The sequence below is a fragment of the Nocardia ninae NBRC 108245 genome (assembly GCF_007990755.1).
In the GTDB taxonomy this organism is placed as follows: Bacteria; Actinomycetota; Actinomycetes; order Mycobacteriales; family Mycobacteriaceae; genus Nocardia; species Nocardia ninae.
Window position 1 is genome coordinate 1 of record NZ_BJXA01000034.1, and the last position, 57671, is coordinate 57671.

At 65.9% G+C, this 57671-nt stretch carries 51 protein-coding genes (1 of these 51 running past the window's edge); 20 read left to right on the forward strand and 31 right to left on the reverse strand.

Translation table 11 applies throughout. The annotated features are described in order from the left end of the window. Positions 1-169: 169 nt before the first annotated feature. Entirely contained in the window at positions 170-2077 is a 1908-nt protein-coding gene (locus NN4_RS23385) for a M61 family metallopeptidase (protein ID WP_147135223.1), read from the reverse strand. Positions 2078-3162: 1085 nt separating this feature from the next. Here NN4_RS23385 and NN4_RS23390 point away from each other — a divergent pair. Next, complete coding sequence (locus NN4_RS23390; protein ID WP_186818592.1) at positions 3163-4497, forward strand: cytochrome P450; 1335 nt, start codon at positions 3163-3165, stop codon at positions 4495-4497. 13 nt (positions 4498-4510) lie between these two features. On the opposite strand, the gene NN4_RS23395 is transcribed toward NN4_RS23390, so the two are convergent. The 5 genes from NN4_RS23395 to NN4_RS23415 form a co-directional block, all read right to left on the reverse strand. Next, positions 4511-5350: an ABC transporter permease gene (locus tag NN4_RS23395; protein WP_147135230.1), complete on the reverse strand. Its 840-nt coding sequence runs from the start codon at positions 5348-5350 to the stop codon at positions 4511-4513. After that, positions 5347-6084 carry an ABC transporter ATP-binding protein gene (locus tag NN4_RS23400; protein WP_147135233.1) on the reverse strand — a complete coding sequence of 246 codons (738 nt, stop codon included), beginning with the start codon at positions 6082-6084 and terminating at the stop codon, positions 5347-5349. Before NN4_RS23400 ends, NN4_RS23395 begins: the two co-directional genes overlap by 4 nt. A gap of 15 nt (positions 6085-6099) precedes the next feature. Then, complete coding sequence (locus tag NN4_RS23405) at positions 6100-6579, reverse strand: MTB12 C-terminal domain-containing protein (protein WP_147135236.1); 480 nt, start codon at positions 6577-6579, stop codon at positions 6100-6102. 108 nt (positions 6580-6687) lie between these two features. Then, positions 6688-7500 (reverse strand): SAM-dependent methyltransferase, encoded by an 813-nt coding sequence (locus NN4_RS23410; RefSeq protein WP_147135239.1) that lies wholly within the window; start codon positions 7498-7500, stop codon positions 6688-6690. Between the two features lie 380 nt (positions 7501-7880). Further along, complete coding sequence (locus NN4_RS23415; RefSeq protein ID WP_147135242.1) at positions 7881-8948, reverse strand: hypothetical protein; 1068 nt, start codon at positions 8946-8948, stop codon at positions 7881-7883. A gap of 220 nt (positions 8949-9168) precedes the next feature. Between NN4_RS23415 and NN4_RS23420 the strand changes: the two genes are divergently transcribed. Together NN4_RS23420 and NN4_RS23425 are read left to right on the forward strand one after the other, a co-directional pair. Then, positions 9169-10065: an aminoglycoside phosphotransferase family protein gene (locus NN4_RS23420; protein WP_147135246.1), complete on the forward strand. Its 897-nt coding sequence runs from the start codon at positions 9169-9171 to the stop codon at positions 10063-10065. Positions 10066-10212: 147 nt separating this feature from the next. Next, positions 10213-10965 carry a transporter substrate-binding domain-containing protein gene (locus NN4_RS23425; protein WP_186818593.1) on the forward strand — a complete coding sequence of 251 codons (753 nt, stop codon included), beginning with the start codon at positions 10213-10215 and terminating at the stop codon, positions 10963-10965. Positions 10966-11062: 97 nt separating this feature from the next. Here the strand turns inward: NN4_RS23425 and NN4_RS23430 are convergent, their stop codons facing one another. Further along, on the reverse strand, positions 11063-11854 hold the full coding sequence (locus tag NN4_RS23430) for a thiamine pyrophosphate-binding protein (RefSeq protein ID WP_147135249.1): 792 nt from the start codon (positions 11852-11854) through the stop codon (positions 11063-11065). 202 nt (positions 11855-12056) lie between these two features. On the opposite strand from NN4_RS23430, the gene NN4_RS23435 reads away from it, so the two are divergent. The 5 genes from NN4_RS23435 to NN4_RS23455 all read left to right on the forward strand — a co-directional run bounded on the left by NN4_RS23435 (position 12057) and on the right by NN4_RS23455 (position 16704). Continuing rightward, on the forward strand, positions 12057-12851 hold the full coding sequence (locus tag NN4_RS23435; protein WP_147135251.1) for an FAD-binding oxidoreductase: 795 nt from the start codon (positions 12057-12059) through the stop codon (positions 12849-12851). Then, a complete protein-coding gene (locus tag NN4_RS23440; RefSeq protein ID WP_147135252.1) occupies positions 12848-13279 on the forward strand; it encodes a BBE domain-containing protein in 432 nt (143 codons plus the stop codon). The genes NN4_RS23435 and NN4_RS23440 overlap by 4 nt, the downstream gene beginning before the upstream one ends. Positions 13280-13362: 83 nt before the next feature. Continuing rightward, complete coding sequence (locus NN4_RS23445) at positions 13363-14418, forward strand: alpha-hydroxy-acid oxidizing protein (protein WP_147135394.1); 1056 nt, start codon at positions 13363-13365, stop codon at positions 14416-14418. Between the two features lie 388 nt (positions 14419-14806). Beyond that, positions 14807-15211, forward strand: a complete 405-nt coding sequence (locus NN4_RS23450; protein ID WP_147135253.1) for a hypothetical protein — start codon at positions 14807-14809, stop codon at positions 15209-15211. 227 nt (positions 15212-15438) lie between these two features. Beyond that, complete coding sequence (locus tag NN4_RS23455; RefSeq protein WP_147135254.1) at positions 15439-16704, forward strand: serine hydrolase domain-containing protein; 1266 nt, start codon at positions 15439-15441, stop codon at positions 16702-16704. A 60-nt stretch (positions 16705-16764) separates the two neighbouring features. On the opposite strand, the gene NN4_RS23460 is transcribed toward NN4_RS23455, so the two are convergent. The 3 genes from NN4_RS23460 to NN4_RS23470 all read right to left on the reverse strand — a co-directional run bounded on the left by NN4_RS23460 (position 16765) and on the right by NN4_RS23470 (position 19991). Next, positions 16765-18378 carry a peptide ABC transporter substrate-binding protein gene (locus tag NN4_RS23460; RefSeq protein ID WP_186818594.1) on the reverse strand — a complete coding sequence of 538 codons (1614 nt, stop codon included), beginning with the start codon at positions 18376-18378 and terminating at the stop codon, positions 16765-16767. Positions 18379-18542: 164 nt separating this feature from the next. Further along, the gene (locus tag NN4_RS23465; protein WP_186818595.1) at positions 18543-18905 is read right to left on the reverse strand and encodes an RDD family protein; all 363 of its coding nucleotides are present in this window, start codon (positions 18903-18905) and stop codon (positions 18543-18545) included. A 201-nt stretch (positions 18906-19106) separates the two neighbouring features. Continuing rightward, a complete protein-coding gene (locus tag NN4_RS23470; protein ID WP_147135257.1) occupies positions 19107-19991 on the reverse strand; it encodes a DUF8189 domain-containing protein in 885 nt (294 codons plus the stop codon). 277 nt (positions 19992-20268) lie between these two features. Between NN4_RS23470 and NN4_RS47195 the strand changes: the two genes are divergently transcribed. Continuing rightward, the gene (locus NN4_RS47195) at positions 20269-20991 is read left to right on the forward strand and encodes a DUF4236 domain-containing protein (protein ID WP_503826343.1); all 723 of its coding nucleotides are present in this window, start codon (positions 20269-20271) and stop codon (positions 20989-20991) included. Between the two features lie 645 nt (positions 20992-21636). Next, positions 21637-21861, forward strand: coding sequence for a hypothetical protein (locus NN4_RS23480; RefSeq protein WP_147135259.1), 225 nt, complete (start codon positions 21637-21639; stop codon positions 21859-21861). A gap of 40 nt (positions 21862-21901) precedes the next feature. Here NN4_RS23480 and NN4_RS23485 read toward each other — a convergent pair whose 3' ends face one another. Further along, the gene (locus NN4_RS23485; protein WP_147135261.1) at positions 21902-22471 is read right to left on the reverse strand and encodes a hypothetical protein; all 570 of its coding nucleotides are present in this window, start codon (positions 22469-22471) and stop codon (positions 21902-21904) included. 220 nt (positions 22472-22691) lie between these two features. After that, positions 22692-23060, reverse strand: coding sequence for a hypothetical protein (locus tag NN4_RS23490; protein ID WP_147135264.1), 369 nt, complete (start codon positions 23058-23060; stop codon positions 22692-22694). Between the two features lie 330 nt (positions 23061-23390). On the opposite strand from NN4_RS23490, the gene NN4_RS23495 reads away from it, so the two are divergent. Further along, complete coding sequence (locus NN4_RS23495) at positions 23391-23831, forward strand: hypothetical protein (protein ID WP_147135267.1); 441 nt, start codon at positions 23391-23393, stop codon at positions 23829-23831. Between the two features lie 694 nt (positions 23832-24525). Here NN4_RS23495 and NN4_RS23500 read toward each other — a convergent pair. Beyond that, positions 24526-25083 carry a TetR/AcrR family transcriptional regulator gene (locus NN4_RS23500; RefSeq protein ID WP_246181037.1) on the reverse strand — a complete coding sequence of 186 codons (558 nt, stop codon included), beginning with the start codon at positions 25081-25083 and terminating at the stop codon, positions 24526-24528. Between the two features lie 160 nt (positions 25084-25243). On the opposite strand from NN4_RS23500, the gene NN4_RS23505 reads away from it, so the two are divergent. After that, the gene (locus NN4_RS23505; RefSeq protein ID WP_147135274.1) at positions 25244-26179 is read left to right on the forward strand and encodes an alpha/beta hydrolase family protein; all 936 of its coding nucleotides are present in this window, start codon (positions 25244-25246) and stop codon (positions 26177-26179) included. Positions 26180-26233: 54 nt separating this feature from the next. On the opposite strand, the gene NN4_RS23510 is transcribed toward NN4_RS23505, so the two are convergent. The 13 genes from NN4_RS23510 to NN4_RS23570 all read right to left on the reverse strand — a co-directional run bounded on the left by NN4_RS23510 (position 26234) and on the right by NN4_RS23570 (position 43330). Continuing rightward, positions 26234-27451 carry a CynX/NimT family MFS transporter gene (locus tag NN4_RS23510; protein ID WP_147135277.1) on the reverse strand — a complete coding sequence of 406 codons (1218 nt, stop codon included), beginning with the start codon at positions 27449-27451 and terminating at the stop codon, positions 26234-26236. Further along, complete coding sequence (locus NN4_RS23515) at positions 27448-28416, reverse strand: AurF N-oxygenase family protein (protein ID WP_147135279.1); 969 nt, start codon at positions 28414-28416, stop codon at positions 27448-27450. The genes NN4_RS23510 and NN4_RS23515 overlap by 4 nt, the downstream gene beginning before the upstream one ends. Before the next feature lie 38 nt (positions 28417-28454). Beyond that, positions 28455-32174: a type I polyketide synthase gene (locus NN4_RS23520; RefSeq protein WP_147135282.1), complete on the reverse strand. Its 3720-nt coding sequence runs from the start codon at positions 32172-32174 to the stop codon at positions 28455-28457. Next, complete coding sequence (locus tag NN4_RS23525) at positions 32171-33346, reverse strand: acyl-CoA dehydrogenase family protein (protein ID WP_147135285.1); 1176 nt, start codon at positions 33344-33346, stop codon at positions 32171-32173. The genes NN4_RS23520 and NN4_RS23525 overlap by 4 nt, the downstream gene beginning before the upstream one ends. After that, positions 33343-34395, reverse strand: coding sequence for a C45 family autoproteolytic acyltransferase/hydrolase (locus NN4_RS23530; RefSeq protein WP_147135288.1), 1053 nt, complete (start codon positions 34393-34395; stop codon positions 33343-33345). Before NN4_RS23530 ends, NN4_RS23525 begins: the two co-directional genes overlap by 4 nt. Continuing rightward, complete coding sequence (locus NN4_RS23535) at positions 34392-35006, reverse strand: GNAT family N-acetyltransferase (RefSeq protein ID WP_147135290.1); 615 nt, start codon at positions 35004-35006, stop codon at positions 34392-34394. Before NN4_RS23535 ends, NN4_RS23530 begins: the two co-directional genes overlap by 4 nt. Position 35007: 1 nt before the next feature. Then, positions 35008-35268: an acyl carrier protein gene (locus NN4_RS23540; protein ID WP_147135292.1), complete on the reverse strand. Its 261-nt coding sequence runs from the start codon at positions 35266-35268 to the stop codon at positions 35008-35010. Beyond that, positions 35261-36748 carry an AMP-binding protein gene (locus tag NN4_RS23545; RefSeq protein ID WP_147135295.1) on the reverse strand — a complete coding sequence of 496 codons (1488 nt, stop codon included), beginning with the start codon at positions 36746-36748 and terminating at the stop codon, positions 35261-35263. Before NN4_RS23545 ends, NN4_RS23540 begins: the two co-directional genes overlap by 8 nt. Continuing rightward, on the reverse strand, positions 36748-38763 hold the full coding sequence (locus NN4_RS23550) for a class I tRNA ligase family protein (protein WP_186818597.1): 2016 nt from the start codon (positions 38761-38763) through the stop codon (positions 36748-36750). Before NN4_RS23550 ends, NN4_RS23545 begins: the two co-directional genes overlap by 1 nt. Continuing rightward, positions 38760-39836: an NAD(P)/FAD-dependent oxidoreductase gene (locus tag NN4_RS23555; RefSeq protein WP_147135299.1), complete on the reverse strand. Its 1077-nt coding sequence runs from the start codon at positions 39834-39836 to the stop codon at positions 38760-38762. The genes NN4_RS23550 and NN4_RS23555 overlap by 4 nt, the downstream gene beginning before the upstream one ends. Then, complete coding sequence (locus NN4_RS23560; RefSeq protein ID WP_147135302.1) at positions 39833-41152, reverse strand: lysine N(6)-hydroxylase/L-ornithine N(5)-oxygenase family protein; 1320 nt, start codon at positions 41150-41152, stop codon at positions 39833-39835. The genes NN4_RS23555 and NN4_RS23560 overlap by 4 nt, the downstream gene beginning before the upstream one ends. A 480-nt stretch (positions 41153-41632) precedes the next feature. Next, positions 41633-42661 carry a ParB N-terminal domain-containing protein gene (locus NN4_RS23565; RefSeq protein WP_222595143.1) on the reverse strand — a complete coding sequence of 343 codons (1029 nt, stop codon included), beginning with the start codon at positions 42659-42661 and terminating at the stop codon, positions 41633-41635. A 348-nt stretch (positions 42662-43009) separates the two neighbouring features. After that, positions 43010-43330, reverse strand: coding sequence for a hypothetical protein (locus NN4_RS23570; RefSeq protein WP_147135305.1), 321 nt, complete (start codon positions 43328-43330; stop codon positions 43010-43012). A gap of 274 nt (positions 43331-43604) precedes the next feature. On the opposite strand from NN4_RS23570, the gene NN4_RS23575 reads away from it, so the two are divergent. Together NN4_RS23575 and NN4_RS23580 are read left to right on the forward strand one after the other, a co-directional pair. After that, positions 43605-44441, forward strand: coding sequence for an SDR family oxidoreductase (locus NN4_RS23575; protein ID WP_147135308.1), 837 nt, complete (start codon positions 43605-43607; stop codon positions 44439-44441). Next, positions 44438-44920, forward strand: coding sequence for an anthrone oxygenase family protein (locus NN4_RS23580; RefSeq protein WP_222595145.1), 483 nt, complete (start codon positions 44438-44440; stop codon positions 44918-44920). Before NN4_RS23575 ends, NN4_RS23580 begins: the two co-directional genes overlap by 4 nt. Here NN4_RS23580 and NN4_RS23585 read toward each other — a convergent pair. Together NN4_RS23585 and NN4_RS23590 are read right to left on the reverse strand one after the other, a co-directional pair. After that, positions 44898-46403: a SulP family inorganic anion transporter gene (locus NN4_RS23585; protein ID WP_147135313.1), complete on the reverse strand. Its 1506-nt coding sequence runs from the start codon at positions 46401-46403 to the stop codon at positions 44898-44900. The two genes, NN4_RS23580 and NN4_RS23585, sit on opposite strands and share 23 nt — an antisense overlap. A 209-nt stretch (positions 46404-46612) precedes the next feature. Next, positions 46613-47239, reverse strand: coding sequence for a VOC family protein (locus NN4_RS23590; RefSeq protein WP_147135316.1), 627 nt, complete (start codon positions 47237-47239; stop codon positions 46613-46615). Between the two features lie 168 nt (positions 47240-47407). Here NN4_RS23590 and NN4_RS23595 point away from each other — a divergent pair, with 168 nt between their 5' ends. After that, positions 47408-48742: a glycosyltransferase 87 family protein gene (locus NN4_RS23595; protein ID WP_246181038.1), complete on the forward strand. Its 1335-nt coding sequence runs from the start codon at positions 47408-47410 to the stop codon at positions 48740-48742. Here NN4_RS23595 and NN4_RS23600 read toward each other — a convergent pair. Further along, the gene (locus tag NN4_RS23600) at positions 48697-50409 is read right to left on the reverse strand and encodes an ABC transporter ATP-binding protein (RefSeq protein WP_147135319.1); all 1713 of its coding nucleotides are present in this window, start codon (positions 50407-50409) and stop codon (positions 48697-48699) included. The genes NN4_RS23595 and NN4_RS23600 overlap by 46 nt on opposite strands. Further along, positions 50406-52106, reverse strand: coding sequence for an ABC transporter ATP-binding protein (locus NN4_RS23605; protein WP_246181039.1), 1701 nt, complete (start codon positions 52104-52106; stop codon positions 50406-50408). The genes NN4_RS23600 and NN4_RS23605 overlap by 4 nt, the downstream gene beginning before the upstream one ends. Before the next feature lie 252 nt (positions 52107-52358). Here NN4_RS23605 and NN4_RS23610 point away from each other — a divergent pair, with 252 nt between their 5' ends. The 5 genes from NN4_RS23610 (at position 52359) to NN4_RS23630 (ending at position 57198) form a co-directional block, all read left to right on the forward strand. Further along, entirely contained in the window at positions 52359-53105 is a 747-nt protein-coding gene (locus tag NN4_RS23610; protein WP_222595146.1) for an alpha/beta fold hydrolase, read from the forward strand. Positions 53106-53225: 120 nt separating this feature from the next. Further along, positions 53226-54683, forward strand: a complete 1458-nt coding sequence (locus NN4_RS23615) for an AMP nucleosidase (RefSeq protein ID WP_147135325.1) — start codon at positions 53226-53228, stop codon at positions 54681-54683. A gap of 76 nt (positions 54684-54759) precedes the next feature. Beyond that, positions 54760-54954 (forward strand): hypothetical protein, encoded by a 195-nt coding sequence (locus NN4_RS23620; protein WP_147135327.1) that lies wholly within the window; start codon positions 54760-54762, stop codon positions 54952-54954. A gap of 279 nt (positions 54955-55233) precedes the next feature. Then, positions 55234-55716 (forward strand): hypothetical protein, encoded by a 483-nt coding sequence (locus tag NN4_RS23625; protein WP_135232787.1) that lies wholly within the window; start codon positions 55234-55236, stop codon positions 55714-55716. Positions 55717-55854: 138 nt separating this feature from the next. Then, positions 55855-57198, forward strand: coding sequence for a CAP domain-containing protein (locus tag NN4_RS23630; RefSeq protein WP_222595147.1), 1344 nt, complete (start codon positions 55855-55857; stop codon positions 57196-57198). Positions 57199-57261: 63 nt separating this feature from the next. Here NN4_RS23630 and NN4_RS23635 read toward each other — a convergent pair whose 3' ends face one another. Next, positions 57262-57671, reverse strand: partial view of an LLM class F420-dependent oxidoreductase gene (locus NN4_RS23635; protein WP_147135333.1) — the 3' portion only. It continues 466 nt past the right edge of the window; 410 of the gene's 876 nt are visible here — the last part of the coding sequence; its start codon lies off the right edge, out of view; the stop codon is at positions 57262-57264.

Genomic DNA, 57671 nt, shown 5'->3' on the forward strand with positions numbered 1-57671 from the left:
TCGAGTCGCCGCATGTCCTGGCCGCCCTGTTGCGCAGGCACGGCGACCTCGGCGACTGTGAGCTACCAGCGCGCCGCGCAACTCACCACGAGCATCCCCGAACAGCGGTACCTCAACGACCGTGTGCGCCGCCTCACCGACCCCGGTTCCGCGGACTCCCCGTGCGGCGCTAGTTCCGCGCCGCCAGGATCTGGCTGAGGTAGTCCGGGGTGCCTTCGATGCGTTGCAGATGCGGGTAACGGAGGCCGTCGTGATAGTTCAGTTCGATGGTCCGTGTCTGATCGAAGTCTTTCACCTGCAATCGGATCGGTGCGGGGTCGGTCTTGGCCGCCTCGATCGCGGCTTCCATGGTGGCTTGGGAATAGGGGGCGTCGTTGACCGAAACCACCGTCATCCCGGTGCCGACTTTTGCCTTGAATGCGGGCCCGTCCCAGCGCACGTCGGTGACCTTGCCCGCACCGGACACGTTGAGGCCGATCGAGTAGGTGTAGTTGACGGCGCCCTCAGCCTTTTTCATCTGAGCCGTGAGCAAAGCGCCTGGGTTGTTGTCGTAGACCAACTTCCACCCAGTCTTCTCGACACTCGAGGCGAACGGTTCCTTTCCGTCGATGCGATCGCGCAGGTACTTCGCCCAATCATCGGCGACCACGCCATTCAGCGTCGAGACGACTTCGTCGAAGTCGTAGGTGTTCTGCGACTCCCACTTACTATCGTCGACACCGAAGAACGCGCGAGCGAAATCATCGAGTGACTTTGCGTTCCCGGTCAGTTCGCGGATCCGCGCGTCCACCCCCAGCCACACCAGTTGCCCGCCCTGGTAGTAATCCTCGCTGAGCTGCCACGACCGATACGGCTTCGTACGCCGCTGAGCGATGATGGGATCGTTGGTGGTGTCCTCCAGCGTGCGCCAGGCGAGTCCGGGGCGGTTATCGGTGTAGGCGGCGACTACCGAAGCCAACGCGTCACGAGAAACTTCGGCAGGTCGCAAGCCGGACCGGCCGGTGAGCACGTTGCCCCAATACTGCGTCTGTCCCTCGTAGACCCACAGCAAGCTGTCCTGCATCGGGACGTTGTAGTTGGGTGTCCACAGGTCTGCCGGGCGCCGGAACTTGCCGTTCCAGGAATGGGTGTACTCGTGCCCGAGCAGATCGGCGCTGCCCACCGCGGGGTCCCACCCGGTGAAATAGTCCGTGGGCTGGCCGTTCTCGCTGGATCGTTGGTGTTCCAAGCCGTTGGAGCTGAGCTGATCCGACAACGACAGCAGGAAGTCGTAGTGGTCATAGTGTTGTGCGCCGTACAGTCCCAGAGCCTGCTGCACCAGCGCCTTGTGCTGCTCGATGTGCTCTGGTTTAGCTTCGAGCTGCTCCGGTGCGTCGGCGAATACTTGTAGCCGCACAGGGGTTTTCGCGCCAGGCGCCAGGTCGAACTCCTTGTGATAGCGCCCCGCATACACGGGCGAGTCGACCAGGATGTCCAATGGAACGGTCTTGTAATTCACGGTGTCGCCGTCCTTGCCGGCGACATCCAGCGCGGTTCCGGCCGTGAATCCTGGCGGGTAGGTAACGCTCGCGGTGAAAGGAATCTCACTGACCGGAGCACCAGCTGGATAGAGGACCACGGCATTCCACTGCAAATTCAGCATATTCGGCGTCATCACCACGCGCCCCTGAGTGGAATCGGTGGGAGTCATGTACTGGAAACTCGCCTCGATTGATTCCACGCCGTCGGGCGCCGTAACCTTGAACTTATATACGTTCAGCGGGTCACGCTTCCACTCCAGCTTGTTCCCGGCGTTGGTGAAGGTGATGCCCGCGATCTTGTCGATCGGACCGGACGGAGAGTGGTTGCCGGGCAGCCACTGCGGGAAAAGCAACTCGACCTCGCCCGGCCGAACCGGGATCGTCTGCTTCACCTGAATCACGCGTTGCGGCAGATTGGTCATGTCGACCGCCACCGAGATCGCCTTCTGATTCGCCGGGGCGTCATCGGACTTGTCGCGCAAGCCGAAGTAAAGCGAGCCTGCCAGGAGAAGGAGGACGACGACGCCGACAGCGCCGATAATACGAATCTTGGACAACGATACTCCCCGAGTCACAGACGATCTTGTCGACACTACGAAGTAGACGCAATGCCCGCCCCTGGTGCTCATCGGCCAAGGATGGGAATTACCGATTGCCGTTATAAATAACGCAGCTTATAGCGGCAACAAGTTTGCGTACGGTGCGGTCGCCGCGACCGCCTGCCCCATCCCCTCCTCCGGCGTCACGCTTCACATACTTATTCGGGTCGGCTGGCGACCCTTAGTTGCTGAACTGATTGTCGATCCTACGAGGGTTGGTATCGCCGTGTGCGAGGAGTGAGTGTGGGCTGCGTCATACCTGTCGCTCGGTGTGGCCGCCGACTGGTCGGGATCCGGCGTGGCCCGCTGGCAGACAACGGCGGTGGGGCTGCGGATGCCAACTGGGCGGTTGCCTCATTACTGGTCGCGCCGTGGGCAATCCGCGCCTGGCGCCGACGGCCGGCGGTATCGGATCGATCGTGGCCGAGCCTGGCTGCTACCCCGTGACACGTCACGAATGATCGGTGGAAGATCGGTGCGGGCAGAGGCGGGAGAACCTGGACGAGTTGCGGTGAGGTCGTACGCAATGGTCACGCGAACTACACGGCCGCGATCGACACCGACGGGAAGATGTGGCTTCATACCGTGAATGGCGCTCGGACCGTTAGTGGTTCGGCAAAAAGTCGGAGCCGGGCCGATATCCCGGCTAATGTAACGTGTTGATGGACAACAGGCCTCAGTGTTTCAGATCGGTTGCCGCCTGTCCGTGCGGGAGTCTCCGTGCGGACTATCGGAGAAAGTCTGAGACCGAGGCCGGTTTGTCGAAAGTTGTGAGGAGATCGTTGCCCGACACGCTGATCCAGGAGTTGGCTATGACCGACCTAGTCGGGGGGACCGCTTTTCGTAGCCGGGGCGTCCCACGGTATAGGTGGGACTGTCACCCAGCGTCGTGCCGCCGACGAGCGCTCCTCCTCTGATGCCCGTCGGCAAGCTCGCTGAACAACCGGTCCACGCGGTCGACTGCGGTGGAGTCGCTGCTGTCTGTGTGATCCGATCACCCGAAGTCTCTGGTCTCGAACCTGCCGAACGAAAGGCAACACGCAGTGGAACTTCGTGACGTCCCGAGTGCACCCGGACGTTTGCCGGTTCTCGGACACGGTTACCAGATATTGCGTGACCCGGTTCAGTTCATGGTGGATCTGGTCAGCGTCGGGAAAATAGTCCGTGTCGATATCGGCAGTCTCGTTGTGTATGTCATCACCGATTTCGAGCTGCTCCACCGGGTGTTGGTCGAGAACCCTGATGCCTACGAGCGAGGGCTCCTCTTCGAACGCATCCGTCTCATATTCGGGGATTCGCTGATCGTTGCGGATGGTCAGCAACACCGGGATCTTCGTCGTCTGCTGCAACCGGCGTTCCACCGGACAGCGTTGGAAACCTACGCGCCGAGCATAAAGCGCAACGCGGATGCGTTGGCGAGTTCGTGGCAGCCGGGCCAGATCATCGAGGCCCGTTCCGCGCTGTTGGGGTTGGTGATCGGCACCCTGCTGGGGTCGCTGTTCTCGCGCGAACCCGATACCGAAGAGCTGCAACATATTTCGGGTCTGATCGCGGACATAGGCGCAGGCGCCATCGTGGGCAGTGTGCTGCCCAAGAAACTGGCGAGCCTGCCGTTGCCGGTGAACAGCAAGTTCCTGTCGGCCGGAACGCAACTGCGGGACTACTGTCAACAGCTGCTCGTCACGCGCCGGGACAGCGGTGAGCGCCGGAACGACCTGATCGACATCCTGCTGTATTCGTTCGGTGACGAACACCGTAGTGACAAGTTCCTGGCAGAGCAGGCGGTGACCATTCTCTTCGGCGGGATCGACGCCACGACCGCCACGCTGACCTGGGCTATGTACGAGTTGGCACATCGTCCGGAGGTTGCTTCGAGACTGCAGCAGGAGATCTCCGCCGCAGGAGACCTCAGCCCGCACAGCCTCGACCAACTCGACTACCTGAACCGGTTCCTGAACGAGGTCACGCGGACCCATTCCCCACTACTGCAGACGAGACGTAGCACCAGCACGGTCGAACTCGACGGTTTCACATTTCCTGCTGGGACCGATATCGGATACAGCATCGCGGCTATTCACCGCAACCCGAACATTTTCGCCGATCCGGACACTTTCGACCCCGATCGGTGGCCGACCTCGGGCTCCGGATCGAAATGTAAGAGCTTCGTTCCGTTCAGCGCGGGCAATCAAATGTGTATCGGTAACAATTACGCCTGGATAGCGCTGCAAACGATTCTGCACAGTCTGCTGTCGAAGTGGGAGTTCCAGCCGGTCAAAACCAAGAAGCTGCCGCGAGCCCTAGGTCCGATTCCCTCGATGGGCAGGCTTCCGCTCGAGGTTCGTCCGGTCTCTGTGTTGTCGCGCGACCGAAAGCCGTGACGACGGGCTCGGCTCAGGCTGCGCCTGATGTGGTGAGCGTCGTGCTGCGACGTCCGGAGATCCGGCGAATGAGGATCGGTAGGACGGCTGTGATGACGAAGAGGCTGACGGCGACGAGGATGAAGTAGACCAGCGATCCGTTGCGGCCGAAGCGCGGAAGGAAGGCGACTTCCTGGCCGGTTGCGGCGACGGCGTTGAGGAACGGGGCGTAGGCCTGTATGGCGGACCCACGGGGCAGCAGATTGATGGAGTTCTCACCTACATAGACCCAGAACAGCAGCACGGCGACGGCGGCGGATGGAGTGCGAATCAGTGACCCGGCCGCGACGCCTACGCCGCACGCGGCGAACGCGTAACACGGGACGGTCCAGAGGAATCGGATGCCGGCGGAGTCGGTGATGTCCACATCCCCATAGATTTGGGGGAACAGCTGCGGCAGCGTGACCATGACGACGATGAGCAGCAGCAGTGTCGAGATTGCCGTGATGGCGCCGTAGTAGATCCACCGGGCCGTCGCGGCCGTCCAAGACCGGGGAAACAGGAAGGCATTGAGATCGCTTGTCTGGCCGCGCCATTGGGTGGCGTGGGCGTAGGCGGTGGTAACCATCATGACCGACACGGACATGGTGATCACCCAGTACACGGAGTTGGTGGTGGAGACCGTGGCCAGGTAACTCTGGCCGGGGAGACTGGCGAGTCGTTCCGCGACGGCGGCGATTGCGAAGGTGACGACCAGTGGCAGCACGAAGGTGAGTGGGACAGCGACGGCCCACAGGAAGCTGCGTCCGGCGGTGCGGGTCCATTCGGCGGCGATGCCGCGGCGGATCAGGGTGGCCGGGCCGGGGTTGTTCATGGGGCCACACCGATCGCAACGTCGGTAGGCAGGCCGGCGATGCGTAGATAGGCGTCTTCGAGGTTGGTCTCGCCGGGACTCAGGGTGTTCATGAGGTGGGCGAACGGCTGGTCGGCCAGCACGCGCTGGTTTCCGACGATGACGATGTGGTCGGCGTTGCGTTCGACCTCGTCGAGCAGGTGCGTGGCGACCAGGACACAGGTCCCGGCGTCGGCGAGCTGGCGCAGCAGTTCGCGTATCCAGCGGATGCCCGCGATGTCGAGGCCGTTGAGCGGTTCGTCGAGCAGCAGGGTTTGCGGCTCGGAGAGCAATGCGGCGGCGATGCCGACCCGTTGGAGCATGCCGAGCGAATAGTGCCCGAGCCGACGATCGGCGACCCGGTGGAGGTCGACGATCTCGAGGACGTCGCCGACCCGGCCCGTGGGTAGTCCACGGGCGCGGGCGATCCAGCGTAGGTGCCGACGTGCGGTGTGGCGTGGGTCGAAGGCTCGGTAGTTGAGGTGCATTCCAAGGGTTGCCGGTGTGGTGTGATGAGCCCGGATGAGGGTGCCGTCGACCCGGACGGTGCCGACCGCAGGCGCGATGACGCCACAGATACACCGCAGCAGCGTGGTTTTGCCGGTGCCGTTGAGACCGATCAGGTAGGTGAGTGCCCCGTCCGCCACGGTCAGTTCTGGTACTTCGAGGACGGTCACGCCCGGGTAGCTCAGGGTGAGGTCACGGATCTCGATCACGGCGCTCGGAGCCGGTCAGAAATCGCAGCCCATGGCCAGCCCCACGGCCCTGACGCCCTCGCACACGGAGCTGTTGGACAGCTTCCAGGCACCATCGATGCGCTTCCAGACCACTCGGGCAACCAGATCCGGCTTTCCCACTGACTTGCTGCGCAGCATAGCGGTGTGCACGTTGCCTTCGTGGGTCTCGGGACCGGTGATCGTGTTCGACCCTTGCGGAGCTCGGTACCAGCCGATGTTGTAGAGGGTGCGCGCCACCACGACCGCCCTCGTGCCGCCTTCCATATGGGCGGCCTTGGCCTCGTCGGAGCCGGGTAGTTCGATCAGGAACGCGACCTGGTCGTCGAGTTGGTCCACGGTGGGGACATCTGCGGTAATGAGGTCGCCGGGAGCGGCGGAGGCGATAGGGGCATTGACAACAGCGGCGCCGGTCGTAACTGCGGCGACGGATGCGATCGTCGACACGACACCAGCGATAGTTTTGAGGGTCTTCATTGTTTTATCCTCGGATCGACTGGGACAGCACCTGACGCACGTTCGAATGTGCAGGCGGCCAACAACAAATTGGCGGGTTCGAGATTACTCCTGTTTGCGCCGGATAATTCACGGTTTGCGGCCGATTGCACCGAGCATGATCATTCGAGTGTCCGGCAAGTCGGGACGGAGCCACTGCTGTACCGGCACCACCCCGGGTTCGATCAACTCGAAGCCGGCCAACAATGCCTCTGCCTGCGTTGCTGACCGAAACTCGACCTGGGCGGAAGTGCCTTTGGTACCGGCGAGCACCTGGAGTATCTCTGGGGCGGAATCGAGGGAGCCATGAGTCATCGCCAGGTAGCTGCCCGGGGCCAACTGATCGCGGAAGGCGGCGATGATCCCGGTGGGGTCCTCGGAGTCCATCACGTAATGCAGCACGCTGATGAGCGTGATGGCCACTGGCTCGCCGAAATCGATCAGGCTGCGGTTCTTCAGCTGATCGAGGATGTCGTGGGGATGACGAACGTCGCCCAGCAGTGCGGTGACACCGTCTGGCTTGGCCAGCAGTGCGTCGCAATGGGTGTGCACGACCGGGTCGTAGTCGACGTACACCACCCGCGCGGACGGCACGATCTCCCGAGCCACCTCATGCACGTTGGGCGAGGTCGGGATGCCCGAGCCGAGATCGATGAACTGACGGATGCCGGCTTCCGCGGCCATCTGGACGGCTTTGATCCCGAAACTCCGGGTGAACCAAGCCAAGGTCTTGAGTTCGGGTGCGCGAGAGAGCAATTCATTACCCATGTCGCGGTCGATCTCGCGATTGTCTTTTCCGCCCAACAGGTAGTCATACACCCGGGCAGAGTTCAGCTGACCATGCTCGAACGGTTGCGGCGTTCGGTTGTCGTCTGACGCGGGCCCTTCGGTTCCTTCGACCACAGGTGCAACCGTAGCCGATAGATACCCCGGACGGGTGCTCCTTCAGAGATTCGGTGCCCGGATGTGGTGGAAGTATGCGTTGTCCGAACGAGGCGCCGCGCCACCCGACCGAACCGGCCGCCCGGTCCGGGTCATCGATGAATCATGCTCCGAGACAACATGATCCAACATTTCACGACAGGCCTACCAGCACTTACTCCCGCGCTCGGTAGCAGCCGAGGGCGTCGGCGACGTTGCCGGCGAACCGTCGGCGCCGATGCGGCTGGTCCCACAGCGACCGCCATCGCCGCAGGCACCAAGTGGGCCCATATGTCCGAAATATCCGCTGGCGCACACCGATTCGAGTTCGTCTGATCGTTCGGCGACTTTTCCTGCGCCCTTCAGGTCTCTGTTTCAGCCAAGGCGACTGCGTGTGCGACTGCGGACTGCGCCCGCTCGACGGTCTTATAGCGGCCCAGGCCGCACGGAGCCGCGACGTCCAACCGGCCGCCGTAGGCCGACTCCGCCGCTGCCAGCCCCTGTCGTGCTTGCGCGAGCGGCTGCGCCGGATGCGCAAGTCCGGCGACAACACGCGTGGTGGCAGGTAGTTCGAGGCGGGCCAGGGGCGCGTAGTACCGCGGCCGAACCGGCGCCTGTTTGCCATCGCCGATAGGCAGATGAACGAAATCGAGATGCCGCCCGGCGGGCCAGTATCGCGCTATCGCGTTGGCCAGCGCCACGACCGGTGCCGCCGATCTCGGCGCCACGACCGGCTTGTCTTCGAGGCTCCCGTAGCACAAGTGCACACCGAAACGGGAACCATGGGGCGCCCGTGCGACGAGGCGACCGATCGCTCGACCTGCCGCGGTGGCCGGGCCTTGCCGCAGGCCCGCGGGTAGCCCGCTGCAGAGCAGTGTCTCCGCGGCCAGCTCCAGCTGGAATACGACGTCGTCCTGCAACGCCTCGTGGATACGGACGATCTCCCTGACGGTGGCGTCGAGAATCGGGCGGTAATAAGGAAAGCCTCGGTCACCACGGCCCAGCGAGCCTCGACGCAACGTGAGCATCCGCGCCTCGAACGCGATGAAACCGATGACAAAGGGCGTCGGTATGCCCACCTGCAAGCGAAGTCCGGGATCGGTTCGGCGCAGCTCGGCCAACGCGTCCATGGCACGCCCCGCCTCCTCCGCATAACCGAGCGCGGCGTCGACGTCGGCTTCGGTCAGCGATCGGCCGGGCCGAAGGCGAAAGGTGTCGCGGGACCGCAGCGTCGACCAATCACCGCGGCGCACGGGCGCCAGCGCCGGGATGCTGTTGAACCGGTCGATGATGGGTCTGATGTACCACTGGGCGCGATACGGATCCGCTTCACCGCCCGGAACCATGCCGTCGAGGTATTCACCGGCGGTGTCGACGGCGAATGCCATTGCCTTCTCTGGACTGTCCAACTGCGCGGGCAAGCTGCCCACGAAGTGAATCCTGCGCTCGGGCTGCACGGCGTCAGTGTCGCATATCGGCCGCCCCGAGACATGGGCGTTCCCCGAGTGTCGGCTGGACTCGCCGCTTGCCGGGCGTTTCATGGACAACGCACCGATGGACCCGCTCTGCCCTCGCTGAACTTTGGGGCCGCTTCCGTTGCGAAGCCGCTGATCGGCCGTGCCGCCTGCTGCCTCAGTACACTGAATTCGCATGACCGAGACCGCGATCGAGATCACCGCTGACCTGGTCCGCGACCTGCTGCAGGAGCAACATCCAGATCTTGCGGGGCTGACCATTCGCGAGGTGGCGGGCGGCTGGGGTAACCAGATGTGGCGTCTCGGTGACGAGTTGGCGGTGCGCATGCAGCGCATGGATCGAACCCCGGAGTTCCAGTTCAAGGAACGGCGGTGGCTGCCCGTGTTGGCCCCGCGCTTGCCGCTGCCGGTGCCGAGGCCGGTGCGGTTCGGTGAACCGTCCGAACGCTTCCCCAAGCACTGGACTGTGATGACGTGGGTTCCCGGCGAGCCGCTGGACCACGGCACGATCAGCCGCGGCGTCCATGCGGCCGACACACTGGCGGGCTTCCTGCGGGCGCTACATGTGGAGGCACCCGCAGAGGCACCGATCGGCAGAGATCGCGGTGCCCATCCCCGGAACTGCACGGCCGGCTTCGAGGACTTCCTTCAGGCTGTTACGCCCGACGACCTCGCAGCCGACGTCCGCGCCGTCTGGGATGACGCCGTCGCCGCCCCCGCGTGGGAGGGTCCGCCGGTATGGGTGCACGGCGATCTCCATCCCGCGAACGTCGTCGTCTCGGACGGAACGCTCGCAGGCATCGTCGACTTCGGTGACATGTGCGCCGGCGACCCGGCATGGGACCTCGCCGCCGCCTGGGTGCTGCTACCCGCGGGCACGGCCGCGCGGTTCTTCGACAGGTACGCGCAGGCAGATGAGGCGGCGATCCGGCGTGCCCGCGGCTTGGCAGCTATGAAGAGCCTGTTCCTGATGCTCATGGGGCAGAACGGAGATGGGGGCCTTCCCGGCGGCAAGCCGCACTGGGGACCTGCGGGCCGGGCGGCTCTTGACCGTGTTCTGCAGGGCGTTTGATGCACGCCGACGAGCCCTAATTCCCCGTACACGTACTCGGCGCACCACGACGGGGATACTGTCGGCAGATCGCCTCGGAGTTACCTGAGTCGGGTTGTGTGGTGCGTGGACGTGTCTGCTGTCCGCGCACCGAAGAGAGGGAACCTCGTGCGCCGCAAGCTGTTCGCCGCCGTCATGCTCACTATCGTCGCCGCCACCGGGCTCACTGCCTGCGGGAGTGCCGACCCGAACGTGTTGAAGATCGGCACCGAAGGTGTTTACGCGCCCTTCAGCTACCAGGGCTCTGACGGCAAGCTCACCGGCTACGACATCGAGGTAGTGCAGGCGGTCGCCGAAAAGCTCGGCAAGAAGGTCGAATTCGTGATGATTCCGTGGGATGCGATCTTCGCCGGACTCGAGTCGAAGCGGTTCGACCTCATCGCCAACCAGGTGACGGTCAATGACGAGCGCAAGAACAAGTACGCGCTTTCTCAGCCGTACACGTTCTCCGAGGGGGTGATTGTCACCCGAACGGACAACAACAGCATCACCTCGCTCGCCGACCTCAACGGCAAGGTCTGCGCCGAGTCCGCGACAACCACGTGGGCGAAGGTCGCCACGGACGCAGGTGCGAAAGTCGAGGCGGTGGAAGGTTTCGTGCAGGCCATCCAGTTGCTGAAGATCGGCCGGGTCGACGCCGTCGTCAACGACAACCTCGCCGTCGCGGAATACGCCAAGAAGACCGGCGATACCAGTGTGCGGATCGCCGGCAAAACCGGCGCCGCCTCCCTGCAGTCGTTCGCAGCCCGCAAGGGTGATGCGCTGATGACCGAGGTCGACAAGGCGTTGGATACCCTGCGCGCCGACGGCACGCTGGCAAAGATAGCCGAGAAGTACTTCGGCACCGACGTCAGCAAGTAGCCGTCCGGGCTGATGCGGTCAGCCGGACAAGTGCTCGGGGCGTAACAGTGCGAACCCGCACGTGTCCGGGTTGTGGCGGATCCGTTGGGCGGAGCGGTCATCGGACCTGGCCGATACTGGCCCCGAGGGTGCCCTGGTAGCAGGGATGCCGGGTCGGAAACGAGATCCTCAGGTATTCGTAGGTGCCGAATTTGACTGGCAGACCGGCTTTTTCGGCAAGCGTGACCGCTGCGCCCCAGCCGCCGTAGGCGTCGACGTCGGGCCCGAGTACCAGCACGGGATTCTCGGCGGTGTCCAAGCGCTGAGCCAGCGCTCGCAGCGCCGCCCGGTCGGCTACCGGCCGACCAGCCACTTGACGGCCCAGCAGATAGGGCAGGTTGACGGTATCGGCGGGTTCATTCCAATCCGACAGCGGCACAGACAGATACACCGGTCCGGTCGGCATGGTCATCGCACAGGCGACCGCTCGCGCCAGCGCGGCGGGGACCGCTTGCGGCGACGGTGCTTCGAAGCTCCACTCGACCAGCGGCCGCGGCAGAGCCGTCGCGTCGTGGTTGGTGAGCCTGCCCTGCAAGGTGATCAGCGGCCGGAACTGCTGTCCACTGGTCAGTATCAGCGGCGTTCCCGCCTGCCAGGAATTCACTAGGTTACCCATTGCCTGGCCCACACCTGCCGCCGAGTGCAGGCTCACCAACGCAGGTTTCCCGGTGGATTGAGCGTAACCGTCGGCCATCGCCAGACCGGCGCCTTCCTGTAGCGCGAGGATGTAGCGGAAATCGTCCGGGAACTCCTGCAGGAAGGGCAATTCGTTCGACCCCGGATTGCCGAAAAAGGTGGTGGCTCCCAGCGACCGCAGGACCTCGTAGGAGGCTTCTCGTACCGTCGTCATGTGCACAGATACCGCCTTCTCGTCGAGTATTCGGTGTTTCGCAACGAGCTCGAGATCAAAGGTGTGCGGTCGTCGGGTCCAGCTAACCGCAAGCCTGTTTGCTCACGGCAGGCCGTTGTCGGTCGGGCTGTATTCGATGTGACCGGTTTAGGCTTCGATCGAAGAATCGGCGGATCGGCGAGGCGCTGGAGGCTGGATTGTCATGAGTGAGGTAGCGGCACGACTGCGCGCGGCACTTCCCGAAATTGTCATGAGTTTCGAGGGAGATCCCGATTACGACCGAGCGAGGGCGACCTGGAATGTGCGCACCCGGTTCCGGCCGCTCGGATTGGTCCAGCCACGTAATACCGCGGAGGTGCAAGCAATAATGCGCGCCGCCCGGGAGGCGGGCATCAGCCAATTGGCCATTCGTTCCGGCGGTCATTCGATGGAAGGCAACGGGTTGGGCGGGCCCGACAGTAAAGCGTTGGTGCTCGACCTGATGCAGATGCGCGCCATCAGCGTCGACCCGAGGGCGAAGACAGTCACCGCCGAACCCGCGGTGCCGACCGGCATTCTGTATTCGAAAGCCTTCGAACACGGGCTGCTGGTACCGGGCGATGACTGCCTCAATGTCGGGCTCGGCGGCCAGGTCACCGCCGGCGGCTACGGCCGCTGTCTCCGCACCTACGGCAACCTCACCGACCACGCCCTGGAGTTCGAGGTCGTCACCGTCGACGGCGAGGTTCGGACCGCCAGCACCACCGAGCACGCCGACCTCTTCTGGGCGCTGCGCGGGTCCGGAACCGGATCGTTCGGCGTCATCACCCGAATGAAGCTCAAGGCGCACGACGCGCCGCGGGCGCCCGCCAACTTCACCTTCCGCTGGCACTTCGACCAGGTCGATGTCGCCCGAACCTTGATCGACGTGCAGCGGTACTGCGCGAAACCAATAATCATCTGCGCTACCAGCGGGTCCGGGCGGGATTCCTACCGAAACCATTGTCGGAGAGCTTGATCGGTGAATTCGCGGAGCTGCTGAAAAGTCAGCTGCCCGGCAATCGGGTGCAGTTCTGCCGGATCAACCCCGCCGTCGAATTGCCTGTCGACTCGTGCGCGATCAAAAACCGTGGCTGCACGTGGCTTTCGGGTTTCGGGACCGACGTCGAACCCGGCAACGGACTGACCGTCGATGATCTGCAAGCCGAGGGTGACCGCCGCTACCGTGAATGGGAGGGTCGGGCGTACGAACTGTTCCATCCTTACTCCAGCCCCTACATCGGTGACGACGACCTCATGGAAGGCAACCACGGTCGCGATTTGTTCGAGGCTTACTACGGCTCGCACCTGCCCCGGCTGAAAGAGATCAAACGCAAATACGATCCCCACAATCTACTCCACCACAAGATGAGCATCCCGCTCGATCGAACCGACCGCGCACCGTAACAACTGCATTGGCCCAGTGAGAAGGGGACGGCGTGACGAATTTCGCGGATTACACCCAACTCGAAGATGAAGCGCGCACGACGATGGCGGCCGATATCTGGTCTTATGTTTCGCACGGATCGGGCGATGAAGCCACCCAGGCCAACAACGTGGCCGCGTTCCAGCGAATCGGTGTGCTGCCTCGTATGCTGCGCGCGAGCGAACACCGTGACCTGTCGGTCGAGTTGTGCGGCATGAGCCTGCCGACCCCCCTGTTCCTGGCCCCGGTCGGTGTGATCGGTTTGTGCGATCCGCAAGGACACGGCGAGGTCGCGACCGCTCAAGCCGCAGCCCGCACCGGAGTGCCGATGATGGCGTCCACCATGGCCGTCGACCCGCTCGAAACCGTCGCCTCGCATCTCGGCGACACCCCCGGCATATTCCAGCTCTACACCCCGACCGATCGCGACTTGGCGCAAAGCCTGGTGCAGCGCGCCGAGAACGCCGGTTTCCGAGCGCTGGTGGTGACCCTGGACTGCTGGCACACCGGATGGCGCCCGCGTGACCCCTCGCTGACCGACTCTCCCCGGTTACGCAGCGAGTGTCTCGCGAACTACCTCACCGATCCGGTATTCCAGAAGCTGCTGCCGACCGCACCCGACGACAATCCCTCGGTCGCCTTGGACACCTGGAACACGATTTTCGGCAACCGCCTCACCTGGGACGACCTGCCCTGGCTGCGCTCGCTGACCGATCTGCCGTTGATCCTCAAGGGCATCGGCCACCCCGAAGACGTCCGGCGCGCCAAAGACGGGGGAGCCGACGCCATCTACTGCTCCAATCACGGTGGCAGACAAGCCAATGGCGGCCTCGCGGCAATCGATCTCCTGCCCGCTGTCGTCGCGGCCGCCGACGGGCTACCCGTCCTGTTCGACTCCGGTATCCGATCCGGCGCCGACATCGTCAAGGCCCTCGCTCTGGGCGCGACCGCCGTCGGCATCGGCCGCCCCTACATCTACGGCCTCGCGTGCGGCGGCACCGACGGCATCGTCAACGTCCTGGACGCGCTACTACAGGAAACCGACCTGCTCATGGGCCTCGACGGTTACCCGACCATCGCCGACCTCACCCCCGAGGTGATCCTGCCAACCGGCCGATGAACAGGCAGGAAGTCTTCCGAGGTAGCGGAGAAGGTGGGGCGCGATCGTCAGCAGTGCGGTGAATAACGGGCCTATTCACCGCAGATTGTGTGGTGAATAGCGCGTAAGCCCCGGACTGGCCGGGCCTCCGGTACGACGCTGAACGGCAACGGCAGATGGATCACACCTGACGCGGCCGAGTGTTTCGACTCCGGCGCGCAGGCGCGGATCTGGCAAATCCACGGTGATCCACGATGCGGGTAGATGGTCGATCGTGGTGTCAGTGGGGGTGTCAGCCCTGTGTCAGGGCCGTGTCAGTTGGTGCGGCGACAGTGTGCACATCGAACACAGCGACCGGGAGCGACAAGGTTTCGGTCGGTGCCACAACCGATTTCGAGGAGTACACGACATGTCGAACATCATCACCCTGACCGATCAGGACAAGGCCACTGTGCGGACTGCTGCTTATGGGGCGGTGTCGTTGTTGGCGGCTGCCGGTGCGCCGCACAAAGGCAGCACGCAGGGTTCTATCGCGCTGACCTCAGCGACCGGGCTGGTCGGGCATGTGCTTTCGGCTAAGTCGAAAGACATTCACCTGCCGGGTAAGTCGGTCGCCGAATTGGCTGATCAGGTGCTGTCTGCTTTGACTGCGGCGATGAGTCTGCTCGGCAAGCAGGATGCAAGTGAGGCCGCCAACTTCCGCAGCACCGTGCTGGTTGCGGTCGAAGCCGCTGTCGGGTCAGGCAACGGTGAGCCCAGTCCTGTCGTGGCTGCGATGGCTCGCAAGATCACCGCGGCTCTGGACGCCGCCTGACCCGATGCCGACCGGCGCAGCGCTGGCCGCGGGGTCCTGCTGGGGGCCTCGCGGCACGGCTATCGAGGTTTGCCCGTGATCGCCGAACTCGGATCCGGCTACCGAGATCCAGTGCAGAGACTCCGGGCTAGCGCCGAGGCTGTACGCGGGATGCAGCGGCTCACGTATCCGCGATCCGAGCGTCGGTTTCTCCACATTCTTCAAGTCCCTAGGAAAAGGATTCAGCAATGGTAGGCAAGACATCAGGGCAAGGAAACTTCGCCCGCGAGAACGGTGTCGAGGACGGCTGGGGAAAAGTCGCCGACGCGTTCCGGGCGACCTTCGACGCAAACGACGGCGAGGCAGGTGCGGCATGCTGCGTCTACGTCGACGGCCGCCGCGTCGTCGACCTGTGGGACGGCCTCGCCGATCGGCAGGCGAACCGACCGTGGGATGAGAACACCATCGTCCAGGTCGCATCAACCACGAAGGGCGCAACAGCGATCTGTGCCCATATCCTGGCGGCGCGCGGGGAACTGGACCTGGACGCGCCGGTAGTCCAGTACTGGCCGGAGTTCGGCAACGCGGGCAAGGAGCGGATTCCGGTGCGCTGGTTGCTGTCTCACCAGGCCGGCCTACCGGTTGTCGACGGCCCGTTGACGTTCGAGCAGGCGTGCGAATGGGATCCGGTCATCCGTGCACTCGAGGCGCAGCCGCCGCTGTGGCAGCCGGGCACCGAACACGTCTACCACGGCGTCACTTTCGGGTTCCTGGTCGGGGAACTCGTGCGCCGGATCTCCGGCAAGTCGCTCGGCACATTCTTCGCCGATGAGGTCGCGGCCCCGCTCGGACTGCGCGCCTGGATCGGGCTGCACGAGGAACAAGAGCAGCACGTGGCCCGGATCGAGTACGCCGCTCCCTTCAGTCTGGAGGAGCTGCTCGCGGGAATGGCCGAGGCTTCCGGGCTCGACAAGGACACGGTCACTGCGTGGGTCAATTCCGCTTGGGGTCCCGACTCGGTGCAAATGCGCGCCGGTTCGCTCGGTGGCGCGTTGGACAACGCGGCCGACCCCGCGTCCGCGTACTACACCACGCGGGCCTGGCGCGCGGCGGAGTTCCCGGCGGCGAACGGAATCGCAGACGCGCACTCGGTGGCCCGGATGTATGCCGCCACTGTCAGCGACGTCGACGGCGTGCGATTGCTCGATCCGGCAACCGTCGAACGGGCGACGGCCGTCCAGACCGACAAGTCGCGGATGCACGGCCTGCCGCCGGGGTTGGACATCCCGGCGAACCGCTCGTTCAACATGTCGCTCGGGTTCTGGCGCGATTGCCCACCCATGCCGATGGCCGGACCGGGGTCGTTCGGCCACCCCGGTTCCGGCGGGTCGATCGGCTTCGCGGTCCCCGATGCCGGTGTCGGCTTCGGCTACGTCACGAACCTGTGGAACTTCCGACCCGATGACCCGCGGGCATCGAGCCTGGGCGAGGCCGTCCGAACCTGCCTCGGTTGAGGTCGGCCATTCAGGTGGGGTCGCGTTTGCGGCCCCACCTGACCGATGCCCAACCGACGACTACTTTTCGACAGCCTCGTAAGCGAACAGACCATTCCAGGTCAGCTTCGCCTCTCGCACCTTGTCCGAATGTCCGGCGTTGTTGTTGTCGTTGAACACCGGAACGTCGGGCATGTCCTGGAACAGGATGGCCTGCGCCTTCGCGATGTGCGCGTAGGACTCCTCCGGAGTGGGTGCGGCCAGCGCGGCGGTGATGTGCTTGTCGAATTCAGGATTGACGTAGCCGATGTCGTTGCTTGCCGAATCGGAGACATACTGCGGGATCAAGAAGTTCAGCATCGTCGGGTAGTCGCCCTGCCAGGCGTTACGGAACGCGGTGCGGATGGACTTGCTGGTGATCGCGTCGCGCAACGGCTTGAAGGTCGGATACGGTGCGCCGATCGCCTCCACACCGAGGGTGTTCTTGACGCTGTTGGCGACTGCTTCGATCCAGGCCTGGTGGCCGCCGTCGGAGTTGTAGGCGATCTCGAGGCGACCGGTCCACGGCGCGATGGCGTTGGCCTGCGCCCACAGTTTCTTGGCCTCGTCCGGGTTGTATGCCAGTAGGTCCACTCCGGGGAGATTGTCGTTGTAACCGGGGAGGCTGGCGGAGGTGAAGTCGCGCGCCGGGACCTTGGTGCCGTGCCAGATGGCCTCGGAGATCTGTGGCCGGTTGATGGCCAGCGATATCGCCTTGCGGCGCAGCACACCTTCTTCGCCGGCGAAATGCGGCACGGTGGGCTGGAATCCGATGTGCTCGTAACGCGCGGTCTTCTTCTGGATGGCGCGGTCGCCTAGATCGTTCTTGAAGCTGGTCAGCGCGTTGTCGGGGATGGTGTCGAGCAGGTCGAGGTTGCCGGCCAGCAGATCGGCGTAGGCGGTGTCGAAGGACTGGTACATCACGAACCGCAGCCCTTTGTTCTTCGCCGGACGCTTGCCGCGGTAATCCGGATTCGGCACCAGATCGATCTGCACGTTGTGCTGCCAGGCATCCGGGCCGGCGAACTTGTACGGGCCGTTGCCGATCGGGCGCTCGCCGAACGCCTTCATGTCCTGGTAGGCCACCGCGGGCAGCGGACGGAACGGCGTGAATCCCAGTGAGAGTTCGAAATCGATCGATGGGCGGGTGAGATCGACCGTGAACGTGCGGTCGTCGACCACCTTCAGCCCCGACATCGTCTGCGCCTTGGGCGGAGCCGCCGACACCTCGTCGTAGCCGACGATCGAGGCGAAGATCCAGCTCTGCAACTGGGCATTGGTGCTCAGCGCACCGTAGTTCCACGCGTCGACGAAAGACTTCGACGTCACCGGGGAGCCGTCGGTGAACTTCCAGTCCGGCGCGAGGGTGATCCGATAGTGCTGCCGGTCGGTCGACTCGATCGACTGCGCCACCTCGTTGTGCGCCACGCCGTCGGGGTCGTAGTACTTCAGGCCGGCGAACAAGCGGTCGACCACGCGGCCGCCCTGGTTCTCGTTGGTATTCGTCGGAACGAGCGGATGTTGCGGCTCACCGCCGTTGACGGTGACCACGCCCTCCGCCGCATCACCTCCATCGGAGGAACAGGCCGTCAAGCCCAGCCCGGTCGCCAAAACGACAGCCGCCAGTAACGCAGTCCATCTGGTGGATCTCAACACACTCTCCGTCCTCGGGTGGCCGAATCGAACGCGGCCCCCGTAATAAAGTCGGACAGTAGCTATTTCGTGCGTCGTTGTCCTCGAAATCCGCACCCGGGGCTGGAGTGAAGGTTTAGTTCATGTCCTCCTGCGGCCACCGCAGCCGTGCTCGTCCAGGCCGGCCATCATTGCGGCACCGCAACCCTCTCGTCGCGTCTCCGTACGGTGCGCAGACCACATGCCTGCCCCACGCTCGCGCCTTCCAGGACGAACTGAAAAACGATGACCACGAAGCCGAACAACCACCGCCCCAGCGTCTGCCAGAAGCGCGGGCGGCGGCCGTCCTTCCAGCGCAGCACGCGCATCCCGAACAGCAGTTTGGCGACACTGCCGCGAAGCAGCAGCGTGCCGAAGACATGATTGACGAATGACGCTGCCAGCACGCAGGGGATGAACGTAGCCAGAAACGTGGCGACACCGTCGGTAGCGTGAAAAACCTTCTGTGACAACGCGATACCGATGAGGAGGGCGAGGAAGCCGTCGGTCATCGCCGCCAGTGCCAGCCGGTTGTCGCTGGCCTGTTCCGGTAGCCACCCGTGTGGTCGCTGGGCGGCTCGTGCCGGGGACACGGCGGGATCGGTATACGGTGCGCTCATTCGACACATTGTGCCGGTGCCCGGTGTCCCGTTCCCAGCAGTGAAAACCAGTGGCTGGACAGATGATCGCCGCGCGTCAGTTGGCCGAGGCGCTCAGAATTCCTTGAGGTAGATCTTGCCGTCGGTGCCGATGTGCAGCAGGTCCAGGCGACCCCGGCCGCGACTGCCGACTGCCACTGCGTGATCGGTGACTCCGCCCATGTCCTCCCAGCCGTTCCAGCCCGCCTCGTCCGCGTCCAGCCATGCGTGATAGATCGATGCGTCCGTGCCTCGGTGGAACAGGTCGATGCGGCCCGGACCCCAGGAGCATGCCGCGAGACCGTGCTCGGTGACGCCGCCGATCGCGTACCAACCGGACCAGTCGACGCCGGCGTTCTCGGTCCACTGATGGTGGATTCCGTTGTCCCGGCCGACGGCGAAGACGTCGATCCGATCGGGGCCCCACGTGGTCGCCGCCGGGGTGCGGAATCCGTTATCGGGTGCGTCGTACCACTCGCCGCCGAGGGTTTCCCAGCCCATGAATCCGTGGTTGTCGTCGTAGTACATGTGCAGCATCTCGAACGGCGGGCCGGTGGCCGACAGCGCGAAAATGTCCATCCGCCAACGGCTCCGGCACACCGCTGGTCCGGCACCGATGCCTGCGGGCAGTGGGAAAACCGGCCCGAGATCTTCCCATCGGGTCCACGACTGCGGCCTGGTGCACGAGCGGTGCCGCAGCGAGAATCCGGCATTGACGAACAGATCGCGACGATCGGTGATGCAGGCCAGGGCCGGCACTCCGGACAGGCTCGAGGCGGCTGGTTGGCCGATGTTCTCGTTCGACGCCCAGTAGCTGTTGCCGAGGTAGACCGCCTCGTGCAAATCGTCGTTCTTGTCCCGGATTATGACGCGGAGTACGTCCTCATCGCCGGCCGCGGTGATCTCCCTGGGCTGCATGTGCCACGCGACGCTGGTCTCTTGCCATTCTGACCATCCCATGGTCGATCTTCCTTCGCTGACGGCGACGCCGTCGCCGGGTATTCTGCTGCAATATTAGTCAGCTTATCTGACTAATATTGTCAGTCTTTCGTACTGAAAGTCAAGAAGTGGTGAACGTCGAACGCGTCCGCGACGCGCCCGTGCCTGGTTCGGCTGACCGCTCGCGGGCGCAGCGGATTGAGCTCGTAGCGAGCCGCACAGGCTGGTCGGCGGCATAGAATCTGGACAACGCGCTACGGGATCGGGGGTGCCGGTGGGGTTCTATTCGCGCAAGTCGGTGAATGCGGGTCCGTTTCGGATCAACGTCTCCAAGTCGGGTGTCGGTGCCAGTGTTGGTGTGCGGGGATTCCGCGTCGGCAGCGGGCCGCGGGGGACCTATGTGCATGTCAGTGCGCATGGGCTGCACTACCGGCGGATGCTGTCCTCGTCGCCTCGCGCGCAAGCTGATGCGACGCCTAGGCCAGCGACGCCGCTCGGCGGGATGGACGGGGCCGACGAAACCGGTTTCGACGCAACTCGATTGGTGCCGACTGGCCCTGGCGATCTGCTCGATCAGTTGAGCGCAGCGAGTCGCTACAACGCTCTATTGCCTTGGGGCGCAGTCGCACTGGTGTTGACAGCCGCCGTCGCCGCAACATCGAAACTGCTGTGGATGCCGATCACCGTGCTCGCTGCCGGCGTCCCCGGCTTGATGTGGTTGTGGTGGTGGGACCGCCGTAATCGGACGGTCGCCGTGGCGTATGAGGCGACCGGCCCGATCTCGGACTGGTTCAACGAACTCGTCGACGGCTACCGCTCTGTTGTCGCACTCGGCGGAGCATGGCGCGTCGAGGCATCTGTCTCTGTCGCAGGCACTTACGGATATAAGGTCAGCGGTGGCGCCGAAACTCAGATCAGTCGCAAGGCGGTGACGCGCAGCTCGAGACCGCCACGCATCCTTCACGAACATCGCCGTACCGACGATCTCCCACGACCGCCACACACTGCTGTTCCTACCTGACCGAATCCTCGTCCGTTCCGCCGACAGCTGGAGCGACGTCGACTATCGGCATCTGCACGTCGACTGCCACCGAAAGTGGGTGATCGAACCCGAACCGCCACCCCGCGACGGGATTCAGGTCGACACAACATGGCAGTTCGTCAACGTACGCGGCGGCCCCGATCGTCGATACCGCCACAACCCACCCCTGCCGATCATGGAGTACGGGCACCTGACGTTGACCAGTCCACACGGTTTGCACTGGATCATCGATTGCTCGCGCCCCGAGGTCGCAGAGTGGTTCGCCGCCGTGCTCACACGCCGACCCTGCTGACACGGACTACCAACTCGGCGCCTGATGCGCGCCGGGCGCACATGGTGGATCCTGGCTGGATGGATCAGGTGGGTAGCCAGGACGAACGTGCGCGTACCGACTCGACGAGATACCGACCGCGACAGGTGTCGTTTCTGGGGTGTCACTCGGTGGGGGAGTGGACAACGAAGTTGTATGGGCTTTCGATCCCGGCGATAACCGTCAGCGCGGAATTAGCAAGTGCTGCAGTGGAATTGGCTGCCGCTACGTTTCCTGATTCGGCGCGTTCGAATGGTCGGTATGCCGCCGGATTTGTCATTGCACACCAGAGCGCAGCGAGTTGCTATGTCCTGGTGTGCTGGTGGTCGGAGCACAATGAGGTGCACCAGAAGCTCTTCTCGGCGCCGGGGCTGGAGACCGGCGGACTCGCCGTCCATCCCGGTCCGGCGATCGGATGTGTGTGGGAACTGGGCATTATCGACTTCGAGCGTCGCGCCTGGATCGAGCACGTGCTGGCTCCGGCCGACGGACCGGACCTCGAGCGCTACTTCGCGCGAACACTGAACGGCGTTGTCTGACAACGAGTGCGGAGCGTGTCTGCGCCGTTTCGGTGATGGATCACGACTGCTTTGTTTTGCGGGGTGCGGACATTTCTTCCCACAGCGGACCGAACACCAGCCACAGTCCGACGACGGTCCAGGACCGGCCGACCCACCACCACAGGCTGGTTGCCTGCTCGCCTTCCGCGACAGTGACGATGATCAATCCCAGCGCCACCGAGGCGATCGCCGCAGCGAGCACGGCGCGATTCCACTCCTTCCACAGGGCCGCCACCTTCTCGGGCGTTCCCTTCGCCGGCTTCACCGGCGCCGGACCTCCGGCGAATCGGTGTGCGAAACGCACATCCGCCCAGCGCACGATGGCAGGACCGAAGGCGACACTGACACCGAGGTATACCCCGGCGAGTCCGTGGATCAGGCCCGGTTGCGCGCCGCGGTGCAGATCGACTGCGGCGGCGACGATCAGGGCGACGTCGAGCAGCGGAATTCCCCACAGCAATGCCGCGCCCACCGCCCGCAACCGCAACAGGTACCGCGCGATCATCCCCGCCGCCAGCAATACCCACAGCCCGACCTCGGATACCACAATCATGGTCGCGACCGGATTGTCACGAATAACGTCCAGCATTTCCGTCTCCACCTGTCATGAATGTATTCGGCAATCGTGGTGCCGAGGGCGGCATTTCGATCCGTCCTGCGCTGGATCAAACGTAAAGCCGGAGACGTTCCGGCCGCGTCCTCCTATCGGAGGACGACCCCACCGGCATCCGGATGACATTCGTGGCATGCACAAAGGCTCATGCGCGATGCGCATGAGCCTTCGAAGCGGGCGGTAGTGTACTAACCGGTCACCGACCTGCGGAACCTGTGGGCGGAGCGTCCGCTTTGGTGACTTCGATATTGCGGTCGAGCATCGTATTTCCGAAACCACCGTCGACCCCGACGGTGATCACCACGCGGTGGCTACCCGGTCGGACATTCTTGATGACGTACGACGGGCCGACAATCCCCTCGCCGCCCGGCCCGAGCACGAAATCCTGGAGTTGATCGTCGACCTGCACCATCCCGACCCAGTACTTTTCGTCGGAGTTCACCGACACCGTGATCTGCTCGGCGCCGCCGATGGCATTGGCTGTGGTTTCGGCCGCCGCGGTACTCGTCCCAGCCAACATGAACGCGGTCGCGAAAAGCGGGGCGACCAATACGGAGTTTCGCATGATTCCTTTCAATGGGAGTCTTCCGACTCGGCGCCGGTGTCGTCGGCGGGTTGACGACAACATTAGGAAGGGCGGGACGGCGGAGAAAGTCCCGAGTTGTCCTGCCCCTGATACTCGGGGGATACATGGATCGGCACCATCAAGCGAATTCTGTTGGCGGAGTTGCACTTCAGAAGGGATTAGGTGGGGCTTAACTTGCCACCGCGAGTCGGTTGTTTCGCTACGCTGACCCGTGAAACAACCCCGATACGCGAGGTGTGCGATCGGGGTATCCGGCTGAGGTGAGTGGCGTTGCCACGAATGGTGTTATGTGGGAAGGGATATCGACTGATGTGGGCGCGGCGAATGGTGGCGGGGATGGTGTCGGCGGTGATCGGGGCGTTGGTTGCCGGGATGGCGGAGGCTCCGGCGCAGGCGGACCCGTTGCCGCAATTCACGACGATCGGCAGCACGCTCTACTCGTTCGGCGACGCGAAGCTCTGTGCGGGCGCGATCGATATCGCGCTGGAGGCCGCCCCTGGTCGTCCCGGTCACGTGCTGGCGCATGTGACGCCGCGGGGTTATCTGGGTGGGCCGTGCGGCAACCGGGTGAAGCTGGGTTGGGTGGGTTCGGCGGGTCTGCGCACTCAGGATGTCTACGTCCAGACCGGTGCCGCGCAGGGTGATACCGAAACGACCGATTTGTGGGTGGGGACGGGGCCGGCCAAGGTGATGGCGGTCTCCTGGCCCATTCGCGGCACCTTCGCGGAGTGGTATCTGCTGGTGCCGTAACGAGCGCTGATCGCGGTGGTTACTCGCTGGGCGAGGATGGTGCGGGCCCGGCTTCGGCAGCACTGGGGACAGGGCAGAAAACGCGGGCGACAGTTCTGAGGGAGAATACGGGCGTGAGCTATGCAATCAGGACGAAGTTCAGAGATCAGCTCGGGGTACCGGCGACAGTGGCGCTGACGAGTGCCGCGGCATTCGTCGGCTGCTAGCTCGATGTCGGAGCGGGAAATGCCTGGTCACGGCTCCTCGCCGGGGTCAGGTGAGAACAGATTCGATGCGGTGGAACGGGTGCGCAGGAAGCTGGAAGGTATGAAGACGGGTGAGACCGGTCGCTCCGAGGCGGCAGACGGCGCGTCGAAACTCATTCGGCTGCCGCATCGTCCGCGGCGGATGACGGAGGACGCGGGCGAGCGTCCGCGTAAAACGTGGCGTTCGGAAGGCGGCTCCGTCCACGACCCCGCCCCGACCAGGCCGGTTATGCGTTCAGAATTGCAGCGCGAGACAGGGGCATGGCCGGTCGCCCCGGGCGCGACGTGGCACGCCCCGCCGGAGGGTGATCCGAGCAACGCCGAGCAGGACGCGAGTGTCATCGATTTCGGCGCATTGAGGCGGAAACGAGCCGGCGACGATGCTCCGGCCGCGGGCACACGGCGCATGGTCAAGCCACGCAGAATTGGTCCGGACAAACCGTAGCGCCCTACCGGCATCCATCGAGTAGTAGTCGAATGGTGAGGCGCGGGTCGTACTGAGCGTCGACCATCTCCGCGCCCGCGCAGATGTCGCCGATTGCTCGAAGCAGCTGGTAGGCGGTGAATTCCGCGGTGACCTCGCCCGCGTTCCTCGCGGCGGCGAGGAGACCGTCGAGCACCGGCACGAGGCGATCGAGAAACAGCGCGTGCAGGGCGGTGAAGGTGTCGGGGTCGTTCCGCATCGCCGCGCCGAGCCCGTGTTTGGTGACCAGGAAATCGGCGAAAAGGTCCACCCATCGACGCAGCGCGGTGAACGGTGACGCCGCCGACGCGAGCAGGGCGGGCCCGGCTTCAGCACAGGCGTCGACCTGGTGTCGATAGACGGCGACGACGAGATCCGCGCGGGTGGGGAAGTGCCGGTAGATCGTGCCCATGCCGACGCCTGCCGCTGCGGCGATCCGGCGTACCGGTGCGTCCACCCCGTCGGTGACGAAGACCGATGCCGCGGCATCGAGCAGAGCCTTCTCATTGCGCCGGGCGTCCGCGCGTTTGGCGGTCGGCTCCACGCTGCCCTCCTTTCCCAGGGTTTCGAGTTCCTCTTGCTAATCGGAACATTGCTCCGTATATTCGGAGCAGCGTTCCGATTAACACCTTATCCGGTGCTTCATGCCGTCGGAAGCTGCCGCAGCCCGGCCGCGGCATTCGTCGATCGAAGGAAACCTCCCCATGTCCACACCCGTCACGAGCGCCGTCCCCGCGCTGACCACACCGATCATCAGCGTCAAGCCGGTCGTCCTGTCCGCACCGCAGCGCGGCGACGACCTCCAGGTGCGCGTGTCGGCGCCCGCCGTCGGCACGGATCTCCCGGTCATCGTCCTCGCGCACGGCTTCGGCGAGTCGATGTCCGGGTACGACCCGCTGGTCGATTTCTGGGCGGGCAACGGATTCGTCGTCGTCCAGCCCACGTTCCTCGACTCACGGACCCTCGGCCGCACCCCCGCCGACCCGCGGTATTCGGAGATCTGGCGCATCCGGGTCCAGGACGTCGGGCGCGTCCTCGACGAACTCGACCATGTCGTCGCCGCTGTTCCGGGCCTCGGCGGTCGCATCGACCGCGAGCGCATCGCGGTCGCCGGACACTCCTGGGGCGGACAGACCGTCGGCATGCTGCTCGGCGCGCGCGTTGTCGGCGCGGACGGACAGCCCGGCCCCGACCTGACCGATTCGCGCGTCAAAGCCGGGGTGCTGCTTGCTACGACCGGCCTCGCCGGCGACGACTTGACGCCGTTCGCCGCGCAGAACTTCCCCTTCATGCGCCCGGACTTCGACGCGCTGACCACGCCGACCCTCGTGATAGCGGGCGACAACGACCAGTCGCACCTCTCGACCCGCGGCCCCGACTGGTTCACCGACGTGTACACCTACAGCCCCGGTGCGCAGAGCCTGCTCACCGTATTCGGTGGCGACCACTCGCTCGGCGGGGTCCACGCCTACAACGCCAGGGACACCACCGACGAAAGCCCCGAGCGCGTCGCGCTGATTCGCACGGCGTCCTGGGCCTTCCTCCGCAGTGCCCTCGGCATCGATGACACGGCGTGGAAGCAGGTGCAGGCCGATCTCATGGCGGCGGCCGACCCGATCGGAAGGATCGACTACAAGTAGGACGCCCGGTGCGGCGTTATCGCCGAACTTCTGATGGACTCGCGAAACCGAGATTCATGACACGAAGCGCGGTGTTCCGGCCCGCGCCCCCGAAACGATCTGCACGATGGCCAGCACCACCAGCAACACCAGCACAGCGGTCCAGGCATGGGTCAGATCGTGCAGCGCACCGGCCAGCACCGGACCGACCGCGCACAGCGCGAACCCGGCGATCTGACTCATCGCAGTCAGCTTCGCGGTCGTCTGCGCATCACGCGCCCGCAGCAGCGGTAAGGAATACCCGATCGCGGTGCCCGCCCCCAACCCCGCACCGAGCAGAATCATCCATACGATCGCCCCGCCGGTCGGCGAAATCAACAGTCCCACAAAGGAGATGGCCAACACCGCACCGGTCGATGTCGCAGCCCAGACCTGCCGTTCGCTCCGGTTCACCACAATGGACATGGCCAGTGCCGAGGGAACGGCAACCAGATTGGCCACCGAGAGCATGCCGCCCGCCCATGAAGCGTCCATGCCCGCATCCACGAGAATCGTTGGCAGCCAAGCGGACACGGTGTAGAACAGCAACGCCGGCATGGCGAAGAAGATTGTCACCGCCCAGGCCAGCGGCTGCAACCACAAGCTGCGCGGCGCGCCCTCGGCCGCGGGACCGGCACCGACATCGCTGCGGACGCGCAACTGAGGCAGCCACACCAGCCACGCGACGACAACGGGCACCGCCCACAGCCCCAGCGTCGCACGCCAGCCGAGGCCGGTGGCGTCCTGTAGCGGCAGCGTGATTCCGGAGGCCGCGGCCGCCCCGGTGTACAGGGACATGGTGTAGAGCCCGGTCAGCAGTCCGACATGCCCGGGGTGATCGCGCTTGATCGCAGCTGGAACCAGCACGTTGCCCACGGTGATGGCAAGGCCGATGATCGCGGTCCCGGCGAACAGCGCCACCACGCCGGGCAGCAGCCGAATCCCGAAGCCCGCCAGCAACACCAGCAGCGCGAAGCCGATCGTGCGGTTGAGCCCCAGCTCGCGCCCGATCCGCGGCGTAAGGCCGGAAAAGCCCACCCAGCAGGCGATCGGCACCGCCACCAGCAGGCTGGCCACGGTGCTGTTGAATCCCTCCTGCTGCTGCACCTGCGGCATCAGCGTCGCGATCGCCGTGATGGGCGGCCGCAGATTCAACGCGACCAGCGAGACGCCGACCGCCACCAACCAGATCGGCACCGCCACAGCGGATTTGGCCGCGTGCGCCGTAGTGCCATCCTCTGCTTCGGCCCTCACTGTCCCTCGATCGTCACCGTGGACCAGTCGAACGTGAGCTCCTCGAGAATGTCCAGCTCGCTGCAGAACTTGTGCAGCCCACTGAAATTGGACAGCAGCCGCTTGGTCGACGTGTCGTGCTCGACCTCCCGCAGCATCTCGTGCCCGCCCTCCACACCGACCAGATCGACGATGCGATGCCAGGTGGGGAAGTTGTTCGCGGCGAACGCCTCCAGCCCGTCGACCATCGCCTCCCGGAACAGCGCGCGCTGCGCCGGACCGAGCCGGTGGTAGACGGCCTTGGCGACCTCGTCGGCGATCGAGGAGTGGCAGTACTCGTCGCGGTTGTGCATGGTCGCGGTGACTTTGTTGATCGGCTGGATCTCGTCGTCCTCGGCGATCAGGTCGAGGTAGGAGTTGATCGAGATCTCGGCGACCGTGGCGAAGGCGAGGGCGCTGAGCTCGCGCTGCCAACCCTGCTCGCTCCGTGCCATGCGCTGGCGGAGCCGAGCGGCCTTGTGCCCGAGCGGTAGTGCCGTCTCGGGCATCCGCCAGCCGCGGCGGCGCCGCATCACCGAACTCGCATTGAGATGCATGAGGGTGTGGTACTGCTCGTCGAGCATCGCCTGCGTCATGGCGGTGGTCAGCATGTCCATGTCGAGGCCGGTGTCGAAGGTGTCCTCGATGACCAGGGCGAAGGTCGGATTCACCACGTGCTGCTCGGTGTCCATGATGTGTTTGTTGAAAGCCACCCAGCCCCAGCCGAGCATCCGCGCCTTGATGTCGGGGTCCAGCGCACGGTAGGTCGGATGCTCCCGGAACGGGACCAGACCCTCCGGATAATCGGGGCGGGCGGGTTCGAACAGCTCGTCGAGGTCGGGCTCGGGGCGCTTCACCATCGCGCGCCGATGCCAGTTACCGGTGAGCCTGCTGATCACCGCGTTCTCGACCGGGTCGTCGGGGTCGTGCTCCGGTAGCGACGGCATGGCAGGACCGCCTCCGGGATATTGCGGCAATGTCACGGCTATCCCTCCATTTCTCTCCGGTCACCCGCATCCGGGTGGTCAGCGATGATCGCCTCGGCGAGGTCTTCGACGCTGGCGGCGAGCACCGCGCTCGACGAAATCTCGGTTCCCCACCGTTGTTCCAGCCTGGCACGTATCTCGACGGCGGCCAGCGAGTCACACCCGACGTCGCGCAATGGCCGCCGACGCGGAATCCGTTGCGCCGGAAGGCCGAGTACCGCGCCGAGTTCGGCGGTCAGGGTGTCCAGCAGGCCGCCACCGTCCGGGACTTCCGGTGCCGGTGGGGCAGGCTGCGCGTAGACCGGTGTGTCCGCTACCGACTCGGCAGGAGTGAACCAGGTACGGCGCCGTTGCCACGGGTAGGTGGGCATCTCGTCCGGAATGCTGAACGTCGGATAGATCGCGGACCAGTCCGGATCGACACCGGCGGTGTAGAGGCGGGCGACGATTTCCGCGAGGCGAGCGGTTTCGGAGGTGTCCCTGCGTAATCCGGCCACCGCCGTACCGGAGGTACTGTCGGCGAGGCATTGCTCGATGGCCTGCACCAGCACCGAATGCGGGCTGATCTCGAGGAAAACTGTTGGTCCCAGCGCATTCTCGGCGGCGATCGCGTCGGCGAACCGAACGGTGGACCGCAGGTTGTCGGCCCAGTACCGCGCGTCGAGATCAGGGCCGGACATGCGCTCACCGGTGACGGTGGACCTGAGCGGCACAGCCACCGGTTCGGCCCGCATCCCGGCGAGCGCGGTGATCAGCCGCGGTTGCAGCGGATCCATGAACCGGCTGTGCGAGGCGAAGTTGATCCGCACCCGCCCGGCACGCACCCCGGTGTCGCGCAGTTCGGCGAGTAACCCATCCAGCGCGTCACTTTCGCCGGACAGCACGGTCAGCCGCGGGCTGTTGCGCGCGGCCACCACGAGCCGGTCGCCGTAGCGCGCGGCCGCCGCCTGTGCCTCGTCGGCAGGCATTGCCACGGCGATCATGCCACCCAGGCCGTCCGCCTGCGACGTGAGTTCGCCTCGGCGACAGATGAGTTCGGCCGCCGCGCGCAGATCGATGGCCCCGGCGACCGTGGCTGCGGCCACCTCACCGAAGCTGTGCCCGATGACCACAGCGGGCTCGATGCCCCAGGAGCGCCAATGTTGTGCCAACGCGACCTGCATGGCCCACACGGCCGGTTGGATCACCGCGGTCTTCGCCAGCTCCGCCCCGTCGTCGTCGGCGAGCACCTTCAACAGTGACCAACCGGCCGCGGAGTGGATTGCCGCGTCGCAGCTCTCGATCGTGGTGCGGAAGGCGGCCGAGCTGTTCAGCAGCTCGCGGCCCATGCCGACCCACTGGCTGCCGTGCCCGGGGAAGACGAAGGCGACGCGGACTCCGCCGGTCGGCCGTTGCGTGAGCTCATCGGGAAGTTGGGCGCGTAACGCCTCGGCCAGCCCGTCACCGTCGAGCGCGGCCACCGCGGTCCGCCATTCGTGATGTGCTCGACCGCGCGCGGCGACGGCACACACCCGCCGCGCCGTGACCGGGTCCTCGCCGTCGAGCCGGTCCGCGTAGGCGGCTGTAAGCGCCTGTGCCGCATCACGATCGCGCGCAGACAGGGGCAGCACCAAGGGCTGCGGCTCGTCATCGCCGTCCGGTGTCGAATCGACAGGCGGCGCGGTGAGCACGACGTGCACGTTGGTGCCGGACAGGCCGAACGACGTGACACCGGCGACTGGAGTCGAATCCTCTTGCCACGCAACAGGTTCAGTCGGCATCAACAGCGGCGTGTCCGGCTCGAGCAGCACCGGATGTGGCTCGGTCAGCAGCGGATTCGCCGGAACCAGCCGATGATGCAGGCTCAGCACCGTTTTGATGAATCCCGAGATGCCGGCTGCCCCTTCGGGGTGGCCGATATTGGTCTTCACCGAGCCGACCAGGCAGGGCCGCCCCGCCGGCCGCGTTCCGGCGAACACTCGGGACAGCGCCCGCAACTCGATGGCGTCACCGGTATTGGTGCCGGTGCCATGGGCTTCCACATAATCCACCGCAGCCGGATCGATCCCCGCACGGTCCAGTGCGTCGCGCAGCAGCCGTTCCTGGGCCTCCTGGGCCGGGGCCACCAGCGAACCACCGCCGCTGCCGTCGTTATTGCTCGCACTGCCCGCGATCACCGCATAGACGCGATCTCCGTCGGCGCGGGCCTGCGCCAACGGTTTGAGCACCACCACGCCGACTCCTTCGGAGCGGACGAAGCCGTCACCGCTGGCGTCGCCGAACCGGCAGCGACCCCGCCGCGACATCAACCCGACCTGCTCGTAGATGGCGGCCAGTTCGGGCAGCAGCACCAGATTCGCCCCGGCGGCCAGTGCCAGGTCCGAATCCCCGAGTTGCAAGCTCTGCCAGGCTAAATGCACCGCGGTGAGCGACGACGAGCACGCCGTGTCGACCGAGACGCTGGGGCCACGCAGGTCCAGCGCGAACGAGATGCGGCCGGACAGGAACGAGGGCAGCCCGCCGCCGGTCAGCGCGTGCAGGTCGAGTGCACTCTGCCGGGCCTGCAATTCCCAATAGTCCCGGCCCATCTGCCCGACGAACACGCCGGTGCGCGTGCCTGCCAGCGCGGTCGGCGGAATCCCGGCGTCCTCCAAGGCCTCCCAGGCCACCTCCAGCAGCAGCCGCTGCTGCGGGTCCATCCGGTCGGCCTCTCGGGGCGAGATACCGAAGAAGGCGGCGTCGAAACCCTCGACGTCGTCGAGGAATCCGCCGAAGCGGCGAAATCCGGACGGCACCGCGGGCAGCCGGCCGAACACGGCGGGGTGCTCGGTGCGCCGCTCCGGTACCTCGGTCACCGCGTCCACGCCGTCGACGAGCAGCCGCCAGAGTGCTTGCGGGTCATCGGCTCCCGGCAAGCGGCAGCCGATGCCGACGACGGCCACCGGTTCGATGCGCCCGCGTCGGACGGGCTCCGGGACAGCGGCCGAACGTGGCCGGTCGACCGGCGGCAGGAAGCGGCGCAGCTCGGCGGTGACCATCCTGGTCAGCTCGCGGCGATGGGTCCGGACGAAGAAATGGCCGCCCGACAATACGCGCGTCCGTACGGCCCCATCGGTGAGTTCACCCCATGCGTCGGCATCGTCCGGTGCCGCCAGGGTGTCGTCCCGGCCGCTGAACACCACGATCGGGCACTCCACCGGCGCGGCGGACCGATGTTGGTAGGTGGAGAACATCGTGACGTCCGCGCGCAACGCGGGCAGCGCCGCGCGCAGCAGATCGCGCTCATCGCGCAATTCGGCTGGGGTGCCGCCCATCTCGAAGATCCGGTCGAGCAGCTCGTCGTCGGGCAGTTCGTGCATGGGGTCTTGGGTGAGCCGGTGCGCTGCGGCCAGACCCGCCACCAGCAGGCCGACCGGGGCGGGTGCGCCGGCGCGGTGCAGCCGCAGCGCCACCTGGTATGCCAGCAGGCCGCCCAGGCTGTGCCCGAACAGCGCGAAGGGCGCGTCGAGATGCGGACGGAGCGCGTCGACGACCGCGTCGGCCAAGGCGTCCAGATCGGCCAGCGGCGGCTCGCCCGCGCGTTCCTCCCGTCCGGGCAGCAGTACCGGCAGCACGTCGACCCAACCCGGCAGCTCTTGATGCCAGCCACGGAAAACCGATGCGCCGCCGCCGGAATGCGGGAAGCAGAACAGCCGCACCCGCGCCGAGCGGCGGGGCGGCCGCGACAGGAACGCACTCATTTCGCCCGCCCCCGGCCGCCCAGCGAGCCCGCGATGATCAGCTTCTGCACCTCGGAGGTGCCCTCGTAGATCCGCAGTGACCGGATCTGCCGGTACAGCCGCTCCGGCACGCTGTCGGCGACCAGTCCCGCGGCACCGAAGACCTGCACGCAGGCGTCCACGATGTGTTGCGCGTGTTCGGTGGCGTACAGCTTGGCGATGCTGGAGTGTTTCGCCGCCGCCGGATCGCCGCGGTCGGCCTCCCAGGCGGCGCGGGCCACCAGCAAGGCCGCGGCGTTCAGCTCCACCTCGATCTCCGCGAACGTCGCCTTCACCAGTTGCAGGTCGAACTGCCGGCCGCCGTACATCGACCGGTTCTTCGCGTGGGTCAGCGCGGCGTCGGTGGCCCGGCGCGCGAACCCGATTGCCGCGGCGCCCACGGTCATTCGAAACCGTTCGAGTACCTCCATCGCGATCACGAAACCGCCGCCAGGTCTGCCGAGCACGCTGTCGTGCGGCAGATGGCAGTCCACGAACTCGAGACCGGCGAAGGATCGGGGAGCGATCAGCGGAACTCGTTGCCCCACCGTCAGTCCCGGGGTGTTCGCGGGCACCAGGAACGCCGTCAAGCCCAGTGCGCCCGGACCCTCGCCGGTTCGCGCGATGACGCAGAACAGGTCTGCGATACCGCCGTTGGCGATCCAGGCCTTCTTACCGTTCAGCACATAGCCGTCGGCAACCCGCTCGGCACGCAAGCCGATCGCGGCGACGTCCGAGCCGACCTCCGGTTCGGAGATGGCGAACGCGCCGCACAGGGTGCCTTTCGCCATCGGCGCCAGATACCGCCGCTGCTGTTCTTCGTTGCCGTGCCGCACGATCGGCGTCGCGGCCAGGGCCTGGATCGAGAAGGCGAAGTCGGCGAGATCGTCGGCGTAGGCCAGCGCCTCGCGCAGCAGGCACAGTGAGCGGCAGTCGCCTGCCGCCAGGCCCGCGGGCCCCGCAGCGGGATCCAGCGCCGCCAGCCAGCCGTGTTCGCCCAGTGCCCGCAGAATCCGCAGCCCGGTCGCATCGGGATCGGCCGGGTCGTCCCACAGCTCGCTGTGCTCGGCGCACCAGCTCTCGATCTGCCTCGCGCGCTCTACATGTCGCGGCTCGTAGAAGGGGAGGGCGAGGATGCCCGCATCGAAGCTCATCGTTGCTCCTGGGACAGCGTGAAGATTTCGGTGGCGTGCGCCGCGGGGTCGCCCGGCCGCAGGTACAGCCGGCCGCGACCCGGACAGAGCACGACGGCGGCGACGGTGCGCTCGCGACGGATATCGCCGTTGTCCGTGACGTTGATCGGCGGCGCGGACAGCACGGCGAAATGGTCCTCCGGATCGGCGGGCACGGTGGCGAGCCGGCTCCGGCACTGCTCGAGCCTGCGGACCGACGAATTGCGGGCGAACACGTTGATCTCGTCCCGGGGTGCGAGGTCGGGATGCAGGAAATGATTGGTGTGCGCGGTATTCAGGCTGTACTCGACCCGGAAATCCGAGTCGAGCACCTCGACATAGGCGGCAGTGTCCTTGTCGCACAAGACGATGTTGCGCGAACTCGCCAGCGGCAGCTTCCGCAACACGCGCACCGCTTCCTCGACGGTGCCCGCGTTGTCGAGTAGATGCCGGATGGCGAGGTAGGGCGGCACACCCGGATGCCACTGGCCGCCCAGCACGAGATTCAACCCGACCGCGAGCCCGTCGCTGTTGAGGCCGAGGTAGCCGAGCAGTCCGCCGAAACTGAGCACGAGAACGCGCCGGGACGTCCCGGCACGCACGATCTCCAGCACACTGATCTGATCGTCCAGATTGCCATTGAGATCAACGGTCTGTGCCAGCACGGGTTCGGCACCGGCCAGTGCGTACGTGGTGCAGTCTCCGGCGGTCGGAATTTTCTGGTAGCCGAGGATTTCACGGCGTAGTTGCAGCAACGCGGCCTCGTACGGGTCGATATTCGCCCCGGTGGCGAGACCGCGGATCTCTTCGGCCAGATCCGGTGTCGCAGCGGTGATCTCGGCCAGATAGGCGTCGATCGTCGGCCGTAACTCCGCGAGTGACACCGGCTCGGGCAGGATCCGGTTCAACCGGCATAGTCCGTCGTCCAGGAAGGCCCGCAGGTCGGCGGCTCTGGCCTGGCCGTGCTGATAGCCGAGGGCGAAGGAATCCCCCTCGGCTCGGACGAACGGAGTCCGCAGGACCGCGCTCATTCGACGGCGCCCGCCAACTGCACTTTCGGATATGCCGCCAATTTGCTTTTGACGCCGGGCCATTCGCCGCGCAGCACGCTGTAGAAGATGGCGTCCCGGCGACGGCCGCCGGGCATCGGATTGAAGCTGCGCAGTACACCCTCCTCGACCGCTCCGATATTGCGCAGGCCCCGGCGCGCCTGCTCGTTGAGCACGTCGGTCTTGAACTCCACCCGTTCCGCGCCGAGCCGTTCGAAGGCGTGTTCCAGCAGTAGGTATTTCGCCCACCGGTTGAGCCCGCTGCCGCGGAAGTCCCGTCCGAGCCAGGACCAGCCGATCTCGAGCCTGCCGTCCCGCTCGGCCATGTTCCCGTAGCTCATGCTGCCCGCGGCCCGGCCGCTGGCCTTGTCCATGATGTAGAAGACCACCCGGCGCCCGGCCAGCTGATCATCCAGTGCCGCATCGAAAAACGCGTCGAAGTCGGCTTCGGACTCCACCAGCGAGACGAAATACCGCCAGATATCCGGATCGAGCGCGATCGCGCACAAGGCCGCCCGGTCCGTCGGCTCGATCGGCCGGAGCAGGACATGGTCGTTCTCCAGCCGCGCGGGCGCCAGCTCAGCCCATCCCATGTCAGACCGCACTTTCGGAGTGCCGGGACAGCGCGGCCGTCACATCGCGCAGGGTACGCATGGCAGCCACGTCCTCCTCGGTGAAGCTCGCCAGCGAGATGCCCGTGTCGTCGCAGACCGCGGTCAGGAACAGGACCTTGTTCAGCGAGGTGAGGCCGTAGTCGTCGACCATGTCGAGGTCCGGATCGAGTTCACCGGGTGCGTTGTTCGACGCGATCACCTTCCGGAAGTTGTCGTGCACGGCCTTTTCCAGATCAGGCATGTGTTCTTCCTTTCTCGCCGATTTCCCGTCGATACTGTTCGAGGATCTGCCGACGTTTCGGTTTGTATTGCGAACTGAGCAGCCCGTTTTCGATGCTGAACCGGGGCTCGGCGATCACCACTCTGGCGATGCGCTCATCGCGTTCGAGCTCCTGATTGGTTCGTTCGAGGTGTTCGGTGATCGCCGCTGTATCGGCGGGTTCGCTGGTCGGCGAGACGACCGCGACGAGTTGGGTCTGCGTCGGGCAGAACAGCACGCAGTGCTCGATCGCCGCACTCGCGGCCATACGCTCCTCGATCGGCCGGACGATGACCTTCTTGCCGTTCGCCAATACGATCACGTCGTCGGCGCGACCCTGGATATACAGAAAGCCATCGTCGTCCAGGTAACCGATATCGCCGGTCCGGACCGTGCCGTCCGCGGCGAACGCGCCCATCGAATGCGCGGTCGCGCCGTACTCGTACCGCCGCGCCACCGGGAAAGCGCTGCGCACACTGATGGCTCCGTCGGCGTCGAACAGCACCTCTTTGCCGGGCACGACGCGTCCGACGCTGCCTTCCTTGCTCGCGCCCGGATAGTTCTTGGCGACAATGCAGGTCTCGTTCATGCCGTAGCCCTCGTAGATGGGCAGGCCCAGGTTCGTGAAGAAACGCAGCATGTCCGGGCCGGCCGGCGCGGAACCGGTCCACAGGTACCGGATTCGATCGCCGAACATCTCCTTGGCCGCCACCTGCGGATCGGTCTGTGCCGCCAGATGCCGTTTCACGGTCTCGTAGAAGCCCGGCACTCCCATCACTACGGTGGGTCGCACCTGTCGCATTACCGTGAACGCCGCTTCGTAGGTGCTGACCGTGACGTCGTGGCCGAAACACAGCGCCGAGTAGATCCAGTACCGCTGCTGCAACAGAGCCAGTGGCAGGAACACGAACAGGTGGTCGCCGGGGCCGTGCGCGAACATTGCTTGGACGGCGCGCAGTGAGCTGTCGATGCTACCGACGCTGGCCGCCAAGCCTTTCGGCACGCCGGTGCTGCCTGAGGTGAACTTGAGGGTCGTCGCCTCTTCGCTGTAGTACCGGACCTCGGGCAGGGGGTCGGCCGGTTGTTCGGCGAGCACGCGCGCCTCGCTGATCGGCCGGACACCGGCGGCGGTGGACGGCTGATCGGTGAACAGCAGTTTCAGGTCGTAGCGGGCGAGCAGCGCCTCGTCGGGCTCGAACTTGCCGGGCTCGAGCCCCGCGGTCACTGCTTTGCACCGCAGCGCGGCCAGATCGAGCAGCACCCATTCCAGGCAGTTCGCAGCGAGGATGCCGATCCGATCCCCTTGCCCCACACCCAATTCGCGGAGCCGAACCGCCAGGCGTTCGGCACCGGCAGCCAGTTCGCGCAGTTCGATAGATTCCGTCTTGCCCAGCCGCGCGAAGGTGGCGTGGTAGCCGGCCGGGGGCGGCGTCGCGACGATCTGGTTGATCACCGAATCCATCAAGCGCTCCCCACCCCGACCGGCTCCGCGGCCTCGACCGATGGTTCGGCGAAGAACTCGCGCACCAGGTCGACCCGGGTTCCGGCAGGCACGAGTTCCACGGTGTGCGGCCATTCGTTCGGGCGCTCCTCGCCGAGGGCTGCGCCGAGCCGCCCGGCGAACCGGGGCAGCAGCGGTGTGGCGCAGTGGGCGAGCAACCGGGCTGCGGCGAGTTCTAGCGCCACTGCGGTGCGGGCCTCGTCGTGCCACTCCTCGGCCGTTGCCACGGCGCTTTCCTGGTCGACGAATCGGCGTGTGTCGGTGACGATTCCGTGCAGCTCTGCGGCCGCGACCTCGAGCGAGAACCCGTCCGGCCCGAGAGCGGCGGTCACCGCGGACAGTCGCGCGCCCAGCCGACCGAGGAATGCCGTGTGCTCCGGGGTCCAGATGCCGGCGTCCGGGGCGTGGCCGCCGTATCGCGTCTGGATGCGGTGTCCCAGGTCGTTGAGCCACTGCTGCCAGGTACCGATCAGTTCGTCGCGTACTGCGGCCGTATAGCTTTCGCGAGTGAAGTTGGTGCGCCTCGACTCCGGCCGCGTCCGGGACAGGAAATAGCGCACCCCGTCCACGCTGTCCGGCGTCAGGATTTCCTTGCCCCAGACGGCATGCCGTCGGCTGGTGGAGAATTTGCCGCCGTCCAGGAGATAGAACTCGTTGACGTGGTAGTCGATATCCGGCTGCCAGTCGGGGAAGGCCAGCCGGTACAGCACGGGATACAGGATCGAGTGGTAGAAGCTGTTGTCGTAGCCGAAGAAGTGCACGATCTTCCAGTCCTGCTCGGGCTCGTCCGCCCGCCAGTTCCGGCCGAGGCGACGGCCCAGCGCCGAAATGCTGTGCAGGAAGCCGTAAGACATCTCCGGCCAGACCCAGATGACCTGCCTCTCCACGTCGGGCTCGGCGGGCGGCACACCCCAGTTCGCGGGGTGGGTCATTGCCACGTCGAGTCGTGGGCGAGCGAACAATCGGCCGGCCAGTTCGCGCAGCCGCGCCGGAACGCGGCCCAACCGGTGATGTGCCGCGAGTTCGGTGGCGAACTCGTGCAGCGGAAGGGTGAACCTGGTGATCGTGTCGATTCGCGGGGTCTCCTGCGAGAGCTTCGACTGCGGATCGGCCAGATCGACACAGGAATTGGGCTCGCCGCAGCCCTCGCAGATATTTCCGCCGGTTACGGCGCCGCAGCCGGGGCAGCCGCCCGTCACGTCGGCCTCGTACAGGTAGTCGCGCGTCGTGGCGTCGAAGAGCGCTTTACCTTCTTGCGGCGCAATGGATCCCGACTTCACGAGGCGGGAGAAGTACGCCTGCAATCCGGCGCGGTAGGTGGGCTCCCTGTCGGTCACCGTGTACTGGTCGGGCTCGATGTCCATCAGCCGCAGCGTTTCGGCGATCTCGGCGCTGTAGTACGCCGCCGTCGCGGCGGGGTCCTTGCCCTCGCGCCTGGACCGTTCGACCACGTAGCTCTGATAGTCGTCGCTGCCGGTGAGGTGCCAGGCCTGCGCACCGTTCATCCGCTGGAATCGGACGAAGACATCCGCCCCCAGATACGGGCCGGACAGATGCCCGAGATGCAGATCCCCATTGGGAGTCGGCGGCGTCGAGAACACGAAGATCGGCCGCTCGCCGAAACGCCGCCGGTCGCTGCGTCCGGTCGCCGCGCGGGCGGCTCGGCTCGGATCGCGCCAGTACAGGTCGAAGAACACCAGCTCGGTGGACCCGGTGTTCTCGACGACGTGCGTCTCGAACGGATCGAACAGCACGGCCATGCCCGGGGCGACGGGATGCCGCCCGCCGTCCACTATGACGTCGCCGTGCCCGCTGACCACCAGGAACAGCTCGGTCTCGTCGTGCTGGTGCGGATCGGACCGGCTACCGGCCGGGACCCGGGCCCAGCCTGCGCCGAAGCCGAATCCGTCGATCGAACTCATGTCGATGCCGAATGCGGAGTGCAGTTCGGCCGTGTCGAAACGATTGATGATCACGCGGGACTCATCTCCTTCGGTGGCTGAGTTGTCTCCCCGTCCAGTTGCAGCAGGCCGACGGCCTCGGCCGCGATCGCCGGGGCGAGCCGGTAGCCCGAACCGTTGGCGGCACCGGCGAAGATCACCCGTCCGGCCGGGTCGAGCGTGCGCACCTGTGGCTCCCGATCGGCGCTGTAGGCGTCGCAGAACACGCGGCCGCCTGCGGCGCGTTCGGCCAGTGCGGGTGAGTACCGGTGCAGCAGGGGCAGGGCCGCGTCGAGAACTTTTTCGTCGAGCCCGTCGGACACGGTGTCGGGGTCGACATCCCACTCCTGGTGGGTGTAGCTGAACAACCAGTGCCTGCTGTGGCGCAGCGGCAGCAGGAAGGCGTCTTCGTCCTGGAACACGATGACGCCGTCGTCGCGCCTCGGCTCCTGTTCGATGTGGATCGCGGCGACCTTCTTGACGCGCGCGTGCAGGGGGGCGACGAGGTCGCGCCATGCTGGATCGGCCAGCCAGGGGCCGGGGGCCAGCACCACGCGTCCGGCCGTGCATGTCTTGCCGGTGCTGAGCCGGATCAGCACCTCGGAGCCCGCGTCTTCGACGGCGGTGACGCGCACGCCTTCCCGGAAGGTGACGTGCGGACGCAGTTCGCGGGCCACCGCCTGCGCGACCGCGGGTACGTCGGCGTAGTGGCATCCGTTGCCGTGCCAGGCGCGGGCGCCCTGAGTCAACCGGATGTCCGCGGGCACCGCTTCCGTCGGTGTCAGTGCGGCACGGTCGAGATAGACCTCATTCAGTTGGGCAGCGGTCGCTGTCGCCACCACGGTCATGCCGAGCGAATGTATCGGCAGGGCAGGATGTTTCGCGGCGAGGTCTTCGTAGAAATCGTGGCTGTACGCGGTCATCTGCCGCACTCGGTCGGTTGCGCCGCGCGGGAAATGCAGACCTGCGGAGCGTCTGCTGGCCCCGGTGCCGATCCCATCCCGGTCGAACACCACGACGGGGGTATCGGGGGCGCGTGAAATCACCTCGCGCGCAACGAGACAACCGACGATGCCCGCGCCCACGACGGCGACGGTGTTGTTCGTCATCGCTCTACGCTCCGGTCGTCGGGAGCCTTGGCCGACCATTCGAGAAACGAATCGTGCGGGTCGTCGGAGCGGATGCCGCGCAGGCGATCGGCTATCCGTTTGCTGCGCCAGGCGACGAGGCTCAGATTGGCGTCGGCCAGGCCGCGCTGTCGGCGGGCGCCGTTCTGCAGGAAAATGTTTCGGTCGGCGGGGCCGTCCCAGCACACGGCGAAATCCGAGTCGATTTTGTATTCGTCGCGGTCGCGCTCCAGCCGGTCCGCGACGGGGGACAGGAACTCCATGTCGTCGGCGTGGAAACCGGTCGCCCAGACGATCACATCCGCCTCGGCATGCTCGTCCACACCAGGTTGGTCGTTGTGCGTGAAGGTGATGTCCCAGCCCGAGTCGGGGTCGCCGGACACGCCCAGCACGTCGCGGTTCGGGTACAGGGCGACCAGATCGGTGGCACCGTCGACGAAGTGGTGCAGGTAGATGCGCTGGTAGATCTCGCGCAGCGTCGCCTCGGAGATGCCGTCGCTGGTCAGCACATGGGCGGCGTTGAGCACGTCCCGGGACGCGCCGGGTAAGCCGGCGAAGTACTCCGAGTAGCCCGGCATGTATAAGTCGTTCGTGAACGGCGAGTCGTCCAACGGAAAGTAGTTGCGGCGCCGGGATATCCAGCCGACCCGGCGCGGCAGTTCGCTGCGCGGACGGGAGATCAGCTCGAGAAATGCTTCCGCGCCGGACTGGCCGCCGCCGATCACCCACACTCGTCGTCCCGCGAGTCCGACTGCCTTGTCAGCGAATTCGCTGATATGGAACTGGGTCGGCCCGAGCAGTTTTTCGGCCACCGGCGGAACATAAGGTTTGCGGCCGACCCCGATAACGACGTTGTCGGCCTTCACCGCGCGGTTGCCGGTGCGTAGCAGGAAGACGTCATCGAATTCTATGGAACGGACCTCTTCGCCGAAAATCAGGTTCTCGTTCTTCGAGCTGACCCATTCGAGGTAGTTTCGGAATTCGCTGCGCGGCACCGCATCGAATTGCGCGTTGAGATAGTGGTAGACCCGGCCCTGAGCATGGAGATAGGACAGGAAAGAGAAGCGGTTTGTCGGGTCGGAGAGGCTGACCAGGTCCTTGAGCATGGAGACCTGGAGCGAGGTGTTGGGGAGGAGTTGCCCGTCGTGCCAACGGAAGTCGCGCCGCTTCTCGAAGAAACAGTTCGACACGTCAGGCTGTTCGTACAGTAATGAGGCCAGGCTCAAGTTTGCTGGTCCGATACCGATTCCCACGCATCGGTAATGTTCACAATTGTCGGTGGGCGAGCTCCGGCTCATTACGCCTCCTGCCCCTCGGGGCCAGTCCCTCGGTGTGCATGCCGAGTGAATCGTCGGTTGCGAATTCGCAATACTCGCCCCCGTGGGCGGCTTTGCTGCATGAATAGAACCCCCGTCGATCAGCTGGAGCCCTGTTTACCACTTCAGAATCCGCGGTAATATCCTCGAACTCAACGCTAGCGGGTGGGGGAGGCGTGCACAAGAACGGTGAAAGTTTTTGCCGGAGTTCGGTGCAACGCTGACGATGGCGGGTGTGATCGCCTAAGCGGTTGGCGCGGTAGGGGTTTGGGATACGGCGGCGAAGGCGTAATCTTAGGCTCGAGCAACGACCGATGGAAAGCTGTCGGGGCTGCTGGAGTCTCCTCTTGTGCTGGCGCTTGTGCCCGCTGCCGCGCTGGTGCCGGCCCGCGGAAGACTCTGCATGGCAGTGGTTTCGAAGCGCATGTGGGTTGATCGGCGGGGCTCGGCCGTCGAAGACTCTTACGCGGAGAAGGCGCCGCGGGTGTGCTGCTCGAGCCGCTGTGCCAGGCGTTGCAGGTCCTGGGAGCGCCGTCGGGCGAGCTCGGCGACGCGCGGCGCGCAGTGACTCGGAACATTGCCGACGACGTCGTCCCATTCGATGTCGTCATCGAACGGAAACTCCAGCCACCGCAGCAGTTTTCGCCCTGTTTCGGAGAAACGCAGCGACGGATCCTTGCGCAGCTGCTGCAGCATCTCCGCTGTGATCACCCGCTGCGGGGCCGGAGTTCGGGTATCGGACCGCTCGGCGGGTTCGGGTGTAGCCGTCGAACGCCGCGCCGAGCGGCGCAGCGGCACCGGATTCTCGCCACTGTGCAGCCGTTTGCGCACATCCTTGGCGGTGGTGACCGAGATGCCCGCTGCCACAGCCACTTTCCGCACCGACGCGGTGGGGTCGGCGGTGAACATCTCGGCGGCGCGTTGGCGGCCCTGCGGTCCGGACCGGTGCCGCACACCGTTGCGAGCGATCCGACCGGTCGACTGTGGAACTTCCACAGTCGACCGCTTGCGGATGGCGGAGACGGTCTTGGGCGAAACACCCGCGATGGCGGCGATCGCTCGATCCGACCAGTCCGGATACGACATCAGGATCCGGAGCGCGGCGGCCTTCCGCTCGGCCAGCGACAGCGGCAGGCCGTGCGCCGTATTGAGCTTGACCGCCAGCACGAACGCTTCCTCGGGACCGCCCTCGAAAAACACTGCGGCGATGGTCTTTTCGCCACGCAGCCGAGCCGCACACAGTCGATGCCAGCCGTCGACAACCTGCATCGTCGCGCGGCGCACCACAATCGGCGCCAGCGCGGTCGTCGACTCGGCGAGTATGCGGGTGTGATCGGTGTTCTCGCCCGCCGACCGTGGCGGCGAATCCGACGGCAGTAGCTCGCTGATCGGCAGTTCGACAATCTTCGAACAGTACGACGGCGAGCCCGTGAAGTTCGGTGCGGATAGGGTTCCCGCCCGGACGGAACCGACATTGCCCCCACTGGTCATAGATTCCCCTCCCGGGTTTCACATGCTTCCGATACGCCGCGCAGCCAAGTGCAGTCACGGCCACGGCGCAGGCAATCCGGTATCGAGTCCCACTTCAGGGTACTAGCGGCGCCGCCACCCTGGCTCCCCCGATCGGGGGTACCGCACCGCAGCGCCCATGCAGGTCATCGCCCCTCTATCACGACCCCCTTCCACATCGCCGCGACCCCGACAACCCCTTCGGCGGCGCCCGCTCGGGACGCCACACCGACTCTGAAAAGCTACCGCATGGAATCACTTCGGGGGTACGGGTGGCGCATCTGCGACGGGTTTCCACGAAGGTATCCGCGTTCGTTGCGGGTGAGACGTTCAGCGGGTTTTGCCCGAGAGGCGGGCGAGGACGGCTAGGCCGGTGTCGCGGATGAGGCCGTCGAGGTCGTCGATGAGTTCTTGGATCTGGGCGCCTGCGGTGCGGAAGTGTTGGGGGGTGGGGTCGGGGTGGTCGAAGGCTTCTTCGAGGTGGTGTAGGCGTAGGCCTACGTCGAAGAGGTGGCGGACCAGGCGGGCGTCGAGGTCGGCGAATTCGGTCGAGTCGATGGGTAATTCGGCTTCGAGGCGCAGGGACCGGCGAGGGGTCCGGTTCCGGGGCGGCGTATTGATGGGGCCACCGGGGTGCGACGTAGCGGCCATCGGAGTCTCCTGGTCCGGTCGAATCGAGGCGACCGGTATGCATCCGCGGCACCTTTTTCGACTCACGGACATACGGACACCACCCTACTCCCGCTCAGAGCGGATGGCTATCAGTCGAGGAGGGGCTCGACGAGTTCTCCGCTGAGCGGTCTTGATCGCGTTGGCTTTCAAAAGAATTCATCAGCCCTACAGGATGTTACGAAGCTCATATGATATGAGTACCGAATCGATATGTTACGGTTTTCGTACTATCTGACTCTCGAATGGACTCATCATGTACCTGGTGACCGGAGCGACCGGCGTCATCGGACGCCCACTCGTTGAAGCACAGCTATCGGAAGGCGTCGAGGTTCGGGCGGTGACCCGCTCTCCAGCGGAAGCAGGGTTCCCAGAAAGCGTGGAAACTGTTGCGCCCGAGGCGATTCGATCGGCAGTGCGCGGTGTTCACGGGTTCTTCGTCCATCCCCGCGCCGCCGGAAACGATACCGAGAAACTCTTGCGACTGGCCGCCGACGCAGGCGTGCGAAGAGTGGTCGTCATGTCGGCGATCAACGTCGACGACAACCCCGATCACCAACCCTCGCGCTGCAACGGCGACCGTAACACCGAGGTGGAGCGTGCCGTCACGAACAGCGACCTCCCGTGGGTTGCGGTGCGGCCCAGCTCTTTTGCGATGAACACGCTCGGGATGTGGCGTGGTCAGGTCGCCCTCGGCGACACCATCCGAGGTCCGTACGCCGGCTTCGCCGAGGCGGTGATCCACGAACGTGACGTCGCCGAGGTGATCGCCCGTGCGCTCGTGGACGATTCACTGCTCGGCAGAAGAATCCCCATCACCGGACCAGCGGCCCTCAGGTTCGACGAGATGGTGCCGATCGTCGGCGCGGCGATCGGCAGGCCGCTGCGGTTCGAGGAGGTCCCGGCCGACCTGGCGGCCGCAGCCATGATCCGAAATGGCCTCGACGAGCGGTTCGTTCGGGCATTGATGGCGCGCTACCAGCGCGAGCTGGCGCGGCCGGCGGCGGTCAGCACCGAGATCGGCACGATCCTGGGCCGCCCCGCCCGTACCTTCGCCACCTGGGTCGCCGACCACACGGGGGCATGGTCATGAACTACGCCCGCTTCGCCAGCCTGCTGTTCGCTGGGCTTTTCGCCGGATTTCTCACCGGCGTAGCAATTCTGGAGCTCTCCCTGCGCGGATTCGATGCCACGGTCTACACGCAGGTCAGGCTGGTCGAGCTCGATTCGCTGGACAAGCTGGCCGTCGCCACGCTGCTACCCGCGGTGCTGAGCACGGCGGTATGGGCCTACCGAACGAACACCCGATGGCCGACCGTGTCCGCACTCGCGCTACTCGTCTTCGTCTTCGGCCTCACGCTGCTGATCAACCTGCCGATCAACGCCGACCAGCTCGAATGGAACGCCCAGTCCCCGCCCGCCGACTGGTCCGAGGTGCGGGACCGCTGGCAGCTCGCGCACGCCGTCCGAACGGCCGCCGCCATCCTCGCCTTCGGCATCTTGGCCTACTCCGCGTCTTGGCCCAGCCGAGCCGATAACGGCAAAGGCGTCAGAGCGCGACGTGGCCGCTGAGCCGTTCATGCCGTTCTCGCGACGCCGCATTGAGCCCGATGATCTCCACCTGCTTGCCCTTGGCACGGTATTTGTGAGTGATGGCGTCCAGGGCGGCGACGGTGGAGGCGTCCCAGATGTGGGTGTCGCTCATGTCGATCACGATGTGGTCCGGGTCGCCGACGTAGTCGAACTGGGTGACCAGGTCGTTGCTGGAGGCGAAGAACAGTTCACCGCGCACCTTGTAGGTGCGAATGTCGGCGTCGGGGACCGCGGTTACCTCGGTGAAGTGGGCGACGCGATGCGCGAAGGCGACCATGGCGGTGAGCACGCCGACGATGACGCCGATGGCGAGGTCGGCGGTCACCACGGTGACGACGACCGTGAGCACCATGACGAGGGTTTCGGCGATCGGCATGCGCCGCAACGTCTTCGGCGCGACCGAATGCCAATCGAGGGTCGTCACCGACACCATGATCATGACCGCGGCCAGCGCCGCCATCGGGATGCGCGCGACCAGATCGCTCAGTGCGACGACCAGAATCAGCAGGAAGACGCCGGCCAGGAAGGTGGAGATGCGGGTGCGCGCGCCCGCGATCTTGACGTTGATCATGGTCTGGCCGATCATGGCGCAGCCGCCGATCCCGCCGAAGCAGCCGGTCACGATATTCGCCACACCCTGTCCCCAGGATTCCCGCGTCTTGTTCGACGGCGAGTCGGTGATGTCGTCGACCAGGCTCGCCGTCATCAGGGACTCCAGCAAGCCGACCAGGGCCATCGCCAGCGCGTAGGGCGCGATGATCGCGAAGGTGTCGAAGGTGAAAGGGACGTCCGGGAACATCAGTGTCGGCAGGCTGGACGGCAGCGCACCCTCGTCGCCGACCGTGGGCAGATCCAGGCCGAACGCCAGGGCCACCGCGGTGAGCACGACGATCGCCACCAGCGGCGCGGGCACGACAGTGGTGAGCTTGGGCAGGAACACGATGATCAGCAGTCCGGCCGCGACCATCGGATAGACGAGCCACGGCACCCCGAGCAGATGCGGCAGCTGAGCACTGAAGATCAGAATCGCGAGCGCGTTGACGAACCCGACCATGACGCTGCGCGGGATGAACCGCATCAGCTTCGTCACCCCGGCCACGCTCATCGCGATCTGAAACACCCCGGCAAGCAACACCGTCGCGATCAGATAGTGCAGCCCGTGCTCCTGGACCACCGGCGCGACGACCAACGCCGTCGAACCCGCCGCCCCGGAGATCATCGCGCGCCGGCCACCGGTGATCGCAATCGTGACCGCCATGGTGAACGACGCGAACAGTCCCACTTTCGGATCCACCCCGGCGAGGATGGAGAACGAGAGGGCCTCCGGGATCAACGCCAGCGCGGTGACCAGCCCGGCCAATACCTCGATGCGCAGCCGCGTCGGACTTTTTAGTGCGGACAGGACAGTCCCGTCGGCACTGCTCGTTCGTTGCGCGATGGTCACGAGGGGTGCTCCGTTCATGATCGTGCCCCACTGGACACAACCGAGCGAGCAGGGTCGAGTCAGGGGAGAGGACGGACCCTCGAGGAAGGATCTCGGGCGGCACCGGCCGGGCGGCATTGCCCGTGCGTCGGTGCTCAGCTATCGCTCAGCACGAACAACCGTACTCGCCGCCCATGGCCGAGTGGCAAGCCGAGACGGCACCGACGTGGCCTACATCTCAGCGCCGGTCAGATCTTCTCCCAGGCGAATCCGTCGAGGTCGGCGAACGGGCCGGCGTTGCTGACAATGGCGAAGCGGTGCGAGCCGGTGCCTTCCTCGGGGACGCCCGCATCCTTGGCGGCGGCACGGCGGCCGTAGAGCGCGAGCTTGATCGCGGCGGCCGGCGCATCGAACTCGACGTACTTGCTGCCGAAGCTCTTCGCCACGGTCAGGCCGTGGTCGACGTAGAACTGCTTGGTCGCCTTGACGTTGTCCACGCCGAGCAGCACGACGAAATCGTCGACCTCGCGGGTGGCAGGGCCGGTGTCCTTCTTCGCGGAGGTCGCGATCTTCCAGAGGGCGCCGTCCGGCGCCTGGATGACCCCGCCGTAACCCCAGAAGCTCTTCTTGGCCGGCTTCACCGTGGTGGCGCCCGCCTCGACCGCGGTGCCGATGAGGCTGTCGACGGTGCTCGGCTGCGACACCACGAGCGACAGGATGTAGCCGCGGAAACCGCTGGTCGGTGCCTCGGAGGTGCGGAAGCGGAGCTTGTCGCCCAGACCGAACGCGGCGGCGTAGAAGGCGGCGGCGGCGGTGGCGTCGGGCACCTCGAGGAGGACGGAGTCGATGGTGATCTGTGCAGTGGTGGTGTTCATGGCACCAACGCTATGTGCCGGGTAGTGCCCGGCGCTTCTCGATTCCTGACCGGTGTGCCGAGCCGGTTGCGGGCGTACCGGGTACCCAGTTGCGGCTGCGGTGGAAACAGCGCGGAGCTGCCACTAGCGTGGGTTGGCGCGAACGGAGTCCGATAGCTGGGAGTGGGTTTGTCGACATCGACGATCGAGCACACCGAAACGTCGTCCGCGCCGAACGTGCCCCGCAGCATCGCGCCGCCGGTGTGGTGGACGATCGTGCTCGCCGGGGTGGTCGCGGGCGGGTACTACCTGGTGCAGGTGCTCGAGCATCGGCAGGTGATGCTGCACCTGATCGATCTGAGCGTCTATCAGATCGCCGGCGATCGGGTGAGCCACGGGGTTTCGGTCTACGACAGTCCGCTACTCGGGAACACCCGGGGCGTTTGGGAATTCGTCTACACGCCGTTCGCCGCGGTGGTCTTCGTGCCACTGCGCTGGCTGCACGGGGATCTGTACACCTTCCTCGGCGGCTTCGGTAATTTCGCCATGCTGGCCGCGACCTGCTGGGCGGCGTTGTCGATGCTCGGCTATCGGCGAGAGCCGCGGCTGGCGATGGCGGCCGTGTCCATCGCCGGATTACTGCTGTGGTGCGAACCCATCCGCCAGACCATGGCGTTCGGCCAGATCAACATCTTCCTGCTGCTGCTCGTCATCGCCGATATGGCGCTGCCGGACACGTCGCGCTGGAAGGGCGTGCTGACCGGTATCGCCGCCGGTATCAAACTGACTCCTGCCTTCTTCGTGCTCTACCTGCTGGTCACCCGCCGCTATCGAGCCGCGGCGACGGCGGTGGGCGCGTGCGCCGCGACGCTGGTCCTCGGTTTCGCCGTACTGCCGAAGGATTCCGTGACGTTCTGGAGCGGCGCCTTCGTCGACCCGGCCCGCGTCGGCGTGCCCGCGAACCTGTCCAACGAATCGCTGCGCGGCATGATCGCCCGCTCCGTCGGAGTCGAAGGCGCCCACCAATTGCTGTGGCTCGCAGGCGCGGCCGCGATGGCGGCGACGTGTCTATACCTGGCGCGGCGGTTGTCCCAGACCGGGCGCGAACTCGCCGCAGTGGTGTGCGTCGGTGTCACCATGACGGCGGTCTCGCCGTTCAGCTGGGTGCACCATTGGGTTTGGCTCGCACCCCTTTTGATCTGCCTGGGCGACCTGGCGCTGCGCCGCGGCGGTCTCGTGACACCCCTGGTTTTCCTGGCGACGGCCCTCGTCACCTCCGGCGGCGTCCTCGCCTTCCTCGATCCCACCCTGGTCAGCATCTTCGACTACGCCGCCCGCGCCCATCCGACGGTGCTCTATCGCAATGCCTACATCTGGCTCACCGTCGCACTGCTCGCGGGCACCGCCCTAGCCCTTCGCCGATCGGCGGGCACGGAGCACACGCGGGCCTTCCCGTCGACTGGGCACGAGCGACAACCTCATTCGCCCACCGGGGCCAGCGAAATGTTCCAGAAGTTGGAATAGCGTCCGCCGCGCTGTAGCAGTTCATCGTGACTTCCTTGCTCCACGATCCGGCCGCCGTCCAGGAACACGATGTGGTCGGCCCGGCGCACGGTGCGCAGGCGGTGCGCCACCATGACCACGGTTCGGCCGGCCATCAGCCGCTCGATTCCCTCGTGTACGGCCGCTTCGTTCACCGGGTCGAGGGCGGAGGTGACCTCGTCGAGCAGGACGATGGGTGCGTTTTTGAGGAGGGCTCGGGCGATCGAAACACGTTGACGCTCACCGCCGGACAGTAATGCGCCGCCTTCGCCGACGTTCGTCGACCAGCCGGCGGGCAGTCGCTCGATCACTTCGTCCAGTCGCGCGGCACTGGCTGCGGCGCGCACGTCCGCCTCGTCGGCGTCGGGGCGGCCGAGGCGCACGTTGTCCTCGATGGTGCCGTCGAAGAGATAGACGTCTTGGAAGACGATGGCGATTCGCGCCATCAGTGCCTCGGTGCTGATCGAGCGGACGTCCACCCCGCCGACGCGCACTGCGCCCTTGTCTACGTCGTAGAACCGGGCGAGTAACCGGAGCAGCGTGCTCTTACCCGCGCCGGAGGGTCCGACGATGGCGAGCCGTTGTCCTTCGGGCAGCGACAACGACACGTCGTCGATCAGGGTGCGGTTGTTCTGTCGGAAGGTGATCGAGGCGAACTCCAGGTCATGGGTCACCGGCTGGATCGGGTCGTGGGGTTCCGGCAGCGGCTCGGTGCGCAACACGGTGTCGAGCCGGACCAGTTCTGCTCGCGCCCCGCGCAGTTTGCCGCCGATGTCCGACAGCGACAGCAGCGGATCGGCACAGCGGGCGGCGAGTACCAGGGTCGCCAAAAGCTCTGCGGCGCCTAGGGTTCCGCCGAGGGCGAGGTAGGTTCCGAGGATCAGCAGCGCGGTGAAAATCGCCTGCACGGCGAAAGCGAGGCCCACTGCGCCGGGCAGCGCCGACAGTGTCGAACGGCGCGCCGCACGCTGGACTTCGCGCAACGAGTGGTCGAGCAACTCGAAGCGTTCCCCGGTCCGGCCGCCTGCCCGCAGCACCGGCTGCGCCTGGAGGAATTCGATGACCCGCGCGGACGCGGAGTGGCTGCGTTCGGCGGCCTCGGCGTCGGTGACGGCCATCGAGCGGGCGGTCCAGACCTGGACTGCCACGACGACCGGGGCGGCGACCAACGCGGCCAGGCCCAGCTGCCAGTGGAAGGCGAGCAGCACGACAACGATCGTCAGGGGCGTCACCGAGGCGGAGACGAAGGGCGCCAGCAGATGTGCGGCCACACTCATCGCCTGCAGCAACCCGCGGCTGGCCAGGACGGACACCTCACCGACCCGGCCGCTGCTATACCAGCCGATGGGCAGCCGGGCCAGGTGATCGCCGAGCCGGTGATACATCCCGCGCAACAGTGCGGCGCCGACCCGGAAGCCGGACAAGTCACTGCGATAGCGCAGGATCGCGTAGCCGGCGACCGCTGCCCCGAACGCGATCAGCCAGGGCCACGCGTCGGCGGGCGTGCTGCCGAACAGCGCCCGCAGTACGGGAATCAGCAGTGCGTAGGACAAACCTTCGACCACCGCGGTGATCGTCATCAGTGCCACGGTGCGACGCATCGGCCGGGCGTACTCGTTGCCCAGCACCCGCAACAGCATTCGGATCATCGGAGCTCGTCTCCTTGTGGTGCGCCACCCTCGATCGCGCAGTGGTGGGATCGCCAGAACTCGGCGAACTTTCCGTTCTGTGTCAGCAATTCGGCAGGCCTGCCACGTTCGACGATCGCGCCGTCGGACAGCACGACGACCGTGTCCGCGTCGGCGACCGTCTCCAGTCGGTGGGCGATGACGAGAATCGTCCGATCGCCCGCGAGTGTCGCCAGCGCGCCGCGCACCGCCTGCTCGGTCTGCGGGTCGGCGAAGGCGGTCGCCTCGTCGAGCACCAGCACCGGCGCGGCGGACAGCAGCGCCCGGGCGAGTGAAACCCGTTGTGCCTCACCGCCGGACAGTTCGACATCGGTGCCGATCACCGACTCGTAACCGCGCGGCAGCTCGAGAATCCGCTCGTGGATGTTCGCCAGCCTGGCGACTCGAACCACCTCGTCGAGGTCGGCCCGGGGTACCGCGAGCGCGATATTTTCCGCGATCGAGGCGCGCAACAGACGGACATCTTGAAAGACGAAGGAGACGGTCCGGTAGAGCTCGCGGCTACCGAGCTCGCGCAGATCGACCCCGCCCACGAGCACCGCACCGTGCGTCGGGTCGAAGAACCGCGGCAACAACTGAACCAGCGTGGACTTCCCACTGCCCGACGGCCCCACGATCGCGGTGACAGTCCCCGGCTCGAGCCCCAGATCGATGCCGCGCAGCACTTCGTTGCCGGGTTCGTAACCGAATCGAACGTCCCGCAGCTCCACCCGGTGCCCGTTCGGCGCGGCCGGGTGCGCAGGCTCCGGAAGTGGCTGTACCGCAAGCACATCCTTGATCCGGCCGAGTGCCCGCCCGGCGGTCTGCATATCGTCGAACCCGTGGCCCAGCGCGGCCACCGGCGCGGTCAGACCGAGGCCGAGCAGTAGGAAGGGCAGCAGGTCGGCGGGGGTCATCGAGCCGTTCGTGACCAGCGCCGTACCGCCGATCAGCACGACGAGCAGCACGAACGGCGGCGACAGCGCCAGCTGCATGCCCGCCGCGACAGCGGAGACGCCGCGCACCCAGCGCAGGAAGGTGTCTACGAAATCGTCTGCGGCGGTGCGGAATTTACTGTGCGCGCGCCCGGATCCGCCGAAGGCCTTGACCACCGAGATGCCTTGCACGAACTCGATGACCGAGCTCGCGATCCGCCCCATGGCCGTATCGAACTCCGCCTGCTCACGCAGCCGGGCCGGCGTCATCATCAAGGGCACCAACGCGATTGCCAGCAGCACTGGAATCAGCGTGATCAGCGTCAGCCGCCAGTCGATGGTGAACAGGTAGATCAGCGAGACCAGCGGCACGACGAACGCGGAGACCAGTTCGCCGGGGGCGTGCGCGATGAACGGGTGCACGGCGCTGACATCTTCGCCGACCACCTTGGCCAGCTCGCCGGTGCGGCGCTGGGCGAACCAGCCGATCGGCACCCGGCCGAGTCGCGCGGCCAGCTGCCTGCGCAACGACAGCTGCACCTGGCTGTCGAGTAGGTGCCCGAGGCCGGACGAGGCGGCCGTGAAGAGCAGTCGGACGAACAAGCCCGCCGCGCCCGCGAGCACGACGGCCCAGACGTGGCTGTGCTCGATCGGATTGGGTGACAAAAGGATTCGCCCCAGTTCGATGACGGCGAGCAGCGGAGCCAGGCCCGCGACCGCGCCGATCACCTGAAGGATCAGCACGGCGGCAAAACTCGTGAGATGTGGCCGCAGCAGTCTCGAAATACTTTGGCCTGCTGCGGAATCAGCATTCGAGGGGGGTATGGACTGCTGCCTCGCCTCGGCAAGGTCGATCGCGGTCATCGTGCTCCCGTTCGGTTTCTATACGCGTATAAATAACGTACCTCGAGTGCTCGCGGCAAGCCATAGATCCCTCGTTCGAGGGGTGTACGCACGGACTTTTGATAACTTGCCCTCGAGACAGGGAGGCGGCCGGTGACCGATACGGACCAGCAGAGTTTCGACTACCAGGAACGGGCAGCGCTGGACCGACTGCTCCGGGAGAGCGGCGACCCTGGCACTGTCATCTCTTACGGCCCGGACCCGGATCAACTGGCGGAGGTTTTCGGCGAACCCGGTCCCACCGTGGTCCTCGTGCACGGCGGCTACTTTCGGGAGACCACCGATCGAACCCACGCTCGCCCGCTCGCCCGCGCCCTGGCCGAGGCGGGCGTACACGTCTTGCTGATGGAGTATCGGCGTACACCAGGAGACCCCATGACCGCGCTCGCGGACCTGGACCTGCTCGAGTCACGTTTGACCGAGCCGGTGCTGTGGGTCGGTCATTCCGCAGGCGGCATGCTGGCGCTGACCCGGGCTTACGAGCGCCAAGCCGCCGTCCTCGCCCTGGCTCCGGTGGCCGATCTCGCGCGCGCCTCCCGGCTGAACCTGGGCGACGGCGCGGTCACGGCCTGGATGGGCGGGACTCCCGAACAGCAACCGCGCCGATATGCGGACCTGGATCCGCAGATACGGCTGTCGTCCAAGCCGCCCGGTGTGCTCCTGGTGCACGGCAGCGACGATCAGACCGTGCCCGTCGCGCTCAGTCGGGACAGCCCGGCCGGATCGGTGGTGCTCCCGCACGTCCACCATTTCGATCTCATCGACCCCGAGTCCGAAGCCTGGGCCGCGCTATCGGAATTGGTGCGCTCGGCCTTGGCTGGGCTGCCCCGCGCGCGCTGAACTGTCGCGGCTGGTGATCGGAGCCCTCGGCGCACCTCGGACCGGCGCGAAGGCCGGCTCGCCGGCGCGGTGAAATACGGTGTCTCTACGACGGCTAACGACAACGACGCAGGGAGACACATGCCGAGTCGGCAACCAACCACCTCGTTGACCAGCGCGGACGCCTTGGACCAGCTGGAAACGCGCTATCAGCAGTCCGTCGCCGCATTGCGCGATGCGATACGGATCTTCGTCGAGAACGGCACGGTGCCCGACGACGCCGCCCGGGCCGACGGCCTGTTCGTCTATCCCGAACTGCGGATCAGCTGGGACGGCGACGCGCCGACGAAGAACCGCTCCCGCGCCTGGGGCCGCTTCACCAGACCGGGTAGCTACGCCACCACGGTCACCCGCCCCGACCTGTTGCGCCATTATCTGACGGAACAATTGGAGATGATCGAGGGCGATTACGACGTGCGGATCGAGGTGTCCCCGTCCCGGCAGGAGATTCCGTTCCCGTACGTCATCGATCGCACCGAGCTCGCGCTGGACAGCTCGATGGCCGCGGTGATGGCGCGGTATTTTCCCACCACCGACCTGGCCAGCATCGGTGACGAAACCGCCGACGGCATCTTCAATGCCATCGATACGCTGCCGCTCAGCCATTTCGACGCGCTGCGGACCGATTTCTCGCTGGCGCGGTTGCAGCATTACACCGGGACGCCGGTGGAGCATTTCCAGCCGTTCGTGCTGTTCACCAACTACACACGGTATGTCGATGAGTTCGTGCGCTGGGCGTGCGCGCAGATCGCCGACCCGGACAGTCCGTACGACAGCCTCTCGTGCGCGGGCGGCACCGTGGTCGATGCCGAAACCGTCGGCACGGCAAGCACTTCGGACGTCGCGTGGAAGAAGCATCAGATGCCGGCCTGGCATCTGCGCTCCGCCGACCGGCGCGGCATCACGCTGGTGAACATCGGCGTCGGGCCGTCGAATGCGAAGACCATCTGCGATCACCTCGCGGTGCTGCGCCCGCACGCCTGGCTGATGATCGGCCACTGCGGTGGCCTGCGGGAGAGCCAGGCGATCGGCGACTACGTGCTGGCCCACGCGTATCTGCGCGACGATCACGTGCTGGATTCGGTGCTGCCGCCCGACATTCCGATCCCCAGCATCGCCGAGGTGCAGCGGGCGCTGTACGACGCCACCAAGATCGTGAGCAACATGCCGGGTGAAGCGGTGAAGGAGCGGTTACGCACCGGCACCGTCGTCACCACCGACGATCGGAATTGGGAGCTGCGGTACTCCGCGTCGGCGCTGCGGTTCAACCTCAGCCGCGCGGTCGCCATCGATATGGAGAGCGCCACGATCGCGGCGCAAGGGTATCGATTCCGCGTCCCCTACGGCACGCTGCTGTGCGTCTCGGATAAGCCGCTGCACGGCGAGATCAAACTGCCGGGGCAGGCGAACCGCTTCTACGAAGGCGCTATTTCCGAACACCTGCAGATCGGTATCCGCGCTGTGGAATTGCTGCGCGCCGAGGGTGATCGGCTGCATTCGCGCAAGTTGCGCACGTTCAACGAACCGCCCTTCCGGTAGTCGCGGCTCAATCCGTCAGTGTCTCGGGTGCGGAAACCAGTGGCGTGCTCTCGCGAAACGCCGCCACCAGTTCCCGGTGCTCGAGACGCTGACGCAGGGCAATGCGGACGTGGTCGAGGATGGGGGCGCTGGGCCGTCGAGTGGTCGGGCCCAGGGCGGTGGTTGTGCGGCACGTCGGGTGCGGGCGTGGCTGATCTGGTCCACCGCCCACCTGGTGGCCGATCGGGGGTCCATCGTGATCCGACGTGATCAGGGCGTGATCGGACTGTGATCGCCTGTGTCGCTGTTAATCAGCCCTCAACTCGATTTTAGAATTCGACTTAGAACTCGTGGGTTGCGGTGCCGAGTTCTACCCTCGAATGCGGGATCAACAATCTGGTGGCACCGGCGAGCAAGGCCACCCGACCAACGTTGCTCGGTGGTCCCGATATGTAGCTCGAACTCGGCAGCACCGAGCCTGTGCCTTTGGGGGACAGGCGATCCGACACGCGATCGACCACTCCGAAAGAAGCGTCTCATGGGTAAGCACAGCGCACCTAGCAAAAATCAAATGCCGGCCCGATTGGCAATTTTGTCGACGGCAACGTTGATCGGCTTGGGCATCTCGGCCAATACCGGTGCGGGACAGGCTGTCGCGGAATCGACGACGACCACCACGGCCAACCCGAGCGACCACGTTGCCAAGGTTCCGGCGAAGCGGGTCATGGCGGCGAGCGGGCAGCAGGTCAGCAAGCAGACCGGCCAGCACAGCCACACGGTTCGTGCCGCGAAGCCGCCGAAGAAGAAGCAGCCCGGCGCGGGCAAGCCGAAGGCCAAGCCGGCACCCTCGCAGGATCCGTTGGCGCTGCTGAACAGCGGCAGTGCCGCGCTCGGCGGGCTGGCGAAGAGCCTCGAGACGGGCAGTGCCGCCATCACGCCGCTGGCGAAGGCGCTCAGCACCGGCAGCTCGGCAGTCACCGGTAGCGCGGCTTCCGGCAGCAAGGCGGCGGGTGGGCTGGCCCCACTGCTCGGCCTGCTCACCGGCAGCGCCTGATCCCGAGCGCCACGCGGCGGCCAACCAGCAACCAGAAGGCATTTCATGGGTAAGCACAGTGCACCGCGAAAGATTTCGCCTTTTTCGCCGGCAACAATGCTCACATTGTCCACCGCTTTCGGAGTATCAGCTTTCGCTGTGACTATTGCTGGAGCTCCTTCGGCCTCGGCGGGCCCCGACGCGCCCGCCGATGAGGTGATCAGCCTGACCAACGCTGCACGCACCAAAGCCGGCTGCTCTGCTTTGAAGTCCGACAAGCACCTCACCGAAGCCGCGCAGGCCCACACCAAAGACATGGCGGCCAGCGGAAACCTCGACCACAACTCGTCGAAGGGCGATCCGGGCGACCGGATCACCGCGGCGGGCTACAAGGCGCAGACCTGGGCAGAGAACATCGCCGAGGGGCAGACGAGTGCGTCCGAGGTCGTCGATGCCTGGATGAACAGCGAGGGTCACCGCGCGAACATCCTGAACTGCGGGTTGAAGGACATCGGGGTCGGCTACGCCAAGAGCGGAGACGGAACCCCTTACTGGACCCAGGATTTCGGTGCGTCCAGTGAGTCCGACAAGGACAAGGACAAAGACAAAGACAAGGATAAGGATAAGGACAAGCCGTCCGGTGGCGAGAAGGACAAGCCCTCCGATGGTGGCGGGAAGGACAAGCCGTCCGACGGTGGTGGCAAAGATAAGCCGTCCGATGGTGGCGGTGAAGATAAGCCGTCCGATGGAGGCGGTGCGGACGAGCCGTCCGACGGAGGCGACAAGCCGTCCGACGGCGGAGACGACACTTCCGGGCAACCTTCGGAGGAGGTCCCCTCGGAAGGCGAGGGTGACTCGTCCGAGGATCCCTGGGGCGACGGTTCGGACGAATCTTCTGATGGTGAGGGTGATTCGTCCGAGCAACCTTCGGACGACGGTTCCGAGGTCCCCTCGGAAGGTGAAGATGATTCGTCCGAGGACCCCTGGTCTGAAGGTTCGGACGAATCCTCCGACGACGCAGGCGATTCGGCTGAGGATCCCTGGGGCGACGGTGCGGACGAGTCTTCGGATAGCGGAGGTGATTCGTCCGAGGACTTTTGGGGCGACGACTCGTCCGATGACGGGGGAGACTCGTCCGAGGACCCCTGGGCTGAAGATTCGGACGAACCCGCTTACGGCGCAGGCGATTCTCCCGAGGATTCCTGGAGCGACATCTTCTCCGACGACGCAGGCGAGGGAGCCGGTGACGGCGCTTCCGATGGCTTCGACTGGTTCTCGAAAGACGGCGGAGATTCGTCCTTCGACCCGTGGAGCAACGGATTCGACGCACCGACAGGGGACGGCCTCGGCGCCCTGACCGGCGGCGGCGACGCCTTCGGCGACCTCGGTGACCTCCTCGGCGGACTCGGTGAGGCCGGCGATGCGTTCGGCGGACTCGGTGATGCCTTGGGCGGACTCGGCGGTGCGGGCGAAGGCCTCGGGGCACTGGCCGGTGGCTGGTAGCTGGTACCCCGACTCGATCGCCGAACAGGGTTCCTTCCACCCTGTTCGGCGATCACGCGTTTGTCAGCCGAGTTCGGCGAGCTGGGGGACCGCGGGTGCCATGCCGTCGATCCAGGCGGCGGGGGAGCCGGTGGTGGGGGTGACGATGACGGTGTGCGCGCCGAGGGCGGCGTAGTCGGCCATGGCGCGGACGAAGTCGTCACGGGTGTCGGGGCTCGGGCGGGGGTTGTTGGCCAGCAGAGTGATGCGGAGCTGGTTGTAGTCGCGGCCGACGTCGTCGCAGTGGCGGCGCAGTACGTCGAGCTTGTGCGCGACGTCCGCGGGGGAGGAGGCGAAGAGGTTGCAGGCGTCGCCGTACTGGGCGACCAGGCGCAGGGTCTTGCGTTCGCCACCGCCGCCGATGAGCACCTTGGGCTGGTTGATCGGCTGCGGCGAGCAGAGCGTCTCGGCCAATTGGTAGTGCTTGCCGTCGA

Excerpts from the sequence above, each read along its gene's own strand:
- NN4_RS23395 (WP_147135230.1), bottom strand. The coding sequence starts at position 5,350 with ATGAACAACCCCGGCCCGGCCACCCTGATCCGCCGCGGCATCGCCGCC.
- NN4_RS23405 (WP_147135236.1), bottom strand. The coding sequence starts at position 6,579 with ATGAAGACCCTCAAAACTATCGCTGGTGTCGTGTCGACGATCGCATCC.
- NN4_RS23420 (WP_147135246.1), top strand. The coding sequence starts at position 9,169 with ATGACCGAGACCGCGATCGAGATCACCGCTGACCTGGTCCGCGACCTG.
- NN4_RS23430 (WP_147135249.1), bottom strand. The coding sequence starts at position 11,854 with ATGACGACGGTACGAGAAGCCTCCTACGAGGTCCTGCGGTCGCTGGGA.
- NN4_RS23435 (WP_147135251.1), top strand. The coding sequence starts at position 12,057 with ATGAGTGAGGTAGCGGCACGACTGCGCGCGGCACTTCCCGAAATTGTC.
- NN4_RS23445 (WP_147135394.1), top strand. The coding sequence starts at position 13,363 with ATGGCGGCCGATATCTGGTCTTATGTTTCGCACGGATCGGGCGATGAA.
- NN4_RS23450 (WP_147135253.1), top strand. The coding sequence starts at position 14,807 with ATGTCGAACATCATCACCCTGACCGATCAGGACAAGGCCACTGTGCGG.
- NN4_RS23455 (WP_147135254.1), top strand. The coding sequence starts at position 15,439 with ATGGTAGGCAAGACATCAGGGCAAGGAAACTTCGCCCGCGAGAACGGT.
- NN4_RS23465 (WP_186818595.1), bottom strand. The coding sequence starts at position 18,905 with ATGACCGACGGCTTCCTCGCCCTCCTCATCGGTATCGCGTTGTCACAG.
- NN4_RS23470 (WP_147135257.1), bottom strand. The coding sequence starts at position 19,991 with ATGGGATGGTCAGAATGGCAAGAGACCAGCGTCGCGTGGCACATGCAG.
- NN4_RS23485 (WP_147135261.1), bottom strand. The coding sequence starts at position 22,471 with ATGCTGGACGTTATTCGTGACAATCCGGTCGCGACCATGATTGTGGTA.
- NN4_RS23490 (WP_147135264.1), bottom strand. The coding sequence starts at position 23,060 with ATGCGAAACTCCGTATTGGTCGCCCCGCTTTTCGCGACCGCGTTCATG.
- NN4_RS23495 (WP_147135267.1), top strand. The coding sequence starts at position 23,391 with ATGTGGGCGCGGCGAATGGTGGCGGGGATGGTGTCGGCGGTGATCGGG.
- NN4_RS23505 (WP_147135274.1), top strand. The coding sequence starts at position 25,244 with ATGTCCACACCCGTCACGAGCGCCGTCCCCGCGCTGACCACACCGATC.
- NN4_RS23515 (WP_147135279.1), bottom strand. The coding sequence starts at position 28,416 with ATGCCGTCGCTACCGGAGCACGACCCCGACGACCCGGTCGAGAACGCG.
- NN4_RS23520 (WP_147135282.1), bottom strand. The coding sequence starts at position 32,174 with ATGAGTGCGTTCCTGTCGCGGCCGCCCCGCCGCTCGGCGCGGGTGCGG.
- NN4_RS23525 (WP_147135285.1), bottom strand. The coding sequence starts at position 33,346 with ATGAGCTTCGATGCGGGCATCCTCGCCCTCCCCTTCTACGAGCCGCGA.
- NN4_RS23530 (WP_147135288.1), bottom strand. The coding sequence starts at position 34,395 with ATGAGCGCGGTCCTGCGGACTCCGTTCGTCCGAGCCGAGGGGGATTCC.
- NN4_RS23535 (WP_147135290.1), bottom strand. The coding sequence starts at position 35,006 with ATGGGATGGGCTGAGCTGGCGCCCGCGCGGCTGGAGAACGACCATGTC.
- NN4_RS23540 (WP_147135292.1), bottom strand. The coding sequence starts at position 35,268 with ATGCCTGATCTGGAAAAGGCCGTGCACGACAACTTCCGGAAGGTGATC.
- NN4_RS23545 (WP_147135295.1), bottom strand. The coding sequence starts at position 36,748 with ATGGATTCGGTGATCAACCAGATCGTCGCGACGCCGCCCCCGGCCGGC.
- NN4_RS23555 (WP_147135299.1), bottom strand. The coding sequence starts at position 39,836 with ATGACGAACAACACCGTCGCCGTCGTGGGCGCGGGCATCGTCGGTTGT.
- NN4_RS23560 (WP_147135302.1), bottom strand. The coding sequence starts at position 41,152 with ATGAGCCGGAGCTCGCCCACCGACAATTGTGAACATTACCGATGCGTG.
- NN4_RS23565 (WP_222595143.1), bottom strand. The coding sequence starts at position 42,661 with ATGACCAGTGGGGGCAATGTCGGTTCCGTCCGGGCGGGAACCCTATCC.
- NN4_RS23570 (WP_147135305.1), bottom strand. The coding sequence starts at position 43,330 with ATGGCCGCTACGTCGCACCCCGGTGGCCCCATCAATACGCCGCCCCGG.
- NN4_RS23575 (WP_147135308.1), top strand. The coding sequence starts at position 43,605 with ATGTACCTGGTGACCGGAGCGACCGGCGTCATCGGACGCCCACTCGTT.
- NN4_RS23580 (WP_222595145.1), top strand. The coding sequence starts at position 44,438 with ATGAACTACGCCCGCTTCGCCAGCCTGCTGTTCGCTGGGCTTTTCGCC.
- NN4_RS23585 (WP_147135313.1), bottom strand. The coding sequence starts at position 46,403 with ATGAACGGAGCACCCCTCGTGACCATCGCGCAACGAACGAGCAGTGCC.
- NN4_RS23590 (WP_147135316.1), bottom strand. The coding sequence starts at position 47,239 with ATGAACACCACCACTGCACAGATCACCATCGACTCCGTCCTCCTCGAG.
- NN4_RS23600 (WP_147135319.1), bottom strand. The coding sequence starts at position 50,409 with ATGATCCGAATGCTGTTGCGGGTGCTGGGCAACGAGTACGCCCGGCCG.
- NN4_RS23615 (WP_147135325.1), top strand. The coding sequence starts at position 53,226 with ATGCCGAGTCGGCAACCAACCACCTCGTTGACCAGCGCGGACGCCTTG.
- NN4_RS23625 (WP_135232787.1), top strand. The coding sequence starts at position 55,234 with ATGCCGGCCCGATTGGCAATTTTGTCGACGGCAACGTTGATCGGCTTG.